Annotated in this window: 54 protein-coding genes (1 of these 54 running past the window's edge); 30 read left to right on the plus strand and 24 right to left on the minus strand. The window is 32.2% G+C overall.

Features of this window, described 5'->3' with window-relative positions; translation table 11 throughout:
- The 3 genes from ACFWU4_RS06195 to ACFWU4_RS06205 form a co-directional block, all read left to right on the plus strand.
- A protein-coding gene (locus tag ACFWU4_RS06195; RefSeq protein WP_411125914.1) for a hypothetical protein crosses the window boundary here: on the plus strand, window positions 1–539 show its 3' portion. It extends 508 nt beyond the left edge of the window; only the last 539 of its 1,047 coding nucleotides appear in the window; its start codon lies beyond the left edge, outside the window; it ends in the stop codon at window positions 537–539.
- A gap of 249 nt (window positions 540–788) precedes the next feature.
- A complete protein-coding gene (locus tag ACFWU4_RS06200; RefSeq protein ID WP_411125916.1) occupies window positions 789–2,720 on the plus strand; it encodes a tetratricopeptide repeat protein in 1,932 nt (643 codons plus the stop codon).
- 19 nt (window positions 2,721–2,739) lie between these two features.
- Complete coding sequence (locus tag ACFWU4_RS06205; protein WP_411125917.1) at window positions 2,740–3,387, plus strand: response regulator; 648 nt, start codon at window positions 2,740–2,742, stop codon at window positions 3,385–3,387.
- On the opposite strand, the gene ACFWU4_RS06210 is transcribed toward ACFWU4_RS06205, so the two are convergent.
- The 3 genes from ACFWU4_RS06210 to ACFWU4_RS06220 are packed head-to-tail and all read right to left on the minus strand — an operon-like array spanning window position 3,384 to window position 7,036.
- Window positions 3,384–5,492 (minus strand): glycoside hydrolase family 9 protein, encoded by a 2,109-nt coding sequence (locus ACFWU4_RS06210; protein WP_411125919.1) that lies wholly within the window; start codon window positions 5,490–5,492, stop codon window positions 3,384–3,386. The genes ACFWU4_RS06205 and ACFWU4_RS06210 overlap by 4 nt on opposite strands.
- A gap of 49 nt (window positions 5,493–5,541) precedes the next feature.
- Complete coding sequence (gene coaD, locus ACFWU4_RS06215; RefSeq protein WP_411125921.1) at window positions 5,542–6,003, minus strand: pantetheine-phosphate adenylyltransferase; 462 nt, start codon at window positions 6,001–6,003, stop codon at window positions 5,542–5,544.
- Window positions 6,004–6,058: 55 nt separating this feature from the next.
- A complete protein-coding gene (locus ACFWU4_RS06220; protein WP_411125923.1) occupies window positions 6,059–7,036 on the minus strand; it encodes a D-alanine--D-alanine ligase in 978 nt (325 codons plus the stop codon).
- Between the two features lie 127 nt (window positions 7,037–7,163).
- On the opposite strand from ACFWU4_RS06220, the gene ACFWU4_RS06225 reads away from it, so the two are divergent.
- The 9 genes from ACFWU4_RS06225 (at window position 7,164) to ACFWU4_RS06265 (ending at window position 13,714) form a co-directional block, all read left to right on the plus strand.
- Window positions 7,164–7,715 (plus strand): PASTA domain-containing protein, encoded by a 552-nt coding sequence (locus ACFWU4_RS06225; protein ID WP_411125925.1) that lies wholly within the window; start codon window positions 7,164–7,166, stop codon window positions 7,713–7,715.
- 5 nt (window positions 7,716–7,720) lie between these two features.
- Window positions 7,721–8,752 carry an RluA family pseudouridine synthase gene (locus ACFWU4_RS06230; protein ID WP_411125927.1) on the plus strand — a complete coding sequence of 344 codons (1,032 nt, stop codon included), beginning with the start codon at window positions 7,721–7,723 and terminating at the stop codon, window positions 8,750–8,752.
- A 10-nt stretch (window positions 8,753–8,762) separates the two neighbouring features.
- Window positions 8,763–9,275 (plus strand): hypothetical protein, encoded by a 513-nt coding sequence (locus ACFWU4_RS06235; protein WP_411125929.1) that lies wholly within the window; start codon window positions 8,763–8,765, stop codon window positions 9,273–9,275.
- Between the two features lie 151 nt (window positions 9,276–9,426).
- On the plus strand, window positions 9,427–10,185 hold the full coding sequence (gene yaaA / locus ACFWU4_RS06240) for a peroxide stress protein YaaA (RefSeq protein WP_411125930.1): 759 nt from the start codon (window positions 9,427–9,429) through the stop codon (window positions 10,183–10,185).
- A 30-nt stretch (window positions 10,186–10,215) separates the two neighbouring features.
- The gene (locus ACFWU4_RS06245) at window positions 10,216–10,938 is read left to right on the plus strand and encodes a hypothetical protein (protein WP_411125932.1); all 723 of its coding nucleotides are present in this window, start codon (window positions 10,216–10,218) and stop codon (window positions 10,936–10,938) included.
- Between the two features lie 141 nt (window positions 10,939–11,079).
- A complete protein-coding gene (locus ACFWU4_RS06250; protein ID WP_411125934.1) occupies window positions 11,080–11,883 on the plus strand; it encodes a tryptophan-rich sensory protein in 804 nt (267 codons plus the stop codon).
- 103 nt (window positions 11,884–11,986) lie between these two features.
- Entirely contained in the window at window positions 11,987–13,270 is a 1,284-nt protein-coding gene (locus tag ACFWU4_RS06255; protein ID WP_411125936.1) for a DEAD/DEAH box helicase, read from the plus strand.
- Between the two features lie 2 nt (window positions 13,271–13,272).
- On the plus strand, window positions 13,273–13,488 hold the full coding sequence (locus ACFWU4_RS06260) for a DUF6500 family protein (RefSeq protein WP_411125938.1): 216 nt from the start codon (window positions 13,273–13,275) through the stop codon (window positions 13,486–13,488).
- A 1-nt stretch (window position 13,489) separates the two neighbouring features.
- Window positions 13,490–13,714, plus strand: coding sequence for a VF530 family DNA-binding protein (locus ACFWU4_RS06265; RefSeq protein ID WP_411125940.1), 225 nt, complete (start codon window positions 13,490–13,492; stop codon window positions 13,712–13,714).
- Here the strand turns inward: ACFWU4_RS06265 and ACFWU4_RS06270 are convergent.
- From ACFWU4_RS06270 to ACFWU4_RS06330, 13 genes are all read right to left on the minus strand, one after another.
- Window positions 13,711–14,601: a YitT family protein gene (locus tag ACFWU4_RS06270; RefSeq protein WP_411125942.1), complete on the minus strand. Its 891-nt coding sequence runs from the start codon at window positions 14,599–14,601 to the stop codon at window positions 13,711–13,713. The genes ACFWU4_RS06265 and ACFWU4_RS06270 overlap by 4 nt on opposite strands.
- A gap of 3 nt (window positions 14,602–14,604) precedes the next feature.
- Entirely contained in the window at window positions 14,605–15,489 is an 885-nt protein-coding gene (locus tag ACFWU4_RS06275; protein WP_411125944.1) for an alpha/beta hydrolase, read from the minus strand.
- A 55-nt stretch (window positions 15,490–15,544) separates the two neighbouring features.
- Window positions 15,545–15,721: a hypothetical protein gene (locus ACFWU4_RS06280; protein WP_411125945.1), complete on the minus strand. Its 177-nt coding sequence runs from the start codon at window positions 15,719–15,721 to the stop codon at window positions 15,545–15,547.
- A gap of 85 nt (window positions 15,722–15,806) precedes the next feature.
- On the minus strand, window positions 15,807–16,172 hold the full coding sequence (locus ACFWU4_RS06285; RefSeq protein WP_411125947.1) for a hypothetical protein: 366 nt from the start codon (window positions 16,170–16,172) through the stop codon (window positions 15,807–15,809).
- 23 nt (window positions 16,173–16,195) lie between these two features.
- Window positions 16,196–16,651, minus strand: coding sequence for a tRNA (cytidine(34)-2'-O)-methyltransferase (locus ACFWU4_RS06290; protein ID WP_411125948.1), 456 nt, complete (start codon window positions 16,649–16,651; stop codon window positions 16,196–16,198).
- Window positions 16,641–16,865 (minus strand): hypothetical protein, encoded by a 225-nt coding sequence (locus ACFWU4_RS06295; RefSeq protein ID WP_411125949.1) that lies wholly within the window; start codon window positions 16,863–16,865, stop codon window positions 16,641–16,643. The genes ACFWU4_RS06290 and ACFWU4_RS06295 overlap by 11 nt, the downstream gene beginning before the upstream one ends.
- Window position 16,866: 1 nt before the next feature.
- Window positions 16,867–17,628, minus strand: a complete 762-nt coding sequence (gene trpA, locus ACFWU4_RS06300; protein WP_411125950.1) for a tryptophan synthase subunit alpha — start codon at window positions 17,626–17,628, stop codon at window positions 16,867–16,869.
- A gap of 83 nt (window positions 17,629–17,711) precedes the next feature.
- Complete coding sequence (trpB, locus tag ACFWU4_RS06305) at window positions 17,712–18,893, minus strand: tryptophan synthase subunit beta (protein ID WP_411125952.1); 1,182 nt, start codon at window positions 18,891–18,893, stop codon at window positions 17,712–17,714.
- Window positions 18,877–19,491: a phosphoribosylanthranilate isomerase gene (locus ACFWU4_RS06310; RefSeq protein ID WP_411125954.1), complete on the minus strand. Its 615-nt coding sequence runs from the start codon at window positions 19,489–19,491 to the stop codon at window positions 18,877–18,879. Before ACFWU4_RS06310 ends, trpB begins: the two co-directional genes overlap by 17 nt.
- Window positions 19,488–20,273 carry an indole-3-glycerol phosphate synthase TrpC gene (trpC, locus tag ACFWU4_RS06315; RefSeq protein WP_411125955.1) on the minus strand — a complete coding sequence of 262 codons (786 nt, stop codon included), beginning with the start codon at window positions 20,271–20,273 and terminating at the stop codon, window positions 19,488–19,490. The genes ACFWU4_RS06310 and trpC overlap by 4 nt, the downstream gene beginning before the upstream one ends.
- On the minus strand, window positions 20,270–21,262 hold the full coding sequence (trpD, locus tag ACFWU4_RS06320; RefSeq protein ID WP_411125957.1) for an anthranilate phosphoribosyltransferase: 993 nt from the start codon (window positions 21,260–21,262) through the stop codon (window positions 20,270–20,272). Before trpD ends, trpC begins: the two co-directional genes overlap by 4 nt.
- A 2-nt stretch (window positions 21,263–21,264) precedes the next feature.
- Window positions 21,265–21,831, minus strand: coding sequence for an anthranilate synthase component II (locus tag ACFWU4_RS06325; protein ID WP_411125959.1), 567 nt, complete (start codon window positions 21,829–21,831; stop codon window positions 21,265–21,267).
- 1 nt (window position 21,832) lies between these two features.
- Window positions 21,833–23,233 carry an anthranilate synthase component I family protein gene (locus ACFWU4_RS06330; protein WP_411125961.1) on the minus strand — a complete coding sequence of 467 codons (1,401 nt, stop codon included), beginning with the start codon at window positions 23,231–23,233 and terminating at the stop codon, window positions 21,833–21,835.
- Window positions 23,234–23,464: 231 nt separating this feature from the next.
- Between ACFWU4_RS06330 and ACFWU4_RS06335 the strand changes: the two genes are divergently transcribed.
- The 5 genes from ACFWU4_RS06335 to ACFWU4_RS06355 all read left to right on the plus strand — a co-directional run bounded on the left by ACFWU4_RS06335 (window position 23,465) and on the right by ACFWU4_RS06355 (window position 27,618).
- Window positions 23,465–24,013, plus strand: coding sequence for a TlpA disulfide reductase family protein (locus ACFWU4_RS06335; protein ID WP_411125963.1), 549 nt, complete (start codon window positions 23,465–23,467; stop codon window positions 24,011–24,013).
- 6 nt (window positions 24,014–24,019) lie between these two features.
- Window positions 24,020–24,634: a thioredoxin family protein gene (locus ACFWU4_RS06340; protein WP_411125965.1), complete on the plus strand. Its 615-nt coding sequence runs from the start codon at window positions 24,020–24,022 to the stop codon at window positions 24,632–24,634.
- A 120-nt stretch (window positions 24,635–24,754) separates the two neighbouring features.
- Complete coding sequence (locus ACFWU4_RS06345) at window positions 24,755–25,066, plus strand: rhodanese-like domain-containing protein (protein ID WP_411125967.1); 312 nt, start codon at window positions 24,755–24,757, stop codon at window positions 25,064–25,066.
- Window positions 25,067–25,087: 21 nt separating this feature from the next.
- Complete coding sequence (locus ACFWU4_RS06350) at window positions 25,088–25,498, plus strand: rhodanese-like domain-containing protein (RefSeq protein WP_411125969.1); 411 nt, start codon at window positions 25,088–25,090, stop codon at window positions 25,496–25,498.
- Between the two features lie 140 nt (window positions 25,499–25,638).
- The gene (locus tag ACFWU4_RS06355; RefSeq protein ID WP_411125971.1) at window positions 25,639–27,618 is read left to right on the plus strand and encodes a cytochrome c biogenesis protein CcdA; all 1,980 of its coding nucleotides are present in this window, start codon (window positions 25,639–25,641) and stop codon (window positions 27,616–27,618) included.
- Window position 27,619: 1 nt separating this feature from the next.
- On the opposite strand, the gene ACFWU4_RS06360 is transcribed toward ACFWU4_RS06355, so the two are convergent.
- The 3 genes from ACFWU4_RS06360 to ACFWU4_RS06370 are packed head-to-tail and all read right to left on the minus strand — an operon-like array spanning window position 27,620 to window position 31,051.
- The gene (locus ACFWU4_RS06360; protein ID WP_411125973.1) at window positions 27,620–28,348 is read right to left on the minus strand and encodes a nitroreductase family protein; all 729 of its coding nucleotides are present in this window, start codon (window positions 28,346–28,348) and stop codon (window positions 27,620–27,622) included.
- A gap of 17 nt (window positions 28,349–28,365) precedes the next feature.
- Window positions 28,366–29,709 carry a sensor histidine kinase gene (locus tag ACFWU4_RS06365; RefSeq protein ID WP_411125974.1) on the minus strand — a complete coding sequence of 448 codons (1,344 nt, stop codon included), beginning with the start codon at window positions 29,707–29,709 and terminating at the stop codon, window positions 28,366–28,368.
- Window positions 29,699–31,051 (minus strand): sigma-54-dependent transcriptional regulator, encoded by a 1,353-nt coding sequence (locus ACFWU4_RS06370; protein WP_411125976.1) that lies wholly within the window; start codon window positions 31,049–31,051, stop codon window positions 29,699–29,701. Before ACFWU4_RS06370 ends, ACFWU4_RS06365 begins: the two co-directional genes overlap by 11 nt.
- A 196-nt stretch (window positions 31,052–31,247) precedes the next feature.
- On the opposite strand from ACFWU4_RS06370, the gene ACFWU4_RS06375 reads away from it, so the two are divergent.
- The 13 genes from ACFWU4_RS06375 to ACFWU4_RS06435 all read left to right on the plus strand — a co-directional run bounded on the left by ACFWU4_RS06375 (window position 31,248) and on the right by ACFWU4_RS06435 (window position 53,070).
- On the plus strand, window positions 31,248–32,498 hold the full coding sequence (locus ACFWU4_RS06375; protein WP_411125978.1) for an efflux RND transporter periplasmic adaptor subunit: 1,251 nt from the start codon (window positions 31,248–31,250) through the stop codon (window positions 32,496–32,498).
- A gap of 34 nt (window positions 32,499–32,532) precedes the next feature.
- A complete protein-coding gene (locus ACFWU4_RS06380; protein ID WP_411125980.1) occupies window positions 32,533–33,210 on the plus strand; it encodes an ABC transporter ATP-binding protein in 678 nt (225 codons plus the stop codon).
- A gap of 135 nt (window positions 33,211–33,345) precedes the next feature.
- The gene (locus ACFWU4_RS06385; RefSeq protein WP_411125982.1) at window positions 33,346–35,745 is read left to right on the plus strand and encodes an ABC transporter permease; all 2,400 of its coding nucleotides are present in this window, start codon (window positions 33,346–33,348) and stop codon (window positions 35,743–35,745) included.
- Between the two features lie 15 nt (window positions 35,746–35,760).
- Window positions 35,761–38,139 (plus strand): ABC transporter permease, encoded by a 2,379-nt coding sequence (locus ACFWU4_RS06390; protein ID WP_411125984.1) that lies wholly within the window; start codon window positions 35,761–35,763, stop codon window positions 38,137–38,139.
- 22 nt (window positions 38,140–38,161) lie between these two features.
- Entirely contained in the window at window positions 38,162–40,549 is a 2,388-nt protein-coding gene (locus ACFWU4_RS06395; RefSeq protein WP_411125986.1) for an ABC transporter permease, read from the plus strand.
- Window positions 40,550–40,604: 55 nt separating this feature from the next.
- Window positions 40,605–43,052, plus strand: a complete 2,448-nt coding sequence (locus ACFWU4_RS06400; RefSeq protein ID WP_411125988.1) for an ABC transporter permease — start codon at window positions 40,605–40,607, stop codon at window positions 43,050–43,052.
- A gap of 277 nt (window positions 43,053–43,329) precedes the next feature.
- Window positions 43,330–44,490: a S41 family peptidase gene (locus tag ACFWU4_RS06405; protein ID WP_411125990.1), complete on the plus strand. Its 1,161-nt coding sequence runs from the start codon at window positions 43,330–43,332 to the stop codon at window positions 44,488–44,490.
- Between the two features lie 100 nt (window positions 44,491–44,590).
- Complete coding sequence (locus tag ACFWU4_RS06410; protein WP_411125992.1) at window positions 44,591–45,151, plus strand: DinB family protein; 561 nt, start codon at window positions 44,591–44,593, stop codon at window positions 45,149–45,151.
- 274 nt (window positions 45,152–45,425) lie between these two features.
- A complete protein-coding gene (locus ACFWU4_RS06415; protein ID WP_411125994.1) occupies window positions 45,426–47,783 on the plus strand; it encodes an ABC transporter permease in 2,358 nt (785 codons plus the stop codon).
- Between the two features lie 12 nt (window positions 47,784–47,795).
- A complete protein-coding gene (locus ACFWU4_RS06420; RefSeq protein WP_411125996.1) occupies window positions 47,796–50,183 on the plus strand; it encodes an ABC transporter permease in 2,388 nt (795 codons plus the stop codon).
- Window positions 50,184–50,213: 30 nt separating this feature from the next.
- A complete protein-coding gene (locus ACFWU4_RS06425) occupies window positions 50,214–50,957 on the plus strand; it encodes a head GIN domain-containing protein (protein WP_411125998.1) in 744 nt (247 codons plus the stop codon).
- Window positions 50,958–50,966: 9 nt separating this feature from the next.
- Window positions 50,967–51,638, plus strand: a complete 672-nt coding sequence (locus ACFWU4_RS06430) for an ABC transporter ATP-binding protein (protein ID WP_411126000.1) — start codon at window positions 50,967–50,969, stop codon at window positions 51,636–51,638.
- 16 nt (window positions 51,639–51,654) lie between these two features.
- Window positions 51,655–53,070: a TolC family protein gene (locus tag ACFWU4_RS06435; RefSeq protein ID WP_411126002.1), complete on the plus strand. Its 1,416-nt coding sequence runs from the start codon at window positions 51,655–51,657 to the stop codon at window positions 53,068–53,070.
- 1 nt (window position 53,071) lies between these two features.
- Here ACFWU4_RS06435 and ACFWU4_RS06440 read toward each other — a convergent pair whose 3' ends face one another.
- From ACFWU4_RS06440 to ACFWU4_RS06460, 5 genes are all read right to left on the minus strand, one after another.
- Window positions 53,072–54,031, minus strand: coding sequence for an aldo/keto reductase (locus tag ACFWU4_RS06440; protein ID WP_411126004.1), 960 nt, complete (start codon window positions 54,029–54,031; stop codon window positions 53,072–53,074).
- Entirely contained in the window at window positions 54,010–54,261 is a 252-nt protein-coding gene (locus ACFWU4_RS06445) for a glutaredoxin family protein (protein WP_411126006.1), read from the minus strand. Before ACFWU4_RS06445 ends, ACFWU4_RS06440 begins: the two co-directional genes overlap by 22 nt.
- Before the next feature lie 65 nt (window positions 54,262–54,326).
- The gene (gene msrA / locus ACFWU4_RS06450; protein ID WP_411126008.1) at window positions 54,327–54,872 is read right to left on the minus strand and encodes a peptide-methionine (S)-S-oxide reductase MsrA; all 546 of its coding nucleotides are present in this window, start codon (window positions 54,870–54,872) and stop codon (window positions 54,327–54,329) included.
- The gene (gene msrB, locus ACFWU4_RS06455) at window positions 54,872–55,324 is read right to left on the minus strand and encodes a peptide-methionine (R)-S-oxide reductase MsrB (protein ID WP_411126009.1); all 453 of its coding nucleotides are present in this window, start codon (window positions 55,322–55,324) and stop codon (window positions 54,872–54,874) included. Before msrB ends, msrA begins: the two co-directional genes overlap by 1 nt.
- 116 nt (window positions 55,325–55,440) lie before the next feature.
- Window positions 55,441–55,590, minus strand: a complete 150-nt coding sequence (locus tag ACFWU4_RS06460; RefSeq protein WP_411126011.1) for a hypothetical protein — start codon at window positions 55,588–55,590, stop codon at window positions 55,441–55,443.
- Between the last annotated feature and the right edge of the window lie 218 nt (window positions 55,591–55,808).

Below are 55,808 nucleotides of genomic sequence, written 5' to 3' on the forward strand. Positions count from 1 at the left end.
AAGGATTTATGGGAGGAAATTTTGTACCCCAAAAACTATCCAAAGAGTTAAATGATGCTGTTGTAGCCAATGTAGATTTATATTTTATGTATTCTGAAGCTGGGAATGATTTTTTTAAAAATGCAGGAGGAGCTAAAGTAAAAATGTTTACAAATTATAGACTCATTGGTGATTATGCTGTAGTTGCACCAAAGACAAAGGGTTTAAGACTTAAGGGAGCGCAAACAGTAGACTATATTAAAAGTAGCGTAACTTTTACAAAAGGTAAAGTAGGGCTAGGTGCTCAAACACAATACACAGGTACTTTGAAAAAAGATCTTGAGATTAATGGTGTTATAAAGAAGGAAAAAGTTGTAGCTTACTCAAAGCAGACTTCTGAAACAGCTACATCTTTTAAGCCTATTGTAATTGCAGGACCAAGCTATAGTAGTCTAACAAAGTGGATAGATGTAGAATCTAAGGCGTTTTGTGATGGTCTTTATAACGCAGGAAGTAAACTGTTAAAGCATCATACTAAAGCATTTTTGAGTAATTATTAAAGAACTACTATATTTAAGAACTTAGATTTTTGGTGGTACTAATATAGATCTTGTGATTAGGCTTGGAGGTTTCATAATTTGCGGTTAATCATTTAAAACTATCTTAACATCGAAAAAAAGCGTAACTCATTAATAATTAGGTATATATTTAAAATGCTATTAATCAATTTTTTTAGAAAAGTGTCAGGTTTAATTTCCTTTAAAAAAGGAAATAATCTGATACTTTTTTTATTTTCCTATAGGAGAATAATGACCTTTATTTTTTTTACTCTCATTTCAGGTTGCTTAATTGGACAGAATAATTTGCAAGTAGCAGATAGTCTTATTAATGAGATAAAGCGTAATGAGTCAGATTCTTTAGCAATAAAAACACTTCTCAATGACTTTTTTAAATATTGCTATTCTAAGCCAGAAATTGCACGTCGTTTAGCCGAAGCGTCTATTGAACTAAGTGAAAAAGAGGAAAATGATTATTTAATGGTGAGAGCCTTATTAAGGCATGGAATTTACTACGATATAATAGGAAAAAAAGATAGTGCCTTACTAGATTATGATAAGGCTTATAAAATTGCGAACAAAATTGATGATTTAGATGGTAAAGCTTCAGTATATAACAATAAAGGATTGATTTATTGGAACTCAGAAAATTACAATGAAGCTATGGAGAATTACTTAAGTTCTCTTAAGATATTTGAAGAGTTAGGTAATGAAAAAAGTCAAGCAAGCAATCTTAATAATATAGGCTTATTACTCAAAGAACTAGAGCGTTATGAGGAGTCGAAGGATTATCATGTAAGAGCTCTAAAATTAAGACAAAAAACAAACGACATTTATGGTATTGGTGCATCGTATTCTAACTTGTCTCAGATGTATTCTTCTTTAAAGATGCTTGATTCTATGATTATTTATTCTCACAAAGCGCTAAAAACAAAACTAAAAATTGGAGATAAGCGAGGACTAGGAATTGTATATAATAATTTAGGCCAAGAGTATAATCTTATGAAGCAGTTTGATTCTGCAGCATACTATCTTAAAAAGGCAGATAAAATTTATGAAGAACTTAAGTTTAAAAAATTAAAAGGTTCTAATAGTGCAGCTTTAGGTTCTATGTATTTTCGTGCTAAAGATTTTAAAAATTCTATTAAGTATTATGAGGTAGCTTTAGACTTAGTTGATAAGGAAGAAATGTATTCACAATCTAAAATATATCAGCGATTGGCCTTTTCTCATAAATATTTAAATCAATATAAAAGTGCAGCATTTAATTTTGAAAATGCGCTTCGTGTACAAGATTCAATAACCAAAAAAAACGAAGTGGTTGCAACACAAGAAGTATTTGAGAAATACCAATCTGCAGAAAAACAAAAACAGATTTTAATACAAAGAGCAGATTTAGCAGAACAAGACCTTATAATTCAGCAACGTAATTATCAAATTTATGGACTAATTGCCTTAGCTTTTGTATTAGGTTTAATAGGATATTTAATATACAAACAGCAAGAATTAAAGAATAGACAATTACAAAAAGAAAATGAATTAAAAGATGCCTTATTAAAGATTGAAACTCAAAATAAACTACAAGAACAGCGCCTTAGAATTAGTAGAGATTTACACGATAATATAGGTGCACAGCTTACATTTATTATTTCATCTTTAGATAATTTAAAATATGGTTTTGATATAAATGATAAAAAACTTAACACAAAACTAGAAACGATTAGCGAGTTTACGTCAGGAACAATTTATGAACTTAGAGACACTATTTGGGCGATGAATAAAAGTGAAATAACTTTTGAAGACTTGCAGTCTAGGATTTCTAATTATATTGATAAAGCTAATATTGCAGCTCAAAACATTACGTTTCAATTTAAAATCGATAAGTCTGTTAAACCAGATACATCTTTCTCTTCAATTTATGGTATGAATATTTATAGAATAATTCAAGAAGCGATTAACAATAGTATTAAGTATGCTAAAGCTTCAGCGATTAACGTTGAAGTTTCAAAACTAGTATCTAATTTAAGCTTCAAAATAACCGATAATGGTATAGGATTTAATGAAAATGAAGTGACGCTTGGTAATGGTATTCAAAATATGAAAAAGCGAGCTTTAGAAATTAATGGTAATCTTATTATAGAATCAAAGCCAGATAAAGGTTCTCATATTATTTTAACCGTTTAAATAGTATAAATTTATAACTATGAATATAAAAATAGCTATTGTAGATGATAATACCTTTTTAATAAAGGCAGTAGCGGAAAAACTGTCTTTCTTTAAAGATCTGGAAGTGAAATTCAGTGTTATGAATGGCTCCGAACTATTAGATAAGTTAAAGGATAATCATAATCTAGATTTAATTTTAATGGATATTGAAATGCCAGTACTTAACGGAATCGATACAACACTCCAAGTAAAGCAAAAATATCCTCATATTAAGATTATTATGCTTACTGTTTTTGATAATGATGAAAATATTTTTAATGCTATTAAGGCTGGTGCAGATGGCTATTTACTAAAAGAAATTAATGCTGGCGACCTGCACTCTGGTATAATAGAAACTTTAAATGGAGGAGCAGCAATGAATCCTTCGATAGCATTAAAAACACTAAAATTATTACGGAACCCTTTTGTTGAAGGTAAGAAGGATAACGAAGACATAAAACTAACAAACCGCGAAGTAGATGTACTAGAGCATTTAAGTAAAGGTCTAAGCTATAATGCTATCGCAGATAATTTAATTTTATCTACAGGTACTATTAGAAAACATATAGAAAATATATATCGTAAACTACAAGTGCACAACAAGCTCGAGGCTGTGCAAAAAGCGAAACGCAATAATATTATTTAATTTTTAACTAGTTTTAGGTTCTTCCTGTTACCATTGTCTTCTAAAGACACAATGTATAATCCACTTTGTAATTCTGAAATATATATTGGTCTACTCAGATTATGATGCTTTAGTTGTATAATAATTTTACCGTTTAAATCCATAATTTTCACATTAGCCTTAGTTGAGCTCATAGATTCGATTCTTAAGAGATCTTTCGATGGATTTGGGACTAGTGTGAAATTAATTTCATTCATAGACACATCTGTATTACTTAGCGTGTCATTTTCATTTAATCGCGACACATTTGATAATAATCTTACATAAGCTGCTTGATAATAAATTGCAGGTTCACTAATTTCCCATGAGTTATCAGGGAATCCTGTATTAAAATCTAAATAGCTTTTCTGTGCTGGTTGATTGTATGGTGGACTTAGATTTGTATTAGCAGTATAGTTCTGATTTGCACCACCTGCCAAAAAACCAGGAGCTGGTCCATATGTTGTTAAATCTGCATTATCCCATTGCGTGCCATCATAGAACCAAGTGTGGTAAATTTCTTTTAGACTGTTTTCTGCTCCATAAGAATTCATACTGCTGAGGTAAACAATGTCTAACGGATTAACTCCATGATAATAATGAAGAATCTCTTTTGCTCTTAGATTATATGATGATGTAATCGATGTATTGATGTTATATTTGCTAAATATTAAATTTAAGTTACCCATACCTGCACGAGAAGAACTGCTTCCCCAATGATACGTCCAATCATTACAATAGCCTCTATATAAATCTAGCGTATTAAATTGAAAGTAATTGGTGTAATTATTTGCAGCTGCAGTTTCGGCAGAATTTAAAATCGTTGTAACCAAATTATTATTGGCATTAGTTAATGTTGTATAATGCAATAAGGCATCAATACTTAAAATATTATAATTATCCCATTGGTCGTTATTGAGAACATCTGTATCATTACTATTAGTAACTATATATTGATTGTATGCTAAATCATCTGTGAGGTCAAATAAATAAATTGCGGCTGTAAGGGCCATCTCTCGTTGTGTTGCACTATCTCTATCGGCATCACCAGCAACTATAGAGCCATCATCGCAGTTTTCTTGTAATGTATTTGTATTAAGGTATGGTAAAACCCAATTCCAACATAATATAGCTCGGTTTTCTAATGTTTGCGAATAAGATTCTAATTGAGGGAATTCACTAAATACTTTTGCAGCATGAGCTAAAACAGAAGCTGCAGCTAAAGCCGAAGAGGTACAAACAGGGCCGTAATACCTAGTGTCATAATTTACGCTTGGCGGAGCACTCGTGTTTTCATTAAAATTTCTATTCCCCATTTTTATATGAACGGATCCGTCAATATTTATCATTTTGAGCAGCCAATCGGTTTCCCATTTAATTTCGTCAATTAGGTCTGGAATACCATTACCAGATTCAGGAATATTAAAATCATCACCAAATACTGATGAATTTTCTTGGTATGCCCAAAGTAAGTCATGTACCGTAGTTTCTGTAAACGTGACATATTTGTTATAATCTCCAGCATCAAACCAGCCACCTCTCATATCTTTCGTAGTTGAAGTATTACCTTGGTCATAAACATCTCTCGCAAATTCATCTTGCGCAAAAGAGATTGCATCTGCATAAGGCGTTAAAACATAAGGTTCAACTTTTTCGATGCCAGCTCTATTATAATAAAACATTTTTGAGGTGATTTTTATGAGGTCATCATAGACAGCATCATTGATTTCAAAAACTGCAGAAGACTCATTAGTTGAGGTATCAAAAATGTAATAACTGCCTGGTGTCGTTACTGTAGAAAAATCGAACCACCAACCTGTATCTCCCGATTGTGAATGTATATTTCCATTATCCCATTGTACAATACCACCAGAGTATACAACAGAATTATCAGAAGTATTTCTTACTTCCATAGTACTACTAGGATTATAGCTTTGACCGCTATTAAAACCCATTTGCGGATTACTTATTACGGCAACTTTTGTACTTGATGGTTTATAGCCAAACTGATCTATATGAATAAAATCACTATGTTGTGCAACACAAAAAAGTGGGCAAAGGAAATAGATAAGGTAAATCTTTTTCATATAAGTAGGTGTAAAGGTATATACTTAAATGTACGATAAAAAAGTAAATTTAGATGTTTTTAACCCTCACGCTATCAGGTACTAACTTGGTGTAATTACCATTATTTCTGATTACATCTCTTACAATTGAAGATGAAATATAAGAGGTGCTGGCTGCTGTTAAAAGAAAAACAGTCTCAATAGGGGCAAGGTCTCTATTAGTATGTGCAATAGCTTTTTCAAACTCAAAATCGGCAGGATTTCTCAGTCCTCTTAATATAAATTCTACATTATTTTTTTGGCAAAAATCTACAGTTAGACCTTTGTAGGTTACAACTTTCACTCTGGGTTCATCTTTAAAAGACTTTTCAATAAATTTTTGACGTTCTTCTAATGAGAACATATATTTTTTATCAGCGTTAATACCAATAGCGACAATAACTTCATCAAAAAGTTTTACACTACGCTTTATAATGTCATAGTGTCCTAGAGTTATAGGGTCAAAAGATCCAGGGAAAATTGCTCGTTTCATAGCCATTTTTTTGTCGTTTCCATAAATAGGGAACTATTAAATTCAAAGATAACTATTAATTTCTCAACGCTTCTTTTATTGCATTGTCAAACAATGCTTCCATACTTATACCAGCTTCTGCAGCTTGTTGTGGTAAGATACTTTCATTAGTTAATCCTGGGACAGTGTTCACTTCTAATAAATAAGGTTCATCATTTTTAAAGATAAATTCACTTCTAGAAAATCCCTTCATACCTAATATATCATAGATTTGCTTAGCTAACTTTCTTGTTTTTTGTTCATAGTCTTTAGAGATTCGAGCAGGTGTAATTTCTTGAGATTTACCTTCATATTTGGCGGCATAATCAAAGAAATCATTTTCAGAAACAATTTCAGTAATTGGTAAAACTGTAGTCTCTCCTTTATATGAAATTACACCAACTGAAACTTCAACCCCATCCAAATATTGTTCAATAATGATTTCATCGTCTTCATTAAAAGAATTGTCTATGGCTGCTTTTAAATCTTCTTTTTTATAAACTTTAGAAATTCCGAAACTACTACCGGCTTTATTAGCTTTCACAAAACATGGTAAGCCCACTCTGGCTACTATTGTATCTTCATCAATAGTATCACCTAGATTTAGATAATAGCTTTCAGCAGTTTTAATACCATGTGGTTTTAGTGTTGCTAACAAATCTCGTTTATTAAATGTAAGCGCTGCTTGATACATGCTACAACTTGTTTGTGGTATATCTAATAATTCAAAATAAGCTTGCATATAGCCATCTTCACCAGGTGCACCATGTATAGCATTAAAAACACAATCAAAATTAATTTTGGTTTCATTTACCAAAACTGAAAAATCATTTTTATCTAGAGAAAATTCTTCCTCCATATCATTTACAAAGACCCATTTGTCTTTAAAAATGTGTATACGATACGCATTATATTTTTCCTTATCTAAATTGTTATAAACTACATTACCACTTTTTAGCGAAATTTTGTATTCGCTAGAGTAACCTCCCATTATGATTGCAATATTCTTTTTCATTTCTCTAGTAAAAAATGTATAATGTAAAAGTATCATTTATTTTGCATAAACTAAATACCAAGTCAATACGTATATAAATTTTATCGCGTTATATATTTTCTTAATTTTGTTCACTATTATTTAGCTTATGAGTTTTGTTAAATTTCTTACCAGTAAAGTGTTTTTTAAACAATTAGCATTAGCAATTGTTGCAGTCATTATTTTATGTTTTGTTATGCTAAAATGGTTAAATATTACCACTAACCATGGCGATTTTGTTACTGTGCCAGATTTAAAAGGCAAATCTTTAGAAACTGTTGAGATAGAGCTTAACGATAATGATTTAACAATGAAGATTCAGGATTCGGCTAATTATAATCCTAATTACCCAAAGTACTCAGTTATAGAGCAAAACCCAGAGGCAGGATCTCAAGTAAAAGAGAATAGAAAAGTTTATCTAATTTTAAATCCGTCTGGATATCGAAAAGTTGAAGTGCCAAATATATTGAAACGTACTTTTAGACAAGCTAAACCGCAATTACAAGCATTAGAATTTAAATTAGGTAACATAACATATATAGATAACATAGGTAAAGATGTTGTCTTAGGAATGAAGTACGACGGAAAAATGCTAAAACCTGGTACACAATTACCACTAACGTCTACTATAGATTTAGTCTTAGGTAACGGTAAACGCTAAACGATATGCCTAACATACCAGATACGCAGCAAGAAGAAAACGAACTATATGAGCATCATGCATTTAAAGTTGTAAATGGACAACAACCGCTTAGAATAGATAAATACTTAATGAATTTTATTGAGAATGCTACACGAAATAAAATACAAGCTGCGGCAAAAGAGGGAAGTATTTTTGTGAATGATGTTCCAGTTAAATCAAATTATAAAGTAAAACCAAACGATGTAATAACTGTTAAGTTTGAACATCCTCCTCATGAGAATTTATTAATAGCTGAAGATATTCCTATTGATATCGTGTATGAAGATGATGATTTATTAGTGGTAAATAAATCTGCTGGTATGGTAGTTCATCCAGGACATGGAAATTATTCTGGCACCTTAATTAATGGACTAATTTATCATTTTGAAAACCTACCAAATAATTCTAGTAATAGACCTGGATTAGTGCACCGAATTGATAAAGATACAAGTGGCTTATTAGTTGTAGCAAAAACAGAAAATGCTATGGCCCATTTATCTAATCAGTTTGCAAAAAAAACAAGTAAGCGCGAGTATTTGGCCTTGGTTTGGGGAAATATGATTGATGATGAAGGCACTATAGAAGGGAATATTGGTCGTCACCCAAAAAACAGATTGCAAAATACGGTATATTTAGATGATGAAGAAGAAAAAGGAAAACCTGCCATAACACATTATAAGGTTCTTGAGCGTTTGGGTTATGTGACTTTAGTTAGTTGTAAACTTGAAACTGGTCGTACACATCAAATTCGCGTGCATATGAAGCACATTGGGCATACCTTATTTAATGATGAGCGATATGGTGGTGAACGCATCTTAAAAGGTACTACTTTTACTAAGTATAAACAATTTGTGGAAAATTGTTTTAAAATTTTGCCACGACAAGCACTACATGCTAAAACCTTGGGTTTTGAACATCCTACAACCGGCAAATGGTTAAGCTTTACCAGTGATGTTCCGGAGGATATAGAACAATGTATTGAGAAGTGGAGAAATTATGCAAAGCACACAAGTTAACTAAAATGTTATGAAGGTAAGACGCACACTAATAGTACTTATTTCATGTATAGCACTATTTACATGTAATAGCGACGATGATAATGATTTTAGAGATATCCTAGAGATTTGGGATTTAGAGTCTATAGTTGTTGAAGAACTTTATGACTTTAATGGCGATAACGATTTTACCGGAAATTTAACAAATGAACTCTCTTGTTTTAATTTTGATAGTTACACACTTTATACAGGCGGTATTGCAGTAGAGTCAGTATCAAAAAATTTGTCACTTTATTTTGATGATAATACTGGAGAAGTTGTAGGTACTTGCGACGTGTTTTCGACAATTTCAGAAGGGATTCTAAGCTGGTCTATTACAGGAGATGAGCTAACTTTTAGTTTCGATGGTACCTCTGTTACTGGTACAATAGATGGCGATATGTTAACTTTCGATGCTATTGACTTTTCAGTTTATACTAATGCTTCACTTAATGAGGTGGATATAGCTATACCTGCAATTTTCACATATAGGTTAAGACAATAATAATTACACTTTCGCAACATAGATAGTCTTTATATCTTCATAACTATTTGATGTTATAAACAGTAAACAATATTATTTAACTATTGTATTTTTATAATCGAAAAAGAAATTATTAATTTTTATTAAAATACCGTTTTCGCGGACTTATAATATGAAACTTGTACTCTCACCAGCTAAATCCTTAGATTTTGAAAGCAAACTACCAACCACTAAAACTACAGAAGGTTGTTTTTTGGCAGAAGCCGAACGTTTAAATAAATTATTAAAAAAGAAGTCGCCGAAGAGTTTATCTAAATTAATGCATATTTCAGATAATTTAGGCCAATTAAATTATGAGCGTAATCAAAATTGGGAGTTACCTTTTACAGCCGATAATGCGAGACAAGCAATTTATGCTTTTAGTGGCGATGTTTATAGAGGTTTAGATGCTTATAAAATAGACACCGAAAAGTTAGATAAAGTAGAAAGTACTGTTCGCATAATATCTGGTTTATATGGTTTACTCAAACCTTTAGATTTAGTGCAGCCCTACAGACTAGAAATGGGTACTAAAATGGCCGTAGGTAAGAATAAGAATTTATACGAATTTTGGAGAAAGAAAGTCACGCAAGCATTAAATGATGAATTAAAAGATGACGAGTTATTCTTAAATTTAGCAAGTAACGAATATTTTAAAGCTATAGATACTAAAACCTTAAAAGTCCCAGTGATTAATGTTGCGTTTAAAGAATTTAAAAACGGGCAATATAAAATTATAGCCATTTTCGCAAAATTAGCGCGAGGCCTTATGACTCGTTATATTATAGATTCAGATGCTAAAACAATTGATGATATTAAAGGTTTTAATTATGATAATTATGGTTATAGTGAAGAGTTGTCTTCAGATGGTGAGTTGGTTTTTACGAGATAAATACTATCTTTAAATGACGAAAATTCATCAATGTATTATTATTTAATCGTAGCACTTCAAGCATTCTGTATTTATCATGTATATAAGAACCGTAAGCCATATTATTGGTACTTTCTTATATTTTTCATACCCGTTTTTGGTTCGATAATTTATATTATTACTCAGGTATATAATAAAAATGATGCTGAAAAAATTCAAGAAGAGTTTTCATCTATTTTAAATCCAACAAAAAAGATAAAAGATTTAGAAAAAAAGATTGAATTCTCTGATACGTATGCCAACAGAATTGAATTGGCAGATGCTTATGCGCAAAATTTAGATATGCCAAATGCCATTGTTAATTATAAGAAAACATTAGAAGATACAGATCAGAATGATTTATATGCACGTCAGCAATTGGTGTTATGTTACTTTCATCTTAAAGATTATGATGGTGTTACAGAATATGCAGAATCTATACAAGATAAGATTATTTTTAAAGGATCTAAGCAACAGTTTTGTTACGGTTTGGCGTTAAAGGATTTAGGCAAGATGAAAGAGGCTGAAGTTCAATTAAAGCAAATAGATAGACCTTACTCTAATTATGATGAACGACTAGAACTGGCTAAATTCTATCTCGAAAACAATAGGATTGCCGAGGGTAAAACCTTACTAAAAGAAATATCGGAAGAGTCTGATCATATGACTAAGCCAAATAGACGTATTTACAAGGCTACAATTATTGAAGTAGAACGTTTGTTAAAATCTCTGTGAAGCTTTTAAAAAAAATATAGACGCTTTAAGAACAATTTATATTTAACGAATATTAGTGATTAACATTACTGAGTTCCTCAAAAGAGGTATTATTAGAATGGAAGTATTTCTTTTTGTTCCTCGGTTGTAGATTTCAAATCAATGAAAAAAACGTTACAGATTACCAATGGATTAGCCCTTGGCTCGACTATATTTATTAATTATCTATCTAATACTGGATTAATGAATAATACCACTATTGGAAATCTGTCTGACGATTATAAGTCTTTGTTTACTCCAGCCGGTTATACATTTGCTATTTGGGGAATTATCTATTTACTCTTATTGGTATTTGCTATTTATCAAGGTAGAAGTTTATTTGTAAAAGTTAGAGATGATAGTTTTATTCAGAAAATAGGATGGTGGTTTGTTTTAAGTTGCTTTTTTAACTGTGCATGGGTGTTTGCTTGGATTTACGAATATACAGGGCTATCTTGTCTATTCATCTTCTTGTTATTGTTTTCATTATATAAAATTGTATGGAATAACCGTATGGAATTAGATGACAAGCGATTTTCTATAATTGCTTTTTTATGGTGGCCATTTGTTATTTATAGTGGTTGGGTTACTGTAGCCAGTATTGCCAATGTATCTACTTATTTAATTAAAATAGAATGGGATGGCTTAGGTTTATCTCAAATTACTTGGACATTAATAATGATAAGTATTGCAGTAGTTATAAATTTAGTGATGACATGGAAACGTAATATGAGAGAGTTTGCATTGGTTGGAGCTTGGGCTTTAGTAGGAATTGGTAATGCTAATACTGATTTCAATGATACAATTGTTGCAATAGCATTTATTGGTGCTGGTCTGTTATTACTGAGTACTGCATTACATAGTTATAAAAATAGAGAGACAAACCCATATTTAAAATTTAAACAATGGCGAGCATCTCTAAATTAGAATATGTTAGTATTAGTTCTACCATAGAATAAATTAACTGTAACTTCGCTCAAAATTAAAGGAGTGACCTAAATGAATAGAGTTTGCTTCATAAACTTTACATATGTCATTTAAAACATTAGGTCTTTCTGAGCCTATTTTACGCGCGATATCCAAGAAAGGATACGATACGCCATCACCAATACAAGCAAAAGCAATCCCTCCAGTAATAGAAGGTAAAGATGTATTAGCATCTGCCCAAACAGGTACAGGAAAGACTGCTGGTTTTACACTCCCTTTATTGCACTTTCTATCAGAGAACCCAAAACCAAAGTATAGAGATATTAGAGCTTTAATTTTAACTCCAACAAGAGAGTTAGCTGCACAAGTGCATAATAATGTTAAAGAATATAGCGAGTTTTTGAATATTAGAAGTACCGTTATTTTTGGCGGAGTTAATCAAAAACCACAAGTAGCAAGAATAAAACAAGGTGTAGATGTTTTAGTGGCAACACCAGGTCGCTTAATTGATTTAGAAAATCAAAGGTTATTATCCTTAAAACATGTTGAAGTATTTGTCCTAGATGAGGCTGATCGTATGCTAGATATGGGTTTTTTACGTGACATAGAACGCGTTATGAAATTGATGCCAGATAAGCGACAAAACTTAATGTTCTCAGCAACTTTTTCTAAGGATATTAAAAAATTAGCTTATTCCATTTTAAATAATCCAGTACAAGTAGAGGCTACACCAGAGAATACAGCTGTTGAAGTTATTCAGCAAAAAGTGCATCGTGTTGCAAAGGCAAAGAAAACAGGTCTAATTATAAAACTGATTTCTGAAGGGAATTGGCAGCAAGTTCTTGTCTTTACTCGAACAAAACATGGGGCAAATCGATTAACAAAAAAAATGATTAGTGCCGGTATTACGGCTGCTGCTATCCATGGCAATAAAAGTCAAGGAGCAAGAACTAAAGCTTTAGCCGGATTTAAAAATGGATCGATAAGAGTTTTAGTAGCAACTGATATTGCAGCACGTGGTTTAGATATTCCTTTGTTACCTCACGTTGTGAATTTTGAATTACCTAATATCGCAGAAGATTATGTGCATAGAATAGGTAGAACTGGCAGGGCAGGAGCTAGTGGTGAAGCTATATCATTAGTAAGTGCAGATGAGATTAGTTACTTGCGCGGTATAGAAAAGCTCATTAATATGAAAGTTGATGTTGAGATTATAGAAGGTTTTGAGCCAGATCCTAATGCCTCAACGGAGCCAATAAAGCAAGGCCAGAATAGAAATAGAAATCAAGGTAGAAATCGGAATTCTAATTCTAGAAGTTCTGGTGGTAATAAAAATGCTAGTAGAAACAAAAATAGAAATAGAAGACGCAACAATAATCGAAGTTAATAATGACTGATGCTTTAAAAGAAAAGATGATTCGAATATGCGATAAGAAAATTGCTCAGAAGGGTGATAATGTTGGTCTTTCTTTCTATGCGTTTTTTAAGAACAAAAATGATAACCCCAAACTATTAATGGAAGCAGCTAAATGGTGGATAAAAACGCATGAGCTAGATCATTTTGAAAAAGCAATTAAAATTAAGAAATTAGTAAAAGACTCATAATTTGTCATCACAACCAAATAATCCGTTACATGGTATTAAATTAGAACAGATTGTTAGCGATCTTCAGGCACATTACGGTTGGGAATATATGGGGTACCAAATTAATATTCGCTGTTTTAAGCAAGATCCTTCTGTAAAATCTAGTTTAAAATTTTTAAGACGAACACCTTGGGCACGTACCAAAGTTGAAAATATGTATTTAGAAATGTTAAGTAAAAAGCGTTAAATTTTGGGCAAGATTTTGTTCTTCTTCTTATCTAAATAATGACGTAAAACACCACCCTTTACATTATTCACATCAAATTCTACTATAAACGCATTTTGATCTATATCTGCTATTATTCTATGCATTTTTTTAATATCAATACGATTGATAATGGTATGTATAATATCGAAATCTTCTTGCGTTCCTTGACTTCCAAATCCTTTAGATCCCTTATAAGTAGTTAAACCCGCTCCTAATTCTTTCATTATAGCAACTTTTATTTCTAAAAACTCTTTGGAGACTATAGTAACACCAATAAAGTCTTCGAACCCTTCGATTGTAAGGTCTGTAACTTTGGCTGTAACGATATAAGTTAGAATTGAATAGAGTGCAACCTCTACTGAGAGTAGGTAAGCCGTAATACTAAATAGTATAATATTAAATATTAAAATGACCTGTCCGATACTAAAACCAAATTTGTCGTTAAGGTAAATACCTAAAATTTCAGAACCATCTAAGACAGATCCATTCCTTATGGCAATTCCAATTCCAGATCCTAGAAATAAACCTCCAAATATCGAGATCAATAATTTGTCGTCTGTTATGGTGGCAAAATTTTCGAAGTGAATAAAAAAGGCCAAACCCATAATGCTAATAATTGATTTTACCACAATACGTTTGGAGACCGTATAATAACCCAATATTAAAAATGGAATACTAAAAATTATAAGTAAGTACGATAAATTAATATCTACAAAACTTCTTACCAGAAGAGCAATACCTGTAACACCACCATCCAAAAATCCATTGGGTAATAAAAAGGCCTTTAGTCCAATACTGGCAAGGACAATACCAAATGCCACTTGAATATATTCTGATAAATATCGAAATGTTTTTTTTAGTACCATTTTTTATTTTTTGTTAAACATAGACTCATTCATAAATTCTAACCCAATCTTAAGAGAATCTATCCAAAAGTTCCATGTATGACCACCATCGCGGACACGATATTCGTGAGGAATACCTTTTTTAGTTAGTGCAATATGCATAGAAGAATTACCAATTGCTAAAAAATCATCGTCGCCGCAATCAAAATAAATATCTACAGTTTTTAGAAGTGCTGACTCTTTTGTTTCTACCAGTTCTAGAATGTTAAATTCTTTAATGGTTTTTGTGAGTCTAACATTACCTTTTTTTCCTTTAACAGCAGGTGAAATTCGTCCGAAATAATTGTCAAAATGTTCAGTATTGTCATTTATAATCTCCTCATTGGTTTTAATACTAGAGCTAAATGAGGCACAAGAGCCAAATAAATTGTGATACTTTAATGCTAATCTCAAACTACCTGCTCCACCCATTGAGAGTCCGCTTATACCACGAAATTGTTTTTCATTTTTAATACGATACTCATTTTCAATAAAAGGAATAAACTCTTCTATGAACATATCTTCATATGGGTAAGTGCCATCATCCTTATTAATATATAATCTATCGTCACCATCTGGCATTACTATGACCATAGGTTCGATTTTATTTGCCTTTAATAATTCCCTTAAAATATCGGATAATAAACCTTTTCTAATCCAATCTGTTTCGTCGCCGGTAAAGCCATTAAGCAGATAAATAATAGGGTATTTTTCTTTAGAGTCTTCATATCCGTTTGGTAAATAAACTGAATATTTTATAGAAGTGTCTAACAAATTACTTTTCATGCTTAGGCTTTCAACAATTTTACTTTGTGCATAGCAAATAGAAATCGTTAGAAATACGACAAAAAAAAGTGTTATTTTTTTCATTTAAGTCAGGTTTAAGTAATCATTGTTTGTCTCAAATATATTAAATAAAAACCCCTTAAAAAATCTCTTTTACAAATTCATCTTCATCTTCGTTGTCTTTTATTTCAACTTGTTCAATGAGATTTTTGGGTAGGTTATTTTTTGATGAAAACTTTAAAGGAAACGGCACTAAACAAGCCAAAAAAATCATAAATATTAAGGCTATTAACCTAAAAGTTTTTTTAATCTTCATTTATAATAGCTTATGGCATCTATAGAAATTTAGATGCTATTCTTAAATAGGTGATGTTTAGCCACTAAAGGCTATTTAAAAACTATTATACGAGGTCGTTATAAACTATTTGATGTGTAGAAAAGGTAAAGCCCTTGGTATGCAATTGTGAGGTTCTAAGACCAAGGGTTTTGTATATATAGCTTTTAAAAGCTGAGATGGCTGTTATACTATAATTCTTTTGAAACTCGATAAATACATAATCAGTGTATTTAGCAGAAGAAACAACGGTTAGCTTATTGGCTTTGTTGTAGTTTATAGAAAAGCTTATGTTATTACTATGATTGCCAACCACTAAAGCGGTTTTAATAGCTTCATTAGGTGTTTGATTTGCAACTCCAGTAAATGCTACTAAACTTAAGATAAGAGATAGTCCTATTAATAAAACGTTACTGTTTTTTGTGAGTTTCATACTGAAAGATAGTGAATATATTTCTATAACTCTAGTTGTCTTAAACCTTCATAGACAATAATACTCACAGCATTGGCTAAGTTTAAGCTTCTAATCTCTTTACTATAAAGGGGGATTTTAAAAAGCTGGTCTTGGTGTTTTTCTAGCAATGGTTTTGGTAGACCTATAGACTCTTTTCCGAAGACTAAGAACATATCATTTATAAAGTTAATATCCCAATGAGATTGTTTACCGTGGCTTGATAAGAATATCATTTTAGCATCAAGATTTTGAGTAAAGAATGCATCTATATTGTCGTAATAAATTACTTCTAAATATTGCCAATAATCAAGACCTGCACGTTTTAATCGTTTATCGTCAATTTCAAACCCAAAAGGTTTTACCAAGTGAAGTCTCGATCCTGTAGCTAGAGCTAATCGACCGATATTACCTGTATTGTTTGGTATTTCTGGTTCTATAAGAACAATATTAAGCGGCATTGATAGCAGTAATTTTTAGATAGATTAATCTAATTAATAATATAAAAGGAAAGCCGTGTAAAATGATATCAAAATAGTCTTTTGGTGCCATCCCATTAGCACCACCGGCTAACCACCTCAGTTTCCCAATGATATGAGGTTCTGGTAAAAATGGTGCTAGACCTAAAGTTAGGCATAGTAGGATAATAACTCTCCAATCATTTATTAGTTTCATGTTATAAAATTGTTTTTATAAATGAAGGGATATTATCAATTCCATTTTTGGTTGCATGTTTTACAAAAGCACTTCCAATAATCGCACCTTTTGCATATTGGGTGGCTTGTTTAAAGGTTTCATTATTAGAAATCCCAAAACCAACAATTTGAGGGTTTTTAAGATTCATATTAGCAATACGCTCGAAGTATTTAGTTTGTGTATCCCCAAAACCAACTTTCGCTCCTGTTGTACTAGCAGAACTTACCATATAAATAAAGCCATCAGAGACAGAATCGATATACCGAATACGCTCATCTGAAGTTTGAGGGGTAATTAAGAGTACATTAATTAATCCATATTTTTCGAAAGTCGCTTTATATTCTGAATGATATACATCTACTGGTAAATCGGGTATTATTAGACCGTCTATACCAATTTCTTGACATTTTTTACAGAAAGCCTCAACACCATATTGAAGCATCGGATTAAAGTAACCCATAATAATTAAGGGAATAGACACGGACTTACGAATATCTTTTAATTGATTAAATACCATTGCGCTAGTCATTCCATTTTTAAGCGCTTGTGTAGAGCTAGCTTGTATTGTTGGTCCGTCGGCTAAGGGATCACTAAATGGTAATCCAATCTCTATCATATCAACACCACTTTTTTCTAGGTTTTGAATAATAGGTACAGTGTCGTCGATATTAGGATATCCGGCTGTAAAATATATGGATAGAAGTTTCTTGTCTTCTTTTAATTTTTTGTTTATTCTGTTCATATTCACTTCCCATGAAAGTGGGAACCTTATTAATTAAACTTCATTTTTATTTAAGAAATACTGAATCAATTTCAGTATTCGCGCTAAAGTGCGAAATAATCAATATAATTCTGTAAATCTTTATCACCGCGTCCAGACAGGCTAATCACTACCACATCGTCTGGTTGAAATGTTTTATGCTCAAAAATAGCGAGTGCATGACTGGTTTCTATAGCAGGAATAATACCTTCTAACTGAGCTAATTCTAAACCAGCTGTCATAGCTTCATCGTCTGTGGCAGAATAAAATTCACCACGACCGGAGGTATATAAGTGCGAATGTAATGGTCCTACACCAGGATAATCCAAACCTGCTGAAATCGAATAAGGTTCTGTAATTTGTCCATCTAAAGTTTGCATTAATAATGTTTTGCAACCATGTATTATACCTTCTTTTCCTAGAGCTGAAGTTGCAGCGCTTTCTCCGGAATCAATTCCTTTTCCTGCGGCTTCAACCGCAATGATACCAACATTTTTGTTGTCTAAAAAGTGATAATACGTTCCGGCTGCATTGCTTCCTCCGCCAATACATGCCACTACATAATCGGGATCCTCTTTACCTTCTTTTTCCTTTAACTGCCATTTAATTTCTTCTGAAATAATAGATTGAAATTTGGTTACCATATCCGGATAGGGATGAGGTCCAATAGCAGAGCCAATAATGTAATGTGTATCTACAGGGTTATTAATCCAATCTCTAATGGCTTCATTAGTTGCATCTTTTAGTGTACGACTACCAGATAAAGCAGGTCTAACTTCAGCACCAAGCATTTTCATACGAGCTACATTTGGGGCCTGACGAGCTATATCAATTTCTCCCATATAGACAATACATTCAATACCTGCTAAAGCACAAACTGTTGCTGTTGCAACTCCGTGTTGCCCTGCTCCTGTTTCTGCAATAATTCGGTTTTTACCTAGTCGTTTTGCCATTAATATTTGACCAATAGTATTATTGATCTTATGAGCTCCCGTATGATTGAGATCTTCTCTTTTTAAATATACTTTAGTCTTATACTTTTTTGAAAGGCGCTTTGCATAATAAAGAGGCGATGGTCTGCCAACATAATCTTTTAATAAAGCATTAAACTCTTCTTGAAAAGAAGATTCTGCCATAATTTTTAAATAATTCTGCCGTAATTCTTCTACATTTGGGTAGAGCATTTCAGGTATGTATGCTCCGCCAAATACTCCGTAATAGCCTTTGTTGTTAATGTTGAAACTCATGTTTAAATTTTTCTAATTCTTCAATATTTTTTAATCCTGCTTCAATTTCAAATTTGCTATTTACATCAAGTGCATAACAATGATTTGAAGCTTTACTTTTTCTAAACGCTTTTATTTTTTCTGTTTCTTCTAATCCAATACCACCACTTAAAAAGTAGGGTTTATGAGACGAATAGTTGTTTAGTATATCCCAATTAAAAGTATAACCATTTCCGCCTGGTAGTTTACCTTTAGTATCAAATAAAAAATAATCACAAACATCTTCATATTCATTAAGTACAGAGAAGTCAAACTCATCTTTGATAGAAAAAACTTTAATTATTTCTTTTTTAGTTGATTTTAATAATCTGCATGTATCTGGTGATTCGTGTCCGTGTAACTGAATAGCATCTAGTTTATGTTTTTCAATCTTAGCTACAATAACCTCTACTTTTTCATCTACAAAGACACCGACTTTCTTTATTTCGTCTGGTAGCTTTGGGATTATATCTTCAAAATTTCTTTGCGAATTTGTATAGAATATAAAACCTAAATACTCTGGTCGCAATTTTGCAACTTCAGTTGTGTTAAATTTCATACCGCAGACTTTTAGCTTCATAGTTCTAAATTTTTTATAAATTTTGAAGCACTCAGTCCAGGATTATTCGTTTTCATAAAGTTTTCCCCTATTAAAAAACCTTCATATCCATAAGGTTGTAATTCCTTAATTGCTTCGATTGAACTAATTCCACTTTCAGATACTTTGACAAAATCACCTGGTATCATTTGGCTGAGCTGTTTTGAAGTATCCAAGCTAACTTCGAATGTTTTGAGATTCCTATTATTAACACCTAGCATATCTAATGATGGCATAATTGACTTATGTAACTCTTCTTCATTATGTACTTCTAGTAATACATCGAGATTTAAACTTTTTGCCAATTCTGAAAATAGTTTAATTTCTTCTTTCGTTAATATAGCGGCAATTAGTAGAATAACGTCCGCACCATAAGCTTTTGCTTCAATTATTTGATAGGTATCAATTATAAATTCTTTTCTTAAGAGTGGAATAGTTGAACTCGCACGCGCCATTAATAAATCGTCTAAGGCTCCACCAAAATACTTGCTGTCTGTTAAAACGGACATGCCGCAAACGCCTGCGTCTTCATAACCTTTAGCAACATCTTGAACATTTAAATCTTGGTTGATTATAGATTTAGATGGTGAACGTCTTTTGTGTTCAGCAATAATACCAGAGTCACTAGCCTTTAGGTTTTGAGCCAATGAATTTGTTTGGCGTTCAAATAAAACAGATTGCTCTAATTGAAAAATTGGAATTAACGATTTACGTAAATCAACTTCTTTACGTTTATCAATTACTATTTTGTCTAAAATATTCATTTACTCAATTCTATCAGTTTGGTTAAACTTTCTTTCGCTTTTCCGCTAATCAAAGATGCTTTAGCTAAATGAAACCCTTCTTTATGAGAAATATTTTTTGCCGTTGCTATTGCTAAACCAGCATTAGCGCATACCACATTTGCATGTGCTTCTGTGCCGTTGCCGTTAATGATTTTTGTAAAAAGTTTAGCGGCTTGTTTTACCGTTTTACCTCCAAAAATTTCTTTTTGTTCTATTTTATTTAAATCTAAATCTTTAGGTTCAAGTAAAACTTCTGATCTATTGGAGATAACTTTTGTCTTCCCTGTTAATGAAATTTCGTCATAACCATCTAATGCATGCACAACAGCATAGTTTTTATTAGTTTCTTGATATAAATAACCGTAGAGTCTCAACAATTCAAGATTAAAGACTCCAACCATTTGATTGTCTGGAAATGCAGGATTTACCATTGGGCCTAACATATTAAAGAACGTTTTAACTCCTAATTCTTTTCTTATAGGCGCTACATTTTTCATTGCTGGATGAAAAAGTGGTGCGTGTAATACACATATACCAGTTTCATCAATACTACGTTTTAAAAAGTCTATATCATTGGTGAATTTTATGCCTAAATGTTCCATTACGTTAGATGACCCACAAGCAGAAGAGACACCGTAATTTCCGTGTTTAGTTACATTTACTCCTGCACCAGCAGTTACAAATGATGATAATGTAGAAATATTAAATGTATCTTTTCCGTCACCACCTGTACCACATAAGTCTATAGTGTTGTAACCGTTTAAATCTACTGGAATACAAAGCTCTAATAAGGCATCTCTAAATCCTCTTAATTCTTCAAGCGTAATACTACGCATCATATATACAGTTAAAAATGAAGCTATTTGACTTTGGTTGTATTTACCTTCTGAAATATTAACCAATACATTTTTTGCTTCACTACTCGAAATACTTTCTTGGTTAATGAGTCTATTTAAAAGTGCTTTCATAGTTAAGAATTGATCCAGTTTTTAAGAATAGTTTTACCATCTGGCGTCAGGACAGATTCAGGATGATATTGTACCCCTTTTACGTCATACACTTTATGTCTTAATGACATTATTTGTCCGTTTTCATCAAAAGAAGTAGCTTCTAAACTATCAGGTAAATTGGTATTTACGACCCAAGAATGGTAGCGACCGACTTCAAAAGTTTTATCTAGTCCGTTAAAAAGCGTTTCATCATCAACAGAAAGTGTCACATGCGTTGCAACGCCGTGATAGACATTTTCTAAATTTTCTAAAGTACCTCCAAAGACCTCTCCTATTGCTTGTTGACCAAGGCATACACCTAATATACTTTTAGTAGGAGCGTAGATTGCTATTATTTCTTTTAACAAGCCGGCTTCGTCTGGTATTCCCGGACCAGGCGATAAGACGATTTTGTCAAATGCATCAACCTCTTCAATTGTAAGTTTGTCATTTCTCTTAACAGTGACTTCACAATCTAAATCCTGTAAATAATGTACAAGATTATATGTAAAACTGTCGTAATTATCAATTACTAATACCTTTTTCATGTTAAATTTCTTTTGCTTGCTCTATTGCCTTTGTTAAAGCTCCAAGCTTATTGTATACTTCGTGTAATTCGCTTTCTGCATCTGATTTTGCTACTAAACCAGCTCCAGCTTGCCAAAACAATTTATGATTTTTACTTAAAAATGTTCTAATCATTATGGCGTGATTAAAGTTTCCTTCAAAATCCATAAATCCTATCGCTCCGCCATAGTAACCTCTGCTGGTTTTTTCGTACTTTTCAATTAATTGCATAGCTCTATGTTTTGGTGCTCCACTTAAAGTTCCTGCAGGAAATGTATCTGCTACAACTTGCATAGTGTCTGTACCTTTGCGAATATCTCCGGTCACTTTGCTCACTAAATGAATAACATGAGAAAAGAACTGTACTTCTCTATAATTTTTTACAGTAACATTGCTTCCATGTCTACTAAGATCATTTCTCGCTAAATCAACAAGCATTACGTGCTCACTGTTTTCTTTATCATCATGGATAAGCTCTTCTGCGAGTTCTGCATCTTTTAAGTCGTTTCCTGTACGTTTAAAAGTGCCAGCAATAGGATGAATTTCTGCTGTGCCATCACTTACAATTAACTGTGCTTCTGGCGAACTACCAAAGATTTTAAAACTGCCATAATCAAAATAAAATAAATAAGGTGAAGGGTTAATACTTCTTAGCGCACGATAGACATTGAATTCATCTCCACTAAATTTTTGTGAAAACTGCTTAGAAAGTACTAATTGAAACACATCTCCTCTTGCACAATGTTTTTTGGCTAACTCAACATGCGCTTTGTATTCATCATCGCTTAAATTAGACTTTATGTCTTCTTGAGTATTAAAGTCGTAAGATGCGTATTGTCTGGTCTGAATTAATTGCAGAATTTCATCAATATTATTTTCTGTATCGAAGCAATGCGCAAAAATGTAAGCTTCGTTTTTAAAATGATTTATAGCTATTATATTTTGATAAACGGCATAATAAATTTCTGGTATCTCTATTGAGCCCTCTTTTTTAGCAATATTTATAGCTTCAAAATGCTTTACTGCATCATATGATGTATAACCAAATATGCCATTATTAATAAATTTAAAATCTTCTTTAGAATCAACTTTAAAGCGTTGCGTAAATTTGTGAATCTCTTCTACTACACCAACTTTATTGACAAAATTATTTTTTGAGCTTCCATCTGGATATGTTTGAGAAATGACACCTTCATTAACTTGTATAGAAGCTATAGGATTGCAACATATATAGGAAAAACTATTGTCATTAGCGTGATAATCGCTGCTCTCTAAAAGTATACTATTTGGAAATTTATCTCTTATTTTAAGATAAATACTAACAGGTGTAATTGTATCTGCCAGTATCTTTTTATAATGTGTATATAGACTGAATGTTTTCATAAATTTATACTAAAAAAGGCTTGTCGTGAATGACAAGCCTTTTTTTTATATTTTGTATACAAAGGGTTATTTCACGAACATGAGTTTGAGAAATTCCACCACCAAGTATGATTTGTTATTTTTTTCATTTGAAATTCAAAGATAGAAATGATAATTCAGATTTTCAAGTATTTAATTTAATATTTTGTTAATTATATTAGCCAACATTGAATGGATTAATAACTTTATACCATGAAACGTATTTTACTACTTTGTTTATTAGCTGCATTTGCTTGTAAAAAATACACCGAAGAGGTGACTGCAACTGAAATTGAGGATGTAGAAAGAGAAAATAAAGAGGCAGTTGAAGATATATCTGATATAGATTTAGAAATCTATGATTATGATGGGTTGGAGCCTTTAATACATATAAAAGACGACAAAATCCATGTCGTAAATTTTTGGGCTACATGGTGCGCACCTTGCGTAAAAGAGTTACCTTATTTTGAAGATATCAATAAAAATTATAAGTCTAAAGGTGTTGAAGTTTTATTGGTGAGTTTAGATTTTCCAAAAAATTATGAGACTAAGTTGAAGCCTTTTATGAAAAAGCATAATTTGATATCTAAGGTAGTGGCTTTTGATGATACAGATCAAAACAGGTGGATACCAGCTATAAATGAAAAGTGGACTGGTGCTTTACCAGCTACAATTATTTATAAGGGTGATAAACGGCAATTTTACGAAAGATCCTTTACCAAGGAAGAATTAGAAAACGAATTAAAACAATTTTTAAATTAAATAAATATGAAAACTTTAAAATTACTCGCGGTTATGGTGATGGTATTATCACTATCTGCTTTTACAACAAATACAGATGGAGAAGGTTATAAAGTTGGTGATGTTGCCACAGATTTTAGCTTAGAAAATATTAATGGTAAAATGGTTTCGCTTGCAGATTTTGACGATGCGGAAGGGTTTATTGTCATTTTCACCTGTAATACCTGTCCTTACGCAGTTGCCTATGAGGATAGAATAGAGGCTTTAAATAAAAAGTATGCATCTAAAGGCTATCCTGTTGTAGCTATAATGCCAAATAATATAGAAGTAAAACCAGGTGATAATATGGAGTCTATGCAAGCTAGAGCAAAAGCGAAAGGCTTTACCTTTCCATATTTAATGGATAAAGGTCAGAAAATTTATCCTCAGTATGGTGCTACTAAGACTCCTCATGTATACTTATTAGAGAAGACTAAAGAGGGCAACGTTGTAAAATATATTGGTGCTATTGATGATAATTACAAGGATGCAAGTGCTGTTAAAGTGAAATATGTAGAAAATGCAGTGGATGCATTAATGAAAAATAAAGATATACGAGTAAAAGAAACCAGAGCAATTGGGTGCTCGATAAAGGTCAAATAGATAAATCACCTGTTTTTTTAGAAAAATATGTTAAATATTTAATCCGAAGTGTAACACTTCGGATTTTTTTACGTCTATATCATAAAGAAATGTTAATTTTGTTTAAGCAAAATAGTTAATATGGCTGATTTACAGCAAAAAGATTGGACAAAACAGCGCGATGAAGACAATAATTCGGTTGTTTTAGATGTTAGAACACAACAAGAAGTAGATGAAGGTATTATTCCTAATTCACTTCATATAGATATATATAGAGGACAAGATTTTATTGACGAAATTCAGAAATTAGATAAAACCAAGAGCTATTATGTGTATTGCAGATCTGGTAATCGAAGCGGACAGGCTTGTGCAATTATGAATCAATTAGGGTTTAACAACGCTTACAATTTAGTAGGCGGTTTTAATGAGTGGACTGGTAAGACAGCGCATTGAAATTATAAATAAGGAGTTATTATGAAAAAACTATATATAATTAGTTGTCTTATTGTAGCAATAAGTTTTTCTATGAGCTGTGTTAATAGTAATAGAGATAATTCTGAAGTAAAACTAGTTACAGCTGAAGAAATGCAGTCTATACTACAATTAGAAGATGTGCAATTAATTGACGTAAGATCGCAAAAAGAATATGAAGAAATTCATATTGCAAACTCTCAGAATATTGATTTTACTTCACCTACCTTTGATGATGATATTTCTAAGTTAGATAAGCAAAAGCCAGTAATTTTATACTGTAAGGGCGGAGGAAGAAGTGCTAAATGTGCTAAAAAGCTTAAAGATGCTGGTTTTACAAAAATATACGATCTCGATGGAGGTCTTTCTAAATGGCAACACTCTGGTGAAATTGAAATAGAAGCAAAATCATAAAACATACAAACCGAGCATTTTGTTCGGTTTTTTTATTCCGCATTTTTTCTACTTATTAGTCTTAAGGTTTTTATAATTTAGACGACAGTTATTAAATAATAAGAACACAACTGTTACATTTGTGTTTTAACGCTTTATTTATGATAATTAAGAGAATTCTACTACTAAGCCTACTTGTATTTGGTTTTTCATTTAACTCATATTCACAAATTTTAGAACCTGTAAAATGGGCTTCTGAAGTTGAGAAAATTTCAGATACTGAATATAACCTTATTTTCACAGCGAATATTGATAAGGATTGGTATATATACTCGCAAATACAGCAATCTGAGGATAGTTTTGCACCAACTACTTTTTTTGAATATAAAGGACAGCCTAACAATTATAAACTCGTTGGAGACACTTCAGAGCCATCAGTACCATCTATATATGATAAAATTTTTGAAGAAGATGTTGTAAAGTTTAAGGAGCAAGCTATTTTTAAACAGAAAATAAGACTACTTAATGCGGATTTAAAACAGATTGAAGTGTATGTAGAATACCAAACTTGTGATAACTCAAAATGTATACCTGGTGATTATACATTTAATTTATCCCTCGATGGTTCAGCAATAGCTAAAAAGGAAATATCAATTGACGAAAGGAGCAAGCAATTGTCTAAAAAGTTAAATCTAAGTGTTACGGGATGGGACAACTACGAAAAACAAAATGTCGAAGAGAAGAGTAATCTATCTATATTTTTCCTTGGTTTTTTAGGAGGATTAATAGCGTTACTTACACCTTGTGTCTTTCCAATGATTCCTTTAACGGTCTCATTTTTTACAAAGAGTGCTGGTGATCCAAAAAAGGGTTTATTCAACTCTATACTTTACGGTTTTTTCATCTTTTTAATTTATGCATTATTAAGTATTCCTTTTCATTTATTAGATTCTTTAGATCCTGGTATTTTAAACAATATTTCAACTAATGTTACTCTAAATATTATCTTCTTTGTCATTTTTATAGCCTTTGCATTTTCATTTTTTGGCTATTACGAATTAACACTTCCTCAATCTTGGAGTGCAGCTATGGATAGTAAAGCCAACAAAATAGGTGGTTTTATAGGCGTCTTTTTTATGGCATTAACTTTGGCCATTGTGTCTTTTTCTTGCACAGGTCCAATTTTAGGAACGTTACTAGGTAGTTCACTTACGGCAGATGGTGGAGCAACTCAATTAACAATGGGTATGAGTGGTTTTGGTTTAGCACTAGCGTTGCCATTTACATTGTTTGCTATGTTCCCAAAATGGCTTAATTCATTACCAAAATCTGGTGGATGGTTAAATACGGTGAAAGTAGTGCTTGGTTTTATAGAACTAGCCTTGGCACTTAAATTCTTGTCTAATGCAGATTTAGTGGAGCATTGGGGACTTTTAAAACGCGAAATATTTATAGGTCTTTGGATAATAATTGGAGTCGGATTAGTTTTATATTTATTTGGAAAAATTAAATTTCCGCATGATGGACTATTACAGAAACTAAGTAAATTCAGAATTACAAGTGGTATATTAGTTATTGCATTTGTAATTTATTTAATCCCTGGATTAACTAACACTAAATATGCCAACCTAAAATTATTAAGTGGTTTTGCACCTCCTTTATTTTATAGTATTTATGAAAAAGCATCAGAATGCCCCTTGGACTTAAACTGCTACAAGGATTTAAATGAAGGCATTGCTGCTGCAAAAATTGAGAATAAGCCTATTCTTTTGGATTTTACTGGATGGACCTGTGTTAATTGCAGAAAAATGGAAGAGCAGGTATGGAGCAAATCTGATATATATAAGATTTTAAGTGAAGATTATATTATTATTTCATTGTATGTAGATGATAATGAGAAAGCCTTACCAAAGGATGAGCAATTTCAATATTTAAGGTCTAATGGAACTCTAAAAGAGATAGAGACCTATGGAGATAAATGGACTGCATTACAAACTACAAATTTTCAGAACAACTCTCAGCCGTATTATGCATTACTAGATGCAGATATGAGCTTGTTGAATGTAACAAATGCTTACGAGCCTAACGCAGATGCGTATTATCAATGGTTAAAAACGGGATTAGAAAATTTTAAGAAATAAATTAGACTTCAAAATAAACGTCTTCAAATGGTACTCTAAAACGCGGACCGTAAATACCTTTGTCATCTCTAATTCCGCAACTAATTACCATATTTATTTCTGCACCACGAGGGAGTTTTAAAATCTGTTTTACTCTTAAAGTATCACTACCTTCCATTGGGCAGGTGTCGTAACCTATGCCAGCCATGCTTGTCATAAAATTTTGTGCTGCTAATCCTGCACTTTTATGCGCTACAATACGCATGTCACTTAACCGAGTTTGCCTGTAAATGGGTTTAAATAGACCAACAATTTGAAACACAATAAATTTTATATAACCAAGTATACCAAGAAAGTCTGAATAGATAGTTGGTATTAATTTTTTGTAATATTTTGTTGCCATCTTTTTACGCTTTAAATCGCGCTCACTCAAATCTGGTTTGTCATAAACTTTATTTAAGAATTCAACATTCGCTTTAGCACGTTTTCTCCACAGGTCTTTGCGAGTTACAATAACTACAAGTTGCTGTGCTGTTTTAGCAGCGCTTTGGTTAAAACAAGCTTCAGCTAATTTCTTCAAAATGGTTTTATCGGTTATATGGTAAAACTCCCAAAGCTGAAGATTACTACTCGTTGGTGCTAACGATGCGTTAAATAAACATTGCTTTACCTTATCAGTGTTTATAGATTCATTCTTATATACTCGAGTAGATCGTCTATAGGCAATCGCTTCAGTTACTGTTTTCTCCATTTTGAAGTTTTATTATTTTAAAAAATAAGGCTAAAAACAGAGCCTTCTCCTTCAATACTTTTTACAATTATTCGTCCTTTATGGAGTAACATAATCTGCTTACATAGGCTCAGACCAATTCCACTTCCTGTTGCTTTACTAGTAAAGAAAGGGATAAAAATATTTTCTAAAATATCTTGCGGAATACCAGAACCATTATCAATTACTTTGAAAGCAATATCTCTATTTGAGTTTTGAGAGGCGATCACTTTAATTTGAGCATCATCTTTGTGTCTACAAGCATCAACAGCATTTAGTATAAGGTTAATTAAGACTTGCTCAATAAGATGTGTATCTATGTCTAATTCTAGTTTTGGACTAGAAATTTTAAACTCAATATCTATATTCTTAGCTTCAATTGAAGGTGCCATTAATAGCTGAATATCATGAAACAGTTCGGATACTTTAACCCGTTGTAGATTTAGGTTAGTGACCTTACTTAAACTGCGGTAAGTCTTAGCGAACTTTAATAAACCTTCACTTCGGTTTTTGATGGTCTTAATTCCAGAATTTAAATCATCTAATTCTAAATTGTTTTCTTTTGGTTGTTCAATAGCTAATTGTAAATTAGATTGGAGTGTATCAGCTAGAGAAGAAATAGGTGCTATAGAATTCATGATCTCATGAGTCATTACGCTCAATAATTTTTTCCATGATTCAGACTCATTCTTATTAAGTGTATTGTCGATGTCTTGAATAACAATTAATTTAAAAGCATCTTCATCAACTTGAAAAACAGTATCTGAAATTAATATTTTAATGCTTTCATTTTGTAACGCAATTGAGATAGAATTGGGTTCTCTATGATAGGTTTCAAAAACAGTGTTATATAATTCAGGTTTTCTGTTTTCAACAAATCTGATGTTTTTAAAAGATGGTATATCTAAAATATCACCAAATGAATCATTAGACCATAATACATCGCCAGTTTCTAAATTATAAGCAATAATACCGATATCTACCATCTCTAAAATCTTCTGTAGATAAACATACTGCGCCTGATTTTGAGAGTTAATTTCTTTAATGGTACGATTAATTTCATTAAAGCCTGTGTATAAAAACCGAATGTCTTTAGGACCTCTATCTTCTGGAAACCATCTTGAAAAATCACGATATTTTACAGCTTCAAAAAAATCATCCATAGCTACAAAACGTCGTTTCACAAAACTATAGGTATTAATAATAATATAGATAATCCCTAAACTGATTATGATAGCGTAAGAGGTATTGTCATTGTAGATAAAATAAGTGAGACCAAGAATAAGACCTACAAGGAGTAAAATTCTAAAAAATAATCTAAGAATGTAAACTCTATAGTTCATATTTTTCTAATCGTCTATATAAGGCAGCTCTAGTAATACCTAGTTCTTTTGCAGATTTAGAAACATTTCCTTTGTGTTTTTCTAATACGGTAAGAATAGCATTTTTTTCTATGTCATCTAAGTTCATACTTGTTGCTTCAATGTGTTTTGAAGTTGTAGAACGCTCTATAGAAGAAAAAACTAAATCGTCGGGTTTTAGAGTGTTACCTTCTGTCATAATCACAGCACGTTCTAACACATATTGAAGTTCTCGTACATTTCCTGGAAAATCATGTTTTTTGAGCTTGGATATAAAACCAGAGTCAAAAGAAAATGCAGTTTTATTATATTTTTCTGCATAGAGTGATACAAAATGACGCGATAGCTCAGTAATATCAGTTCCTCGATCTCTTAAAGGAGGCACAGTAATATCAACAGTATTTATTCTGTAGATTAAATCTTTCCTGAATCTTTTTTCATCTGCTAAAACTTTTGGGTCTTCATTTGTAGCGCAAATAAGTCTTATGTCTATTGGTATGGGTTCATTAGAGCCTAAGGGAGTTACTTGTCTGTTTTGTAAAACCGTTAATAATCTTACTTGTTGCCCTAATGTAATATTGCCAATCTCATCTAAAAAAAGTGTTCCACCATTTGCAGCTTCAAATCGACCTTTGCGATCTTCTCTTGCATCTGTAAAAGCTCCTTTTTTATAGCCGAATAATTCACTTTCAAATAATGATGATGTTAGTGCACCTACATCTACTTTTATGAAAGGTTTATTTTTTCTATTTGAGTGATCGTGAAGTGCTCTAGCAATTAAATCTTTACCTGTTCCATTTTCACCAAGGACAAGAACATTAGCATCTGTTGGTGCTACCTTCTTAAGCTTAACAAAAACATCATTCATTACATCGCTTTCACCAATAATGTCTACGCTATTAGTATTTAAATTTTCTTTTTGTTTAGTCTTCGATGTCTTTTTACTAAGAATAGTAGTTATAGTTTCCACTACTTTTTGATTCTTCCAAGGCTTCATTAAGAAATCTGAAGCGCCTTCTTTAAGTCCTTTAATGGCCAAGTCAATATCTGCATAGGCAGTCATTAGAATAACCGCTATTTCTGGTTTTAACTTCCTAATTTTATTCAACCAAAAAATACCTTCGTTACCTGTATTTACAAGCCCATTAAAATTCATGTCGAGAATTACAATATCTACATTACTACGTTCAATTTGAGCATTTATATTATTAGGATTTTTTTCAGTAATTACTTCTTTTACTATAGGCTTAAGTAGCAGACGTAACGCAGTGAGAACGTCAGCGTCATCGTCTACAACTAATATGATTGCATTTTTTAAAACCATCTATACAATATTACAATTAATCGATAGGTTATAAAAATAAAACTTTAAGTGTTTAAAATGTGTACACTATCGAACATTAAGTGTATCAAAACCGAACACTTTTATTTTTAGATTTATTTATAAACAACTGATTTTAAGTAAATTGACGTTTTGGCATCATCTTCACTATATAGATTGTATAAACAAAGAATAAAAAATGGACGTTCCAATTCAAAAGAAGAAATTTTCAAATAAAAAAATAGGACTTGTCGCAGGTGTTTTAGCTATTATCGCTTTGATAGTTTATGTGATTATCCATACCTCAGGTGGTTCTAAACTGAATGTTGAAAAGGAAAGAATTTCTATAAATACAGTCAATAAAAGTGTATTTCAAGAAAATATTCCAGTTAACGGCATTGTATTACCAATTACAACAATTTACTTAGATGCTTTAGAAGGTGGTCGTGTAGAAGAGAAGTTTGTAGAAGACGGAGCAATGATGAAAAAAGGGGAACCAATTCTACGGTTATCTAATACAGATTTAGAATTAACCTTAGTAAACCAAGAAACATCGGTCTATAATTTATTAACACAAATGCAGATTTCGCAAAATGCTGCGAGACAGAATACCATTAATAGACAAAATCAATTTACAGATGTTGAAAATAATCTCATTGAAGCTGAGCGTGTTTATAATTTGAATAAGCGTTTATACGAAAAAGGAGCTATCGGAAGAATGGATTACGAGTCTTCGGAAAATAACTTTAAATATCAGAAGGAGCGCATGAAATTATCAGAGCAAGTTTTATCTGAGGATTCAATTTCTTCAAAATTAGAAGTTAATCAAGCTAAGAACTCTTATGCTAGAACTCAAAGTGCCTTAGAATTAATGCGAAAAAAAGTAGGCGATTTAGTTGTACGTGCACCAATCGATGGTCAGTTAACATCATTAGATGCGGAAATTGGTCAATCTATAAATAAAGGCACAAGATTAGGACAAGTGGATGTGACTAGTGCTTATAAAGTAAGAGTAGATATAGATGAGCACTATATCTCAAGAATTTACAATGGCCAAACAGGAACATTTACACTAAATAATAGAACATACACATTAACAATAAAGAAAGTGTTTACACAGGTTACTAACGGACGCTTTCAAGTCGATATGAAATTTGAAGGCGAGGTACCAGAAGGTATAAGAAGAGGTCAGAATTTACAAATCCGTGTAGCCTTAAGCGCAGAGAAAGAAGCATTGTTAGTTCCTAAAGGAGGCTTTTTTCAGAAAACAGGAGGTAATTGGATTTTTAAAGTGAGTGAAGACGGAAATACAGCTTACAAAGTAAATATTAGACTAGGAAGTCAGAACACAGAATATTATGAGGTTATTGAAGGATTAAATCCTGGTGATAAGGTGGTAACCTCTAGTTATGATTCTTTTGGCGATACAGAAGAACTTATTTTAAAATAAAGAACATATACAATCAATAAAAGATATAAATGCCATGATACAAATTAAAGACTTAGAGAAATTTTATAAAACTGAGGAAGTTCAAACAATTGCTTTAAATAAATTGTCATTTGGAGTTAAGGAAGGTGAGTTTGTTGCTATAATGGGGCCTTCGGGCTGTGGTAAATCTACCTTGCTAAATATTTTAGGTTTATTAGATGATCCAGATGGTGGAAGTTTTGTTTTTAACGGAACAGAAGTAGCTGGGTATAATGAGCGGAAACGATCAGAATTAAGAAAGCATAATATCGGGTTCGTATTTCAGAGTTTTAATCTCATCGATGAATTAACAGTTTTTGAAAATGTAGAATTACCATTAATCTACACAGGTGTAAAACCAGCAGAGCGTAAAAAACAAGTAGAAGCAGTTTTAGAAAAAATGCAAATTATGCATCGTCGTAATCACTTTCCGCAGCAGTTATCTGGTGGTCAACAGCAGCGTGTTGCCGTAGCAAGAGCAGTAGTGAACAAACCAAAATTAATATTAGCAGATGAGCCTACTGGTAACCTAGATAGTACCAATGGTAATGAAGTTATGGATTTACTAATTGATCTTAATGAGGCGGGAACGACAATAATTATGGTTACACATAGTGAACACGATGCTAAATACAGTCATAGGATTATTAGAATGTTAGATGGACAAAAAGTGACTGAAAATATTTTGGCTTAAAAATTATCATCAATCAAATCAATCAGGTGGAAAGCACTTCGGTATAGCGCAAGCAAGCCAGAAAATCAATCAATCAATTGTACTGAAGTGTTTAAACCAAATCAATTAAAAAACGAACAGTAATTTATACATATTATGCTCAAAAGTTATTTTAAAATCGCATTTAGGAACCTTCTTAAAAATAGAGTCTATTCTTTTATAAATATATCTGGGTTGGCAGTGGGTATGGCTGCAACTATTATGATTGGACTTTGGATTGCTGATGAATTAAATTACAATGGGTATTTTAAAAACAAGGCCACTATTGCTCAGATATTTCAGCACGAATCTAATAATGGAGAAACAGATACTGGCCCAGCAATACCTAGACCTTTAGAGTTCGCACTGCGACAAGATTATAATGATAACTTTAAACATATTGTTATGGCTTCTTGGGAGCAACCAAGGTATTTAAAGTTTGGTGAAACCAATATTTATAGACTAGGAAATGCCATGCAAGAGGGTGCCCCAGAAATGTTAGATCTTCAAATGGTTGAAGGCATTCGTGATGGATTAAAAGAGAAGAATTCTATTATGATTTCTAAATCTACCGCAGTGTCTTTATTCGGTTCTGAATCTGCTATTGGTAAAATTATTAAAATTAATAATGCTGAAGATTTAAGTGTAACAGGCGTTTATATGGATATTCCTAAGAATAATTTCTTTAGTGATATGGAGTATTTAATGCCTTGGAAACATTATGTAACTACCCAACCATGGTTAGAAGGTGCTAAAGATTCTTGGGGAAATAATTCGTTTCAAATGTTTGTTCAGATCAATGAGAATACAACAATGGATGCCATTACTTCTAAAATTGTTAATGTAAAAAAGAACGCTTCACCTGAAGAGGCTGAATTTAATCCACAAATTTTTTTGTTTCCAATGGAGGATTGGTATTTAAGAAGTGATTTTGAAAATGGCGTACAAACAGGCGGGCGAATAGAAAATGTATGGTTGTTTGGTGTTATAGGATTATTTGTACTTCTTTTGGCTTGCATTAATTTTGTGAATTTAAGTACAGCACGTTCAGAAAAAAGAGCAACAGAAGTTGGTATTAGAAAATCTATTGGTTCACAACGTGGTCAATTAATATTTCAGTTTTTAAGTGAATCATTTTTAATTGTTTTGTTATCATTTGTAGTTGCTCTAGGTATTGTATTACTATGCTTAAATGGATTTAATAATCTTGCCAGCAAAGCGATTGTTTTTCCTTGGACTAATATTCAGTTTTGGTCTATATCATTACTATTCGTAGTTGTTACATCCTTTTTAGCAGGTAGTTATCCAGCCCTATATTTATCATCTTTTAATCCAGTTACAGTTTTAAAAGGCACATTTAAAGCAGGACGTTTTTCGTCATTACCGCGAAAAGTTTTAGTGGTGGCCCAATTTACAGTTTCTGTGGCACTGATTATAGGAACTCTTGTGGTGATGAATCAGATTCAATTTAGTAAAGACAGACCAGTAGGTTATAATAAGGAAGGTTTAATTCAAATACCTGTAATGAGCTCTGAGTTTGTTGGCAAGCACGAGGTAATGCGCACACAATTTATAGCCTCAGGAGGAGCTACAAGTATGACTACAATGAGCAGCCCGACTACAAATATTTGGTCTAACCGCAGTGGTTACAATTGGGATGGCAAACCAGTCGGTTTTCAAGAGGATTTAGCACATACATCGGTTAACTATGATTTTGTAGAAACCTTAGGTTTAAAGTTAAAAGAAGGAAGAGGATTTTCACGTGAGTTTGCTACAGATTCAAATGCTGTTATTCTTAATGCTACAGCCGTAAAGTATATGAACATTACTAATCCAATTGGTAAATATATAAGAGATTCTGACACAGAAGATCCTTTTACTCCAATGCAAATCATTGGTGTTATTGATGATATGATAGTACAATCACCATACAGTCCAGTAAAACAAGCCATGTATGTTTTTGAAAAATATGGAAATATTGCATTTTATAATCTAAGATTAAATCCAGAAAAAAGTACCAGCGAGAATTTAACACTTATCGAAGGAGTATTCAAAAAGAATTTTCCAAACACACCATTTGATTATCAGTTTGTAGATGAAGAATATGGAAAAAAGTTTAGATCTGAAGAGCGTGTTGCGAGTTTAGCAAGAGTATTCACTGGGTTAGCCATTTTTATAAGTTGTTTGGGCTTATTTGGTTTAGCTTCTTTTGTCGCAGAACAACGCACAAAAGAGATTGGAGTAAGAAAAGTATTGGGTGCTTCGATTAGTCAACTTTGGTTATTGCTCTCAAAGGATTTTATCACGTTGGTTTTAATAGCTCTTTTAATAGCATCTCCTTTGGCTTACTATTTTATGGGAGAATGGTTGCAAAAGTTTAGTTATCGCACTAATGTAGGTTGGGACGTTTTTGCAATTGCTTGTTTTGGGGCATTAATAATTACATTGATAACTGTCAGTTTTCAAGCAATTAGGGCTGCTAGATCAAACCCAGTAAAGAGTTTACGAACGGAATAATAAATTTTAGTCATCATGTTAAAACATAATCTTAAAATAGCAATCCGAGGTTTTAAAAAGTACAAAAGTAGTTTTCTAATAAATATTGTTGGACTCTCAGCTGGTATGGCATGCGTGATTTTTATTTCGCTGTGGGTGAGTGATGAGATGAGTGTTGACAAATTTCATGAGAATGAAGCGCAATTATATCAAGTAATATCTAACTTAAAAATGAACGATGAGGTTATTACCATGGATGGTAGCTCTATCTTATTAGCAGATGCAATTACAAAAGAATTTCCAGAAGTATTATCAGCGACTTGTATTAATAATGATTTTGCCACTCCAGAAGGAGTCTTCTCTTTAGATGATAATAATCAAGTAGCAAAAGGTTTTTTTGCTGCACCAAATTTCTTTGAAGTATTTACATTTGATTTACTAGTTGGAAACCAAAATGAAGTTTTAAAAGATAAATACAATGTTGTTATTTCAGAAAGTTTAGCCAGACGGCTTTTTAAAACTGAAGGCAATGCTATAGGAAAAACACTCAATTGGAACTATAAGTGGACAGATGGAAATGGGGAAGAAACACTAGTCGTTTCAGGTGTTTTTAAGACACCTCCTACAAATTCGACGCTTCAATTTGATTATATAGTCCATTCAGACTTATTGATAGATGCAGACAGATGGGCTGGTGATTGGAGTGGGCATTATGCAAAATCCTTTTTAGTTTTAAAACCGCAAACAAATATTAATGATTTCAATAAAAAAATAGCTAACTATCTTAATACTAAAAGAGATGGAAAATTTAAATTCACCTCTTTTGTTCAAAAATTTTCGGATAGATATCTTAAACAGCCTTATGAAAATGGAGTACAAGTAGGTGGGAGAATTACTTATATAAGGTTATTTATCATTATAGCCCTCTTTACATTACTTATTGCCTGTATTAATTTCATGAACCTTTCTACAGCACAAGCGAGCAGAAAAATGAAAGAAGTTGGTGTAAAAAAGACACTTGGTGCTAACCGAAGTTCATTAATATATCAGTATTTGAGTGAAGCTATTATTTTGGTTCTATTGTCATTGGGAGTAGCTATGCTTTTGGTGGTTTTATTTCTACCTAAGTTTAATTTAATTACGGGTAAAAATATTTTGCTGAGTCTCGGAACCAATCAATTGCTAATAATCACAGGTATTGTCATCGTAACAGGTTTATTGGCAGGAAGCTATCCTGCTTTTAGATTGTCTGCATTTAAGCCTGTAGCCGTTTTAAAAGGCAAAGCACCAAAATCTATTTGGGAGTTTTTTATTAGAAAAGGTCTGGTCGTTTTTCAATTTACAATTTCAATCATTTTTATTATTGGCATTTTGGTAATCAACAAGCAAATCGATTACATGCAAACAAAAAATTTGGGCTATCAAAAAGAGCATGTAATTCAATTTGAAATAGGTAGTAATAATGAAAAACCAAAAGTTCTATTTTCTGAATTAAAAAATATTCCATCAGTTATAAGTCTTGGATTTATGAATGGTGATTTTCTAGATGGTAAAGATAATAATAGTGGTTGGTCATGGCCTGGAAAGAATTCAGAAGACCATGTTGTTTTTCAATCGCCGAGAATGGGTTATGGTGCTATAGAAACGCTAGGAATGGAATTAGTTGCCGGTCGTACATTTTCAAAAGAATTTAATGACGATTACGACAAAATTATACTTAATGAATCAGCTTTAAAGTTAATGGGGTTAGAAAACCCTATTGGAACATTACTTCAGAAAGGAGAACGTAAGCAAGAGGTAGTGGGAATTGTAAAAGACTTTCAATATGGTTCTTTACATAAAAAAGTGGAACCGCTTATTATGCGATTTAGACCTTATGGAAATAATGTAATGGTTAGAATTGCTCCTGGTACAGAGAAGGAAACACTCTCAAAAATGGAGGCCATTTATATGAAATTTAATCCTGGCTATGCATTCGATTATTCTTTTTTAGATAGTGATTATAATGATCTGTATGCAGCAGAAACCAAAGTTGCTGATCTTTCAGATTTTTTTGCAGCCTTAGCTGTGATTATTTCATGTCTTGGCCTTTTTGGACTAGCAACTTTTACAGCAGAACGAAGAGCAAAAGAAATAGGTATTCGTAAAATATTAGGATCTAGTGTTTTTGGTATTGTAAAAATGCTTTCAAGTGAATTTGGTAAAATGGTCGTTTTTGCTTCATTAATTGCTTTTCCTATTGGCTATTGGCTATGCTCTAGTTGGTTAAATAATTTTGGCTATGCTATTGAATTAAAGTGGTGGTTTTTTGGAGTAGCAGGATTAGCAACTTTATTATTTGCAATGATTACAGTTGGTTGGCAATGTTTTAGAGCAGCTACAGCCAATCCAATACATGCTCTTAAAACAGAATAAATCAATTCTAAATTGAATAGTTATGTTTAAAAATTATTTCAAAATAGCATGGAGGAATCTTATTAAAAATAAGGTGTACTCATTTATCAATTTATCAGGATTGACTATCGGAATGACTTGTTTTATTTTAATAGCCTTTTACATTCAGTTTGAATTAAGTTTTGATAAGCATATTGAAAACTCAGATCGCATATATAGAATTGTACAACAGCAAAAAGGAAATGACTATAGAGGAACAGATTATTTTGCATTAGCACCATTGCCTTTAAGTACTGCTATAAAACAAGATTTCCCTGAAGTAGAATCTATCACAAATTTAAATGTATGGAATGTCTTACTTGTTAATGGTAATGATTCTTTTTTAGAGCGCGGACTATTTACTAATCAGTCTTTTTTTGATATTTATAATACTAAAGTATTGGAAGGTATAGGTAAAGACGCCATAGACGACCCTAATACCATATTATTGACAGAGTCTTTGGCAGAAAAAATCTTTGGTAGTGCATCTTCAATAGGAAAAACCATTTTATATAACAATAAAGATATAATGACTGTTAAAGGTGTTATTGCAGATCCTCCAAAAAACCAACATTTCACATATAATTTCATTGCCTCAATTGAAAAAAACACTAATCATATTTATGAGATTAATGATTGGGTTAGCAATAATTCTTATGGTTATATTCTCTTAAAAGAAGGCCAAGATTATAGAGTTTTACAGGAGAAAATGTCCCGTTATGATGCTGTTACAAAGCCGGCGTATAAAGCCAATGGATTTCAATTTTATCCTCAATATGAATTACAGCCAATTGAAGATATTCATCTGAATTCAAAAATGAATGCGGAAATAGAGCCTAATGGTGATTTGGCGTATGTGTATTTCTTTGCATTACTCGCCATAATTATACTTCTTCTAGCTTCTATAAATTATATGAACCTAGCTACATCTAGATCAGTTCATAGAACCAAAGAGGTCGGAGTTTTTAAAGCCTTAGGAGCTGGTAAACGAAATTTAGTTTTTCAATATCTCAGCGAATCTATATTACTTACATTCTTTAGTTTTGTTATTGCCTTGTTTTTAGTCGTTTTATTATTACCAGAGTTCAATAAACTTTTAGGTAAAAGTATTCCGTTAGATATTGTTGGAAATAGCTGGATTCTCGTAGGGATGTTATCCATGGCGATATTAGTCGGTTGTTTATCTGGCTTATATCCAGCGGTATTTTTATCTAATCTAAACCCAGTAAAAGCGCTTAAAGGGAACTTTGTTAAGAGACATAAAGGTAAGTCTATACTCAGGAATGCGTTAGTTGTTATGCAGTTTGTTGCTGCTATTGGATTAATTACAGGGAGTATGATTATTACCCAGCAATTAAAATTTATTCAGGAGAAAAAACTAGGTTATAACAAAGAACATATCGTTCATGTACCTTATTTCAATAAAGACATACATCAAAAAGAATCCGTTTTGAGAAGTGAGCTATTAAGCCACCCAAATATCAATAAAGTATCAGTAAGTACGCAATTACCTATTAATGTAACAAGTCAAGGACCAATAGATAGTTGGGAGGGAAATTTGAATAAACAACAGCTTTATATCTATAGAACATTTGTTGATTATGAGTTTTTGGATCTCTTTGAAATGAAAATTATTGAAGGGCGAAGTTTTTCTAAAGACATAGCTTCAGATTCTACAGAAGCATTTATACTAAATGAGGCGGCTATTAAAAAGTTAGGTTGGGAAACTGCTGTAGGTAAGAAGTTTGATAATGGAACTGTAATAGGTGTTGTTGAAGATTTTCATTTACAAACATTTGATCTGTCAATAGAACCTCTGTATATGAGAATAAGAAGAGAGTCTTGGTCTAAAAATCATGGACATGTGATATTGAAAGTTAGTCTTGATGATATTGAAAACACTAAAGCTTTTGTTGAGAAAAAAATGAAATCAATAGCGCCTTTGGAGCCCTTTGAAGCAAAGTTTATGGATGATACCTACTTAATGCTATATGAAGGGGAAAAAAGACTAGGTGATGCATTTAATGTATTTGCATTTTTAGCTTTATTTATTGCTGGGATGGGTTTATTTGGCTTGGTGTCATTTCATGTATTTCAGCGTACAAAAGAAATTGGTATTCGAAAAGTGTTAGGGTCTTCAGTCTATGGTATTGTTAAGTTGATATCAAAAGAATTTCTGAAACTAGTTTTTATTTCTCTGCTTATTGCAATTCCTATTACTTATTATTTAATGAGTAATTGGCTCCAAGATTATATGTATCGAATTGAAATAAGATGGTGGGTTTTTGCTAGTGCAGGTTTAATTGCAGGTTCAATAGCGTTATTTACAATAATCTTTCAAGCTGTCAAAGCCGCTAGAGCAAACCCAATAAACTCACTAAAAACAGAATAATCATCATCAATCTGTGCTGAACTTGTTTCAGTATCAAAATCAAAATCAAAAAATCATGATTAAAAATTATTTTAAAATAGCATGGAGAAATATCTCAAAGAATAAAGTATTTTCATTAATTAACATTATTGGACTCACCATAGGTTTAAGTGCTTCTTTCGTTATAGGTCTAATTATATATTACGATTATACTTTTGATGATTTTCATAAAGATGGAGATAAAATTTATAGAGTAGTAACTGAATTTACAGACCCAGAAGAAAAATACTATAATTCAGGTATAACACTGGCACTAAAAGGTGCCGTAGAAGATAATTCTAATTTTGAAACTGTAAGTGAATTTTACATCGAAAGACCATCAAAAGCAGTTAACAAAGAAAACGACTTTACTTTAAAATGGCCAAAATTTGTGATTTTTGCTGACCAAAATTATTTAGATATTTTTCAATATAATTTTTTGGCAGGCAATAAAACGGAAGCATTAAAAAACCCCAACCAAGTTGTTTTAACACAGACACGTGCTAAAGAATATTTCCCAAAGCTTTCGCCATCCGAAGTTGTTGGTAAAACATTAGTTTACAATGACTCTATAAATGTAAAGGTCACTGGTGTAGTAGAGAATTACAAACAACGAACGGATATCGTTTTTAAAGAATTTATATCACACGCTACCTTACTTCAAACTAATAGAAAAATAGATATTACTAAGCGCTATTGGTTTAATACAAACTCTAATTCACAATTGTATGTGAAGTTTAAAGAAAATGCAGATGTAGCAAGTGTACAAAAACTTTTGGATGATTTGGCGTTAGAACACACGGACGAAGATGATATTAAATATGGCGAATTTCGTAAGTTTAAGTTACAGTCACTTAACGATATTCACTTTAACGAGGATTACGGTACTTATGATTGGGAAAAAGCACAAGCCAGCAAACCACTATTAAGAAATTTAGCACTTGTCGCACTCTTTTTATTGCTCTTAGGTTGTATTAATTTTATTAATTTAAATACAGCACAAGCCTCGCAAAGAGCTAAAGAAATTGGTATCAGAAAAACCTTGGGCAGCAGCAGAAAACAACTTATCGGGCAGTTTATAGGAGAAGCTTTTATTTTAGTCTTAATCTCTGCAGTGTTGTCCTTGTTACTTTCAAAATGGTTAATCAATGTGTTTTCAGATTTTGTACCAGATGATTTAAGTTACCAGCTTTTTAAATCGCCAGTTGTTATTTTTGGTGTAGTTATTTTACTTGTATTGGTTACTTTTTTATCTGGATTTTATCCTGCTTTGGTACTTTCAAAATATAACCCGGTTTCTGTAATGAAAAATCAAATTTCTGCGGGCGAACATAAAGTAGGTTTACGTAAGTTTTTAACCGTATTTCAATTTACAATTGCGCAAGTTTTTATCATTGCCACATTATTGGTTGGTAAGCAAATCAACTACTTGTTAACTAAGGATATGGGTTTTAAAACTGATGCTATTGTTTCGGTATTTCAGCCAAGAGCCGAGGAAGAGTTTTCTAAAAAGTTGCTGTTTGCAGAAAAGTTGAAAACAATTCCAGAAATAAAACAAGTGAGTATTGGCGGAAAAGGACCAGCTTCAAATGCGGTAAATTCAACAAATGTTACTTATACCGATGGCGAGAACATCGCAAAATCTGAAATGGAATATATTAATGGGGATCTTAATTATCCCAAATTGTTTGAGCTTCAACTTATAGCTGGACGCCTTTACAGAAACGATACTATCAGAGAATTAGTAATCAATGAAACTTTATTGCGCAGCTTAGGATTTTCCAATCCAGCCGAAGCTATTGGGAAACAAGTTGAAACAAATAATAAGCTTATTCCCATTGTTGGTGTAATGGCAGATTTTAACCAACGTTCTTTAAAATCTAAAATAAAACCAATGGCATTAACTGGTGATTGGTACCGACCAAATTTTAGCTTATACCAAGCTGTGCATGTATCGTTTTATAATGAATCGTCAGAAAATTTGAAATCTACATTGTCAAAAATCGAAAATGCCTACCAACAGGTGTATACCGAAACTGATGATTATCGTGTGGAATTTATGGACGAGACTATTGCTAAATTTTACAATCGCGAACAAAAAATATCTAAGCTACTTAATTGGTCAACTGGACTTTCCATTTTAATAAGCTGTTTGGGACTTTTGGGTCTTGTGATTTATACCACTAATAGACGTGTAAAAGAAATAGGTGTGCGTAAAGTTTTAGGTGCCTCGTTATTGCAAATTAACACATTATTGTGCAAAGAGTTTTTAATTCTTGTTGCTATTGCCTTCGTAATCGCGATACCTGTTGCCTATTATGGAATTGACAGTTGGCTCCAAGATTTTGCTTATAAAACAAGTATTAGTTTTTGGGTGTTTTTGTTAAGCGGATGCGCAATGATTTTATTTGCATTATTAGTGATTAGTGCAAAAACCCTTCAAGCGGCAAATGCAAATCCAGTTAATTCGTTACGCTCAGAATAATAGTTATAATTATTAGAATTTTTAAAGTGTCCGATTACGTACAAAAAGTGTACTGAAATCGGACATTTTTAGTTTCAATATTTAAGTTAAAAAATTAATAATCAAATAGTTATGTTTTTGGCATCATCTTCACTATATAATTGGTAACAAATAAGACATTAACTAAAATCAATCAAAAATGAAAAAAATCATCTTACTATTCGGATTAGTAGCAATTATTGGAAATGCTTACTCTCAAGTACCAGAAAATCTTACCGACGAAGAGAAAATCTATGGATTGTCCAAAGTATGGAAAGAAGCAGATAAGAACTTTGTTTTCTTTGATCAAGTTCCGGCATTAGATTGGGATAAAACGTATCAAGCGTATATTCCAAAAGTATTAGAAACAAATTCTACTTATGATTACTACAAAAAACTTCAGGAGTTTTGCGCTTTACTAAATGACGGTCATACGAAAGTAGTAGTTCCTTGGCAGTTAAGAGAGGTTAAAGAAATTGCCCCTCCGATAAAGACGGAGTTAATTAAGAATAAGGTCATCATTACTGCAATATTAAATGATACCATCAAAAATCAAGGACTTAAAAAAGGAATGGATATTATAGAAATCAACGGAATTAATATTCATGAGTATGCATCATCAAGAGTGAAGCCTTATGTTTCTTATTCAACAGAACAAGACATGAATGTTCAAGTGTATGATTATCATTTGCTGAAAGGACATATTGAGGAAAAAGTAAAATTGAAAACTAATACTGGTAAGGTGTATTCGATTAGTCGAAAATTAACTAGTACAAAGTCTATAACTTCTGCTTATGAATTTAGAAAACTTAATGATGAGACAGGTTATCTTAAATTAAATAGATTCTGGGGAAGAAATCTGGATGCTAAGTTTGATAGTATTTTCCAAGATATCCAAAGCATGCCGAAACTAATAATTGACGTATCAGAAAATACTGGAGGAAATAACGGTTATGCAAACTATGTACTGAGTCATTTTGTCGATAAGCCATTTGAAACATCCCGTTGGAAGACACTAATGTATATGCCAGCTTGGGTCTCTTGGGGATCTAGTGCGCAATGGCAAGATAATGAAGGGAACATTGTTGAACCCAAAGAAGAATCAAAAAGATACACCAAACCAGTTGTAGTCTTAATTAGCGAAAAGACGTATTCGGCAGGTGAAGATTTTGTTTCGGCATTTCTTAATACAGAAAGAGGCATCGTGATTGGGCGAACTACAGCAGGGTCTACCGGAAACCCAATTGGATTTTCATTACCAGGAGAAGGAGGCGTTCAAATTTGCTCAAAAAGAGATTATCTAGCTAATGGAAAAGAGTTTGTTGGTTATGGCATTGCACCTCAGATAGAAGTTAAAAAAGTAATAGACGAGAATCATTTAATCAATAAAGGGTTAGAAATTCTGAAAAAAGAAAACTAAAGCGAACAAAGTGCAAAACCGCAATAGCGTCCATATGCCGCTACTGCATTTACACAAGACAGTTATAGCTAATTAAACAAAATCAATAAAAATCTAAAAAATGAAAAATCGAATTCACATCATCTTAATCTTTATGGCAACCATCTTAGTATTAAGCAGTGCTGCAAGTATGAAATCAGACAAAGCAACTTCTGATCTCAATTTAAAACTTAATGAGGTGGCATCCTATATTTCTGTTCGGGATACAATAAACCTTGAAGTGTCGGAAGCTTCTGTTGCATGGCATATGGATCACATTTATTTAATGGTAAATCAGTTACATAAAGCGCTCAAGTATTCTGATGAAAGTAATTACAAAGCGGAATCTAATAAGGTACGTGACTATGTCTTTACTTCTAATACGTTACCTAGAGGAAAAGTTACTGCGCCAGAGTCTGTAAGACCAGCAGAAAATTTAACTATCAATACGTTAAAAATGCATTATGATGAAGCGCTTGCTACAGTCGAAAAGTTGCCTATGCTTGCAGAAAAGAAGCACTTTAATCATCCTATACTCGGTACTATGAATAGAGACGAGACTATTAAGTTTCTTGCTATTCATACAGAACATCACCTTAAGATTATACGCGATATATTGAAGAATAACGATAACAAAAAATAGCTACGGGTAAGTTTGAAGTTTTGACAAATTAATTATTGGTTATCAACTTCTTACAAAAGTCCTTTTGGATTTTTATATTCAATTTTTACTTACAGAAAAAGTTACTCAAACGCTCAATGAAGTGATACACAAACCGTCCGATTACGAACAAAAATTGTATCGAAATCGGACACTTTTGTTTTTGAATAAAAATGTAAAATACTGTAATTCAGATTATTATATATTTGGCATCATCTTCTCTATATAAATAGCATCAATCAAAAAATGAATAATCATGATTCTTAACTTCATTAAAATAGCATTCAGAAGTTTACTGAAAAATAAAGGCTATAGTTTCCTAAATATTTTCGGATTAGCTATCGGAATCACATGTGCAAGTTTAATCTTTCTTTGGGTAGAAGATGAGTTGAGTTTTGACCAATCTTTTGACCGTGCTGAAAATGTATACTACGTACCAACCAATCAAGAGTACGAAGGTAAGTGGTACACAATTTATGCATCACCTGGACCTTTAGCTCAAGATATGAAAAATGATATTCCTGAGGTTTTAAGAGCAACACGCTCTAGTAGTCAAGAACGTTTGTTTACAGTTGGCGACAATGCAATAAACAGCCGTGGACGCTTTGTTGACCAGGATTTTTTAGATATTTTTAGTTTAAAATTTATTGAAGGTAATCGTAAAGATGCGTTTACTAATCCTGAAGCTATTGTATTGACGCAACGAACTGCCGAAAAACTTTTTGGTGTTGGCGAAAAGATAGTAGGCAAGGTTGTAAGAGTAAGTAATAAAGATAATTATTTAGTTACAGGTATTATTGAAAATTTGCCAAAGAATACCTCATTTCCTTTCAATTGGATAGCACCTTTTGAGCGCTACGCAGATGGTCAAGAATGGATGACCTTTTATGGAAATAATTTTTCAGACACTTTTGTAGAATTATCACCAGAATCTAATTTTGAATCTGTTGATAAAAAAGTAAGGGGTTTAATAGCTTCAAAGGAAGAAGAAACAAGCGATTACGCCATTTTACATGCTATGAAAGATTGGCATTTAAGGTCAAAGTTTGAGAATGGTGTTAAAGTTGGTGGTCGCATAAAATATGTGACTTTATTCACAATCATTGCGTTTATCATTCTTTTTATAGCATGTATTAATTTTATGAATTTATCTACAGCACGAAGCGAAAAACGTGCTAATGAAGTTGGCGTACGTAAAGCCATGGGCTCTAGTCGTGGTCGATTGATTGCACAATTTATTTCAGAGGCTTTGATTTTATCGTTTATCGCAATGTTAGTGAGTATTTTGCTTTTGGTCGTATTATTACCAGAGTTTAATTTAATAATAGATAAGGATTTAGTTTTAGGCTTAACAAACCCAACACATTTATTTCTTTTATTGAGTATTGCTATCGTTTGTGGTTTACTAGCAGGTTTATATCCAGCATTTTATTTATCATCTTTTAAACCTGTTGCCGTTTTAAAAGGATTAAAAGTTACTGAAGGTTCAGTATCATTTATCAGAAAAGGTTTAGTTGTTGGGCAGTTTACTATTTCAATAGTATTTATAATAGCAACAATTATAGTCTATCAACAAATTCAATTTGCTAAAAATAGAGAATTAGGTTTCGATAAAGACCAATTATTGTCGATGCGTATCAATGAAGAAGCTATTGATAAATTTAATGTTATTCAGCAAGATTTAATTAATTCAGGTGCTGTGTCTAATGCTACTTTAAGTAATTCTGAAATACTATCCGACGGATTTAATGGCTCAGGTTTTCAGTGGAAAGGTGGAACAAATACTGAAGATGTTTTAATTTCTTTTAGATATGTAACCCAAAGCTTTTTTGAAACCACAGGTTTAGAAATTATTGAAGGTCGTGGTTTTAGTAATAACATCGAAGCTGATAGTAGTTCTACATTGATTTCAAAATCACTTGCCAAAATGATGGGTAGTGATAGTGCAATAGGTAAGAAGATTACACGAGGGGATGATGTAAATATTGAGGTTGTTGGTGTTGTTGAAGATTATCTTCATGGTAGCATGTTTGGTTCTAGCGACCCGGTGTTGTTTTTTAATTATCCAAATAATACACAACATATGTATATAAAGATTAAAAAAAATAGTGCTGTAAACGAAGCTTTGGCAGATATTGAAATGGTCTTGAAAAAGCACTTGCCAGCCTATCCTTTTGACTACAAATTTGTGGATGATGTTTTTGATGCCAAATTTAAAGACGAACAGCTTATTGGTGAGTTATCCCAAGTTTTTGGAATACTTGCTATACTTATTTCATGCTTAGGATTATTTGGTTTAGCAGCATACACCGCAGAGCAAAGACGAAAAGAAATTGGGGTTCGTAAAGTGCTTGGGGCAAGTGTGTCTGGTATCGTAAAACTACTATCAAAAGACTTTTTAAAGCTAGTAGCAATCTCGATTGTAATAGCAATTCCGATAGCGTGGTATTTTATGCACGATTGGCTTCAAGAATATGCTTATCGTATAGAGATTAATTGGTGGGTTTTTGTAATTGCTGGTCTTAGTGCAATTGTAATAGCCATGTTAACGGTTAGTTTTCAGGCAGTAAGAGCTGCGGTAGCTAATCCTGCAGATAGTTTAAAAACAGAATAAAACATAAGAGTCATGATTAAAAGTTATTTAAAAATTGCGTGGAGAAATATAATCGGAAGTCCTCTTTTTTCTTCTATAAATATATTAGGCTTAACATTGAGTCTTGCCATTGCAACCTTATTATTTATGTTTGTTCACCATGAAAACAGCTTTAATACTATGTTTTCTCAAAAGGATCAGATTTATAGAATATTAACTGAAACCTCAGAAAGCTATGATAATAAAGTTTATGCTAATGCACCTGCAATGGTCGCGCCAACGAGTATTGATGAAATTCCAGAAATTTTAGATGCTACACGTTTTTTAAAACATGGCTTTGGCGAGCCAGCTTATGTAAGTACAGAAAACTCAGAATTTATTGAATCCTCATTATATTATGCAGATCCAAGTTTATTTAAAATATTCGATTTAAAACTGAAACATGGTTTCGCGAAGAGTGCTCTTGAGAAGCCAAATACAGCAATTGTTTCGACGAGTACTGCAAAACGTTATTTTGGTACAGACCAAGTGATCGGAAAAATTTTAAAAATAGATGATCGACTAGAAATAGAAATTACCGGTGTTTTTGAGGACTTACCAAAAAACACAACATTAGATGGCAATCTTTATGTCTCTTTTGCAACAAGTTTTTTTGCTAAGCGCCCAACATGGTCAAATGCCAGTTTAGAAACTTACATCCTAACGTCAAAAAGTACCGACGAAATAGTACTGAAGTCTAAGCTAAAAGACATGTTAGATAAAAATGTAAAAACAGAAGAGCAGTGGTACACTATTGGTGTGCAATCTTTAGATAGAGTACATTTGTATTCTGGCAACATAGAGAATGGATATAGTTCTAGAAAAGGATCTATCGAACAAGTGAAAAGCTTAACATGGTTAGCCCTACTTATTCTTGTTATTGCTTGTATTAATTACATGAATCTTACAACGGCACGTTCTCAAAAAAGATCGCGAGAAGTAGGTGTTAGCAAAACACTAGGAGCATCATTTTTAAATTTGGTTACAAGATTTTATACCGAAACAGGTTTAATTACGGCTATTTCAATTTTGCTCGGTGTGTGTTTGGCGTTAATCTGTTTACCTATGTTCAATCAAATTTCGGGAAAAGAGATTCCTAATACGTTAATATGGTCAGGAACATTCATTGTGTCTCTATTGGCAATTTGGAGTGTTTCAACTTTACTTGCAGGTTCTTATCCTGCGCTATATATGTCTAGTCTGTCAGCAAAAAAAATATTGAGTGGTGGTAAAGTAGGTTCATATTGGGCAACGACAATTAGAAAGGGGCTTGTGGTCTTGCAATTTGGAGCATCGACTGTACTTATAATAGGTGTTTATGTAATTTATAAACAACTCGATTTTATACAAAATAAGGATTTGGGTTTTAATAAGGAGCAAGTTATGGCCATTTCAATTAATGGTATAAATGATGAAAATGATGTTCAATTATTTCAACAAAAATTAAGTGAATTACCTATAGTATCTAGTGTTGGTGCTGCACAAGGTTATCCAGGGAAATCAGTGAGTGGTAGAATGGTACAAAATCCATTACAAGATGACGGAGGTTTGGCTGTACAAACCAACAGATCTGAAGCAAGAGCAATAGAAGTCATGGGATTAAGATTTATTGCAGGTAAAAATTTACCCGAAAACAAAGTACAAGGAGATACCTTAGTCGAGGTGGTAATAAACAAAAAAATTGCTAGGTATTTAGGTTTCACTCCGGAAGAAGCGATTGGTAAATCTATTCAAATGCTTCCAGGTAATAATGAATATATCGTTGGTGTAGTCGAGGACTTTAACTACGCATCCTTGCGAGAGCCTATTGGTGCTTATGCATTTCATAATATGTCCACAGAACGTAAGGAATATATGTTGGCTAAAATTAATTTTAGCGATTTAGAACAAAGTATTAGTAGTATTGAAAGAAGTTTTAAAACAGTAGCTCCTAATGTTCCTTTTGATTATAGTTTTTTGGATGAAAATTTAGAAAAACTGTATCTACAAGAAAAACGAACAGCATCTATCAGTATGATATTTTCAATTTTAGCGGTATTTGTAGCCTGCTTAGGTCTTTTTGGTTTAGCAGCATTTACGTCAGAGCAACGCGACAAAGAAATAAGTATTCGTAAAGTATTAGGTGCATCAGTATCTGGTATTGTTCAGTTATTGTCTGTCGATTTTATAAAATTGGTTGTTGTAGCTTTAATAGTGTCATTTCCATTAGCTTATTATGTTATGAATAACTGGTTGCAAGATTTTGCATATAGAATTGATATCAGCTGGTATCCATTCGTTTTTACAGCAATTTGTGCCATAGGAATAGCAATGTTTACCGTGAGCTTTCATGCAATTAGAGCTGCAATTGCAAATCCAATAAAGAGTTTAAAGACAGAATAAAATTCATCAAAAAATCAAAAATCAAAAATCATGAAAAATTTAAAACACATCTTAATTATAACTTTGGTTATTTTGGGTCAAAGTTTAAAAGCACAATCAAAAAAGACCGTTGATGCTTTTAATAAGGTCATCATTAGTCCACATATCGAAACAACTTTTGTGCAAGGTGACGAAGAATCTGTTACTATTTTAGAAAATACTTTGTCTAATGATATTGTAAATATTGAAGTCAATAATGGAACACTCAGAGTGTATTTAGATGATGCGAAAATGACAACAAAACAAGAGAAAAGAGTTGAGAACGGAATGAAGATGAAAGTGCCGATTTATAAAGGAAAAGTATTGACTGTAAAAGTTACTTATAAAACTATTGATGATTTATCATTACGTGGTGAGCAAAGCATAGTTTGTGATAGCTCAATTGAGGTAGATGAATTTAGGCTTAAAATATATGGCGAGTCTGAGGTTACATTTAACGCTATGAATGTTAAAAATTTAAGTGCAGATATTTATGGTGAAAGTCAATTGGTAATAAAGAAAGGAGTTATTGATTACCAAAGAATAACGGCTTATGGAGAAGGAGAGATTAACGTGGTAGACGTTAAGAATAGAAAAGGAAAATATAGAGCTTTAGGAGAAGCTATATTTAGAGTAAATACTTCTGAGCACATAAAATTTACCGCGTTTGGTGAGGCTGAATTGTACTATAAAGGAAATCCTGAAATAGATAGAGGTTTTGGTGTTGGCGCATCAACCATCGATCAAATTAACTAATTAATCATTATGTCAAATTCATTACTAAGTTTAAACGAAGCAATTAGAACAGTTAACTCAGGTAGCAATAAAGTCACGTTATTAGATAACATTGATTTACAAGTAAAAGAAGGGGAGTTTATTTCATTAATGGGACCTTCTGGTTCTGGTAAATCTACCTTATTGAATTGTATCGGAATGTTAGATAGTTTTACAGGTGGTGGTTATACCTTTTTAGGAGAACCAGTACACAGTATGAAAGAGCGAAACAGATCTAAATTATATAAAGAGTATATAGGATTTGTATTTCAGGCCTATCATCTTATTGACGAGTTAACTGTTTGGGAAAATATTGAAACTCCATTATTATATAAAAATGTTAAGTCGTCAGAGCGCAAAGCATTAGTTGCTGATATGCTAGATCGTTTTAATATTGTTGGAAAAAAGGATTTATTCCCAGTTCAATTAAGTGGAGGACAACAACAATTAGTTGGAATTGCAAGAGCTTTAATCGGTAAACCAAAATTGATATTAGCGGATGAACCAACAGGAAATCTAAATTCGAAGCAGAGTACAGAAATTATGGAACTTTTTTCTCAATTGAATAAAGAAGGTGTGACGATTATACAAGCCACACACTCAGAAGATAATGCTTCTTATGGCACCAGAGTAGTTAATCTATTGGACGGTAAAATCGTTTAGCAACAACATAGAAATCATGACAAATAGAAAATTAATTTTCGCCCTCACAATTGTATTGGGTTTGGTAGGATATACTCAAGAATTATCTCAAAAAAGTTATGCTTTAGAAGAATGTATAACTATTGCGTTAGAAAATAATCTTGATTTAAAATCAGCAAATTTAAGAGCCAATACGGCAAAAGTGAATCATCAACAATCAAAAGCTAATATGTTGCCAAGTCTTAATGGTAATTTTAATTTAGGAGTTAACGATGGTAGAAGTATTGATCCTTTTACCAATGATTTTATAAATCAAGAATTAACCTTCTCTAATATGGGATTAAGTCTAGACATGACTATTTTTAACGGATTTAGATTATTAAATTCTGCTAAACAAGACTTATTAAATAGAAAAGCTTCTGAGTTAGAAAAAGAAGCTGCTCAGCAAGATTTAGTTTTAAATGTTACTCTGGCTTATCTTCAGGTTTTAAATAGTAACGCAGTTTTAGATTTAACTAAAGCAAGATATGAAACCACTAAAAAGCAGTTAAAGATTCAAAAAGACTTTTATGATAACGAATCTGGTAACCCAGCTGATTATGCAGATATTTTGGGGCAAATCGCTAATGATGAAACGAGTATTTTAGTTTCAGAATCTAATTTGAATAGTACCAAACTGAATCTTGTACGCTTACTAAATTTGCCAGAGGATGTGCTTATTAATGCAGAGTCTATACTATTAGATTTCGAAAAATATAGTCTATCCGCTGATGAGGTGTATACACAAGCACTAGAAAACTTAGCGACATTTAAAGCTAATGAATTGCGTATTGAAGCGGCTAAAAAAGGAGTTAGTGTAGCGAAATCTCAGTTTACACCAGAAATATCTGTTTTTGGTGGCATAAATACCAACTATTCTAGTGCAGCGCAACTTTTCAATGCAACAGGTACAAGTATTGTAGATACAGGAGAATTTGTAACCGTCGATGGGCAAGATTTACCTGTAGTGACGGAGCAGACAAATTTTGAAGCTGCGTCTATCGGCTATGAAGATCAGTTAGATAATAATCTAAATACGGTTATTGGTGTGGCCGTTAATGTGCCACTTTTTAATGGCTTTAGAGCTAAGAATAATGTAGCTTTAGAGAAGATTAGGGTAGAGGAGTCTATGCTAGAATTAGAGCGAACACATTTAGATATAAAAAATACCATTGCACAGGTTCACTTTGATATGCAAGCTGTTTATGAACGCTATCAAAGTTTGCAGAAACAAGTTGATGCTTATGAAGAGTCCTATCGCATTAACGAAATTAGGTTTAATAGTGGTGTTTCTAACTTCTTAAATTATGTGACAAGTAAAAATAATTTAGATAATGCTAAGGTTAACTTAGCAAATGCTAAATATGAGTATTTATTGCGTGTAAAGGTTTTAGACTATTACAGAGGCGTGTAAATTAATTCCATTTTAATTTACCTCGTTCTTCCCAATAACTTTTCGGAGAAACACTAAATGATTTTAGTTTTTCGATTTCGGTTTGGTCCAATTCAAAATTCAAAGCTTTTAAATTCTGTTCGATTTGCTTACAATTAGATGCACCACTTAATAGTATCGTAGGTTCTAAATAGTCTATTATAAAACGTAAGCCAATAGCGTCTGCACCAACACTATATTTTGTAGCAAGTAGATCGAGATAGTCATAGATGGTTTTATAGTTTTGAAATGATTTATTTCTAAATATGCGGCCATTTGCTAATGCTTCTTTAATTATAACGGTCTTTCCGTTTGCTAACAACTCCTTTAAAACCAAATAACACGATTGGTCAAAAAGATTAAAAGTTACTTGGTAACTATCAAATAAAGCCTCATTATCAAAAATTATATCTCGGGCTTTTTCAATTATTTTAATTTGTTCTGTTCCGCTTGATGATATTCCTATTTTTAGATTATGATTTTTCTTCAATTGGTTTAGTCTAGATAAGACAGCCTTATTAGATAAAACACCACTATCTAAGGTTGCAGAATGAATTTGATAAATTTTTAAATTAGGTAGTAACGCTTTAGAAATTTCCCATTGCTCATTGAGTTTAGTAATAGAATGTTCTTTAATTTCATGTTTACCATCAAATCCTATTTCCCAATTTGCAACGTAAGTATAACCGAATTTTGTGGAGAGGTTTACATCATTATGTTTTCGCGAGTTATTCCAATCCAATAAAAATTTTTCACCTAAACCATAAGAAGGAGCGACGTCAAAAGCTCTAATACCAAGAGCATAGCTATTATCTAAAACTTTTAGAGCGTTTTCGTTAAAGGCCTCAATTGATTTGTCTATTTGCTTTTGAGTTCTTATGTTAATATAATCTGGCCTACCTAAAGCGGCCAAACCCAGTCCTATTTTAGTTTGTCTAGACATTTTAAAAGGTCTTTATCTGATGGATTTCTTAAGGTCTTAGAATTAATGGTAATAGTGGGGAAATTAAGTTTTCTACTCTTATATAAACTTCTTAATTCGTCTGCAAATAAGTCATTTAATTCAACATCTAAAAAAGTGTATTCAAGATTTAAATTTTCTAAAAAGCTTTTGTAATATCCTGTCTTGTGACAACGCTCTGCGCCGAATAATTTTATATTTTGATATGCCATTTTTTAACAACTGTCTTGTTTAGAATACCCAAAGTAACTATAATGATCACTTTTGATATTTGTAATTAGGCACTTTTTAACTTATCTGAATGAAGCTTACGTAGCTTAGACAATTTTGGGTCAATAACAAAGCTACAATAACCATAGTCTGGATTATTTTTATAGAAGTCCTGATGTTCTTTTTCAGCTTCATAAAAAGTAACAGCTTCAGATATTTCTGTAACTATCGGGTTTTCGTAATATTGTGACAATTCATTGATTACCAGTTCTGCTATTTCTTTTTGTTTGTCATTATGGTAATAAATAACGGAGCGGTATTGCGTACCACGATCAGCACCTTGTCGGTTAAGAGTCGTAGGATTGTGAGTGGTCATAAAAATGATTAAAATATCTTCATAAGTAATCATATTGGCATCAAACTTTACTTTAATAACTTCAGCATGGCCAGTTAAACCAGAGCATATTTCTCTATATGTAGGTCGTCCAGGCACAGTTCCTCCTGAGTAACCAGACACGACTTCTTTCACACCTTTTACTTCTTGGAATACAGCTTCAGTACACCAAAAGCAACCTCCACCAATTGTGGCAATTTGTAAATTTGTAGTTGTCATTATGAAATCTCCTTATCTAAAATCATTGATTCAGAATTAATACAATAGCGTAGTCCACTAGGTTCTGGTCCATCAGGAAAGACATGTCCTAAATGACCATCACAGGTATTACACATTACTTCGACACGCACCATACCGAAAGAAGAATCTTTATGGTATTTAATAGCGTTTTCTTTAATTGGTTGTGTAAAACTTGGCCATCCAGTGCCAGATTCAAACTTTATTGTTGAGTCAAACAATGGTGTATCACAACAAACACAATTGTACTGACCTTCGTCGTAAATACTGCATAGTTCTCCACTTCCAGGGCGTTCTGTGCCTTTTTGCCTTGTGATTCTAAATTGTTCTACAGTTAATTGATTTCCCCATTCCTCTTGTGTTTTTTCAACGCGTCTATCGGGCGTTGGATTTCCTTTAACGGAAAATTGGATAACGTCTTTCCAAGTTAGCATACTTTTATGTCCTTTCTTTTATATTTAACATGGTTATTGTAAATATAGTCGAAAAAAAGATCAGAAAATTACTTAAATAATTTTCTGATCTTTTATCTATTTATTTGCCGTGTATATTATGAACCTAGAGTAAAGTAAGTTGCTGTTACAGCTAAAATTAAAATTACTAAAACGCTTGAAACTAATGCGGCGGTAAACTTTGTCTTTGCATCTTTTTGAAAGATATAATCTCGTCTTGTGTCATCTTCTTCTTTTATAAACTTCATGTTTTATTTGTTTGATTCTCATTAATATAAGGATATATTAATGCTTTTAAGAACAATTGAAATGCTTTAACAAAACAATATTATTTTATATTAAAGAATGTTAAAATAATGATATTCATTTTTTTATCCAGTTGCTATTAAAGCGCTACACTTTAAAATATTTTGCTAAATGCTAAATGCTAAATGCTAAATGCTAAATGCTAAATGCTAAATGCTAA

It is taken from the genome of Winogradskyella sp. PE311 (genome assembly GCF_046545555.1).
Taxonomy (GTDB): Bacteria; Bacteroidota; Bacteroidia; order Flavobacteriales; family Flavobacteriaceae; genus Winogradskyella.

Coding starts and splice junctions, on each gene's coding strand:
- ACFWU4_RS06410 (WP_411125992.1), top strand. CDS start 44,591: ATGAAAAATCGAATTCACATCATCTTAATCTTTATGGCAACCATCTTA.
- trpC (WP_411125955.1), bottom strand. CDS start 20,273: ATGAATATTTTAGACAAAATAGTAATTGATAAACGTAAAGAAGTTGAT.
- ACFWU4_RS06270 (WP_411125942.1), bottom strand. CDS start 14,601: ATGGTACTAAAAAAAACATTTCGATATTTATCAGAATATATTCAAGTG.
- yaaA (WP_411125930.1), top strand. CDS start 9,427: ATGAAACTTGTACTCTCACCAGCTAAATCCTTAGATTTTGAAAGCAAA.
- ACFWU4_RS06205 (WP_411125917.1), top strand. CDS start 2,740: ATGAATATAAAAATAGCTATTGTAGATGATAATACCTTTTTAATAAAG.
- ACFWU4_RS06210 (WP_411125919.1), bottom strand. CDS start 5,492: ATGAAAAAGATTTACCTTATCTATTTCCTTTGCCCACTTTTTTGTGTT.
- ACFWU4_RS06425 (WP_411125998.1), top strand. CDS start 50,214: ATGAAAAATTTAAAACACATCTTAATTATAACTTTGGTTATTTTGGGT.
- trpD (WP_411125957.1), bottom strand. CDS start 21,262: ATGAAAGCACTTTTAAATAGACTCATTAACCAAGAAAGTATTTCGAGT.
- ACFWU4_RS06325 (WP_411125959.1), bottom strand. CDS start 21,831: ATGAAAAAGGTATTAGTAATTGATAATTACGACAGTTTTACATATAAT.
- ACFWU4_RS06430 (WP_411126000.1), top strand. CDS start 50,967: ATGTCAAATTCATTACTAAGTTTAAACGAAGCAATTAGAACAGTTAAC.
- ACFWU4_RS06345 (WP_411125967.1), top strand. CDS start 24,755: ATGGCTGATTTACAGCAAAAAGATTGGACAAAACAGCGCGATGAAGAC.
- ACFWU4_RS06435 (WP_411126002.1), top strand. CDS start 51,655: ATGACAAATAGAAAATTAATTTTCGCCCTCACAATTGTATTGGGTTTG.
- ACFWU4_RS06295 (WP_411125949.1), bottom strand. CDS start 16,865: ATGAAACTAATAAATGATTGGAGAGTTATTATCCTACTATGCCTAACT.
- ACFWU4_RS06290 (WP_411125948.1), bottom strand. CDS start 16,651: ATGCCGCTTAATATTGTTCTTATAGAACCAGAAATACCAAACAATACA.
- ACFWU4_RS06260 (WP_411125938.1), top strand. CDS start 13,273: ATGACTGATGCTTTAAAAGAAAAGATGATTCGAATATGCGATAAGAAA.
- ACFWU4_RS06415 (WP_411125994.1), top strand. CDS start 45,426: ATGATTCTTAACTTCATTAAAATAGCATTCAGAAGTTTACTGAAAAAT.
- ACFWU4_RS06380 (WP_411125980.1), top strand. CDS start 32,533: ATGATACAAATTAAAGACTTAGAGAAATTTTATAAAACTGAGGAAGTT.
- ACFWU4_RS06375 (WP_411125978.1), top strand. CDS start 31,248: ATGGACGTTCCAATTCAAAAGAAGAAATTTTCAAATAAAAAAATAGGA.
- ACFWU4_RS06360 (WP_411125973.1), bottom strand. CDS start 28,348: ATGGAGAAAACAGTAACTGAAGCGATTGCCTATAGACGATCTACTCGA.
- ACFWU4_RS06255 (WP_411125936.1), top strand. CDS start 11,987: ATGTCATTTAAAACATTAGGTCTTTCTGAGCCTATTTTACGCGCGATA.
- ACFWU4_RS06245 (WP_411125932.1), top strand. CDS start 10,216: ATGTATTATTATTTAATCGTAGCACTTCAAGCATTCTGTATTTATCAT.
- ACFWU4_RS06385 (WP_411125982.1), top strand. CDS start 33,346: ATGCTCAAAAGTTATTTTAAAATCGCATTTAGGAACCTTCTTAAAAAT.
- ACFWU4_RS06225 (WP_411125925.1), top strand. CDS start 7,164: ATGAGTTTTGTTAAATTTCTTACCAGTAAAGTGTTTTTTAAACAATTA.
- ACFWU4_RS06335 (WP_411125963.1), top strand. CDS start 23,465: ATGAAACGTATTTTACTACTTTGTTTATTAGCTGCATTTGCTTGTAAA.
- ACFWU4_RS06445 (WP_411126006.1), bottom strand. CDS start 54,261: ATGGCATATCAAAATATAAAATTATTCGGCGCAGAGCGTTGTCACAAG.
- ACFWU4_RS06350 (WP_411125969.1), top strand. CDS start 25,088: ATGAAAAAACTATATATAATTAGTTGTCTTATTGTAGCAATAAGTTTT.
- ACFWU4_RS06395 (WP_411125986.1), top strand. CDS start 38,162: ATGTTTAAAAATTATTTCAAAATAGCATGGAGGAATCTTATTAAAAAT.
- msrA (WP_411126008.1), bottom strand. CDS start 54,872: ATGACAACTACAAATTTACAAATTGCCACAATTGGTGGAGGTTGCTTT.
- ACFWU4_RS06285 (WP_411125947.1), bottom strand. CDS start 16,172: ATGAAACTCACAAAAAACAGTAACGTTTTATTAATAGGACTATCTCTT.
- ACFWU4_RS06365 (WP_411125974.1), bottom strand. CDS start 29,709: ATGAACTATAGAGTTTACATTCTTAGATTATTTTTTAGAATTTTACTC.
- ACFWU4_RS06250 (WP_411125934.1), top strand. CDS start 11,080: ATGAAAAAAACGTTACAGATTACCAATGGATTAGCCCTTGGCTCGACT.
- ACFWU4_RS06235 (WP_411125929.1), top strand. CDS start 8,763: ATGAAGGTAAGACGCACACTAATAGTACTTATTTCATGTATAGCACTA.
- trpA (WP_411125950.1), bottom strand. CDS start 17,628: ATGAACAGAATAAACAAAAAATTAAAAGAAGACAAGAAACTTCTATCC.
- trpB (WP_411125952.1), bottom strand. CDS start 18,893: ATGAGTTTCAACATTAACAACAAAGGCTATTACGGAGTATTTGGCGGA.
- ACFWU4_RS06330 (WP_411125961.1), bottom strand. CDS start 23,233: ATGAAAACATTCAGTCTATATACACATTATAAAAAGATACTGGCAGAT.
- ACFWU4_RS06440 (WP_411126004.1), bottom strand. CDS start 54,031: ATGTCTAGACAAACTAAAATAGGACTGGGTTTGGCCGCTTTAGGTAGG.
- ACFWU4_RS06220 (WP_411125923.1), bottom strand. CDS start 7,036: ATGAAAAAGAATATTGCAATCATAATGGGAGGTTACTCTAGCGAATAC.
- msrB (WP_411126009.1), bottom strand. CDS start 55,324: ATGCTAACTTGGAAAGACGTTATCCAATTTTCCGTTAAAGGAAATCCA.
- ACFWU4_RS06390 (WP_411125984.1), top strand. CDS start 35,761: ATGTTAAAACATAATCTTAAAATAGCAATCCGAGGTTTTAAAAAGTAC.
- ACFWU4_RS06460 (WP_411126011.1), bottom strand. CDS start 55,590: ATGAAGTTTATAAAAGAAGAAGATGACACAAGACGAGATTATATCTTT.
- ACFWU4_RS06280 (WP_411125945.1), bottom strand. CDS start 15,721: ATGAAGATTAAAAAAACTTTTAGGTTAATAGCCTTAATATTTATGATT.
- ACFWU4_RS06420 (WP_411125996.1), top strand. CDS start 47,796: ATGATTAAAAGTTATTTAAAAATTGCGTGGAGAAATATAATCGGAAGT.
- ACFWU4_RS06400 (WP_411125988.1), top strand. CDS start 40,605: ATGATTAAAAATTATTTTAAAATAGCATGGAGAAATATCTCAAAGAAT.
- ACFWU4_RS06370 (WP_411125976.1), bottom strand. CDS start 31,051: ATGGTTTTAAAAAATGCAATCATATTAGTTGTAGACGATGACGCTGAC.
- ACFWU4_RS06200 (WP_411125916.1), top strand. CDS start 789: ATGACCTTTATTTTTTTTACTCTCATTTCAGGTTGCTTAATTGGACAG.
- ACFWU4_RS06230 (WP_411125927.1), top strand. CDS start 7,721: ATGCCTAACATACCAGATACGCAGCAAGAAGAAAACGAACTATATGAG.
- ACFWU4_RS06310 (WP_411125954.1), bottom strand. CDS start 19,491: ATGAAGCTAAAAGTCTGCGGTATGAAATTTAACACAACTGAAGTTGCA.
- ACFWU4_RS06275 (WP_411125944.1), bottom strand. CDS start 15,489: ATGAAAAAAATAACACTTTTTTTTGTCGTATTTCTAACGATTTCTATT.
- ACFWU4_RS06340 (WP_411125965.1), top strand. CDS start 24,020: ATGAAAACTTTAAAATTACTCGCGGTTATGGTGATGGTATTATCACTA.
- ACFWU4_RS06355 (WP_411125971.1), top strand. CDS start 25,639: ATGATAATTAAGAGAATTCTACTACTAAGCCTACTTGTATTTGGTTTT.
- coaD (WP_411125921.1), bottom strand. CDS start 6,003: ATGAAACGAGCAATTTTCCCTGGATCTTTTGACCCTATAACTCTAGGA.